This window comes from Streptomyces sp. NPDC001714 (genome assembly GCF_042892755.1).
GTDB lineage: Bacteria > Actinomycetota > Actinomycetes > Streptomycetales > Streptomycetaceae > Streptomyces.
Genome location: NZ_JBIAUL010000012.1, coordinates 223,614 through 278,339 on the forward strand (window position 1 = coordinate 223,614; position 54,726 = coordinate 278,339).

Genomic DNA, 54,726 nt, shown 5'->3' on the forward strand with positions numbered 1-54,726 from the left:
CACGAAGATCGTCGCGTAGGCGACGCGACCGCCCCCCGACGCCGGCCGGGCGGGCCTATTTCATCGTCGTCCGGATGATCCCGACCGTACGTGCCAGATGCGGCTCGGAGCGGTCGGCGCGATGGGCGACGGCGAGCTCCACACGGGCGTCGGCCCCGGTCAGCGGGCGGTAGGCGACTCCGTCGAGCGCCAGGGCGGTCACGGGCTCGGGCACGACCGCGACGCCGAGGCCGCCGGCCACGAGCGTGACCAGGGTCGAGGTCTCGCCGACCTCGTGGCGGATGTGCGGCTCCACGCCGGCGTCGCGCAGCAGGCCCAGGACGACGTCGTACATCACCGACCGCCGGTCGGCGGAGTGCACGATCAGGTCGGCACCGGCGAGGTCCGTGATCCGCAGCCGTTTGCGGCGGGCGAGCGCGTGGTCGACCGGCACGGCGACGACGAGCCCGTCGCGGCGCAGGGTGTGCACCGTGAGGGAGAGGTCGGCCGCGGGCGGACGCAGCAGCGCGACGTCGATCGCGCCGGTGCGCAGGGCCTCGACCTGGTCGGGGGCGAGCATCTCGCCGCGGAAGGAGAAGTCGACGCCCGGAAGCTCCTCCGTGAGCCGACGCGAGAGCGCGGGCAGGAGGCTGTACGTCGCCGAACCGACACACCCGATCGCGAGGTGGCCCACCGAGCCGCCCGCGACGAGCCGTGCGTGATGGGCGGCCTCGTCGACCTCGGCGAGGATCGCGCGCGCCCGCTCCAGGTAGGCCCGGCCCGCCTCGGTCAGGTCGACGCGCCGGGTGGTGCGGTGCAGCAGCTCGACGCCGAGCTCCGACTCCAGCTGGCGGATCTGCTGGGACAGCGGCGGCTGGGCCATGTGCAGCCGCTCGGCGGCCCGGCCGAAATGCCGCTCCTCGGCCACCGCCACGAAGTACCGCAGGTGCCGAAGATCCATATGCCGTCCATATCAATCGGCTGAGATATACGTACTTCAGAATATCGCGCCCCGGAACTAACGTCGCTGCCATGAGCGCTTTCCTCTATGCCGCGACCCGGACGCCCTTCGGCCGCTTCAACGGCGCGCTGGCCGGCGTCCGCCCCGACGACCTCGCCGCCGCCGCGATCACCTCCACGCTCACGACGGTGCCCGGCCTCGACCCCGCCGCGATAGGCGACGTGGTGTGGGGCAACGCCAACGGCGCCGGGGAGGAGAACCGCAACGTCGGCCGCATGGCGGCGCTGCTCGCCGGCCTCCCGGTGAGCGTGCCCGGCACCACGGTGAACCGCCTGTGCGGCTCCAGCCTCGACGCGGCGATGACGGCCAGCCGGACCATCGAGTCCGGCGACGCCGAGGTGGTGCTGACCGGCGGCGTCGAGTCGATGACACGGGCGCCGTGGGTGCTGCCCAAGCCGGCGAAGCCGTTCCCGGCCGGCGACGTCACCGCGGTCTCCACCACCCTGGGCTGGCGGCTGGTCAACCCGAGGATGCCCAAGGAGTGGACGGTCAGCCTCGGCGAGGCCAACGAGCAGCTCCGGGAGCGCTTCGGCATCTCCCGCGAGCGCCAGGACGAATTCGCCGCCCGGTCCCACCAACTCGCCCACGCCGCCTGGGAATCGGGCTTCTACGACGATCTGGTGGCGCCGGTCGAAGGAGTCGACCTGACGCGCGACGAGGGCATCCGGCCCGGATCGACACCGGAGGTGCTGGCCGGCCTCAAGCCCGTCTTCCGCACACCGGAGCAGGGCGGCACCATCACCGCGGGCAACGCCAGCCCGCTCAACGACGGTGCCTCCGCCGTACTACTGGGCAGCGAGAGGGCCTCGGCCACGATCGGGGCCGACCCGATCGCCCGTATCGCCGGCCGGGGCGTGATGGCACTCGAGCCGCAGGCCTTCGGCTACGCGCCCGTCGAGGCGGCGAACCGGGCGCTGGCCCGGGCCGGGATCGGCTGGGACCAGGTGGGCGCGGTCGAACTCAACGAGGCCTTCGCCGTCCAGTCGCTCGCCTGCGTCGACGCGTGGAAGATCGACCCCGCCCTCGTCAACCAGAAGGGCGGCGCCATCGCGATCGGCCACCCGCTGGGCGCCTCGGGCGGCCGCGTCCTCGCCACGCTGGCCAAGGTGCTGCGCGAGACACGGCAACGCTACGGCGTCGCCGCGATCTGCATCGGCGTCGGCCAGGGACTGGCCGTCGTGCTGGAGAACTGCGACGCCACGGAGGCGACCCGATGAGCCGGGCGGAGATCCTTGAGAGCGCCGACGCCGCGGTCGCCGGAATCGAGGACGGATCCACCGTCCTGGTCGGCGGTTTCGGCCTGGCCGGGATGCCGTTCGACCTGATCGACGCGCTCATTCGGCAGGGGGCGAAGGACCTCACCATCGTGTCGAACAACGCCGGCAACGGCGACGTCGGACTGGCCGCCCTGCTGGCCGCCGGCCGGGTGCGCAAGGTGCTCTGCTCCTTTCCGCGCCAGGCCGACTCCTGGGTCTTCGACGGCCTGTACCGCGAGGGAAGGATCGAGCTGGAGGTCGTGCCGCAGGGCAACCTCGCCGAGCGCATGCGCGCGGCCGGCGCCGGCATCGGCGCCTTCTACTGCCCGACGGCGGTCGGCACACCGCTGGCCGAGGGCAAGGAGGTCCGGGAGATCGACGGCCGTACCTACCTGCTGGAGTACCCGATCAAGGGCGACTACGCGCTGATCGGCGCCCATGTCGCGGACACGCTGGGCAACCTCGTCTACCGCAAGACCGCCCGCAACTTCGGACCGGTCATGGCCACGGCCGCGACGACGACCATCGTCCAGGTCGACCAGGTCGTCGAGCCCGGCAAGCTCGACCCCGAGGCCGTCGTCACCCCGTCCATCTACGTCGACCGGATCGTCCAGGTGACGGCCCGCCACTACACCGTCCAGGGGGCACGATGACCACCATGTCCGCCGATCACCGTCTCTCGATGGACGAACTGGCCGCCGTCATCGCCCGCGACATCCCCGCCGGGTCCTTCGTCAACCTCGGCATCGGGCAGCCCACCAAGATCGCCGACCATCTGCCGGCCGACTCCGCAGTGGTGCTGCACACCGAGAACGGCATGCTCAACATGGGCCCCAAGGCCGAGGGCGAGGCCATCGACCCCGACCTCACCAACGCCGGCAAGGTCCCGGTGACCGAGCTGCCGGGCGCGGCGTACTTCCACCACGCCGACTCCTTCGCCATGATGCGCGGCGGACACCTCGACGTCTGCGTCCTCGGCGCCTACCAGGTCGCCTTCGACGGCGACCTCGCCAACTGGCACACCGGCAAGCCCGACGACATCCCCGCCGTCGGCGGTGCCATGGACCTCGCCATCGGCGCCAAGGACGTCTACGTGATGATGACCCTCTTCACCCGCTCCGGCGAACCCAAGCTCGTGCCGCGGTGCACCTACCCGCTCACCGGCCTCGGCTGCGTCAGTCGCGTGTACACCGACCACGGCGTCTTCGACATCGGCGCGGAAGGAGTACGCATCCGGGAGACGTACGGCACCAGCGCCGACGAACTCGCCCAGCGCCTCGGCATCACGCCGCTTCCGGTCAGGAAGCAGGCGTGAGTCCTGGACCCACGCACGGTCACTGCGGACACCTCGAACGATTCGGGGGCGGCGGCGTCCCTCGCAGGACCGGGTGCCCCGGGGCGCGCCTGCCGACCGCCACGGCGGCCGCGTCGTGACGAGTGGTGCGCGTCTCGATCTGGCGTGGGAGGCCGCGGTGTACGCACCCCTGAGGAAACGGCGGGGTCCCTCACGACGGAGATCATCGCCAGGACCGACTACGGCACCGGTCCGCCCCGGTCGGAGCGCAGAGGCCCCGTCCACCGCTCGGCGGACACCGCCGCGGCCTCGCCGACGGGATGATCCGCGCGCCGACCGTGGAACCGTCAGCCCGGCTTCTCCAGGCCGGCCTGGCCGTCCAGGTAGAAGTCCTCTCCGGCCATGAGGCCGTCGCTGAGCGGGATGACGACGGCCGTCCTCGGCCTGGGCACGAAGATGTCGTCGGCCGTTCCCCCGTCGGGCAGGGGACACTCGCCCCGATCAGCGCCGCACCGGGCAGCCGAAGTCGTGTCCGGCCGTCCCGGGCGATGGCGTCGTCGCTGACGAAGAAGTGCTCGATCTCCACTTCGAGGCCCTCCATCGTCAGCATGCCGCTCTCCATGTTCGCGAGGTAGTTCGCGCGCACCGCGGCCCTGTCGGCGACCCGGCCGCCCTGTTGCTCGATGGCGGCGGGTTCGCCGTAGCAGTGGCAGACGCAGTCCTCCACCAGGGTTTCCATGGCCCGGTCGATGTCGCGGTCGCGCACCTCGGCGACCGAGTGCTCGACGAGCAGGTCGATCATCGCGGCGTGGCGGGGTTGCCGGTCTCCGCCTTCCGCGCTTCGAGGAAGTCGATGAACCTCGCCATGTCCGGCGGGCACGCTTCCGGGCGCGTCGACTCCTCATGGTGTTCGGCAGTGGTCATGGTCTTGTCCTGGGGATCGGTTGCGGGACGGGGCGTCGGTCGCCTCGTCGCAGCGGGGTTCAGGAACCGGCGGTGCCCCGCAGCCGGTCGCGCAGCTCACCGCGGCGGATCTTGCCGGACACCGGCTTGGGCGAGGTGGTCATCAACGTCTCAGCATCCAGGCCGGACTCGTCGAAGCAGCCCAGTTCGTCGGCCGGCAGACACAGAAGTGACAGCACGCACTCCGGCTGCCGGAGGCACATCGCCATTGGAGCGCTCCTCTCCACACCGTCCCATCCTAGGCGTTTCGAAACGGAGCGTCTAGGATGTGAATCACCTCTATCCGCACCTCAGCAATGACATCCTTGCCAGGACTTTCAGCAAGGGGAGCGCGAGAGGCAAGGCGTCACTGAAGGCCTTATTTATACGAGACGATTCGTTTAGGGTAGGTGCACCAAGAGGTAGGCAACGATGCCTGTCACAACGGAAGGACCGGCGCGCATGACCCTCCTGCTCGACGACGCGACCGTTCAGTCGACCTTCGACTGGAACCTCGCCATCACGGCTCTGCGCGAGGCCTACGCGGCCGCCGACGACGACGCCCGCTTCCCGACCCGGGTCATCGCCCGAGGCGGGGGCAACTGGGTCCGGACGCTGAGCGGTGTGTCCGGCGACAGCGGCCTGATGGGCACGAAGACGATCGCAGGCGCCATGGGTCCCCGGCAGTTCTCGTACCTGATCTCGCTCTTCGACCAGTCGTCCGCCGAGCTGGTCGCCCTCCTCGACGGCAACTCGATCACGGGCTACCGGACCGCGGCCACCTCGGCGCTCGCGACCGGGGCGCTCGCCGTGCCGGGCCCCTTGGACGTCTCCGTCATCGGATCCGGTTTCGAGGCCAAGAAGCACGTACGCGCCCTGGCGGCCGTGCGGGACCTCAAGTCCGTGCACGTCCACAGCCCACGGGCCCAGAGCCGCGCCCGCTTCGCCGACGAACTCGCCGATCTCGGCACGACGATCGTCCCCGCCGAATCCCCGCAGGCCGCAATCGCCGGCACCTCCTTGGTGATCTGCGCCGCACGCTCCTACGACGAGACCCCGATCCTGCTCGGCGCATGGCTGGAGCCGGGCATGACCGTGGTCTCCATCGGATCGACGGTGCGTGAACAGCGCGAGGTCGACACCGAGGTGATCAGGCGTGCTGACGTCGTCATCGCCGACGTCGTCGAGGAGGTCCTCCACGACACCGGTGACCTGATCGCCGCGCGGGAGGCGGGCATCGACGTGAGCGACAGGACCAGCTCCCTGGCCTCCCTCGTCGGGGGCTCTGCCCCCGGACGCACCAGCGACCGGCAGATCGTTCTGTACAAGTCCGTCGGCTCGGCGATCCAGGACCTCGCGGTCGCCGCGATGTGCGCCCGCCGCGCCCAGGAAGCCGGGCTCGGCGTCCAACTCCCCATCCGCATCCAGCCGGTCCACAAGTGAGCGACGAGAGACGAGACATGACCACGACCACCGACGCCCGCGTCCTTGACGACCCGGCGCTTCTCCGTACGGCCGCGTATGCCGGCGGACAGTGGATCGACCAGGGCGACTCCGGTCGCTTCGGCGTCCACAACCCCGCGACCGGCGAAAAGCTCGCCGAACTCCCTTCGCTGAGCCGCTCGCAGGTCACCGACGCGATCGACGCCGCGAACCGAGCGCTCCCGGCCTGGCGGGCCCTGTCGGGAAAGCAGCGCGCCCAGATCCTGCGCCGCTGGTTCGACCTCGTCACCGAGCACACGGAGGACCTCGCCCGGCTCATCACCCTCGAAGAGGGCAAGCCGCTCGCGGAGGCCCGGGGCGAGATGACCTACGCGGCCTCCTTCATCGAGTGGTTCGCGGAGGAGGCGAAGCGGATCCGCGGGGACATCTTCCCCGACCCCGACCCCTCGCGCCGGGTCCTGGTCCTCAAGGAGCCCGTCGGCGTCTGTGCCGCCATCACGCCGTGGAACTTCCCCGCGGCGATGATCACCCGCAAGGCGGCGCCTGCCCTCGCCGCCGGCTGCACGATGGTCGTCAAGCCCGCCGAGCAGACCCCGCTCACCGCCCTGGCGCTCGCCGAACTGGCCGAGCGGGCCGGAATCCCGGCGGGCGTGTTCAACGTCGTGACCGGCAAGGCCCGCGAGATCGGCCCCGAGCTGACGGGCAACCCGATCGTGCGCAAGGTGACCTTCACCGGATCGACCGAGGTGGGCCGCCTGCTGATCGCCCAGTCCGCCGAGACCGTGAAGAAGGTCTCCATGGAACTCGGCGGCAACGCCCCCGTCCTGGTCTTCGACGACGCCGATCTCGACGTCGCCGTCTCCGGCGTGCTCGCCGCCAAGTACCGCAACACCGGTCAGGCCTGCATCAGCGCCAACCGGGTCTACGTACAGTCCGGCGTCTACGACCGTTTCGCCGAGGAACTGGCCAAGCGCGTGCGCGAGTTGCCCGTCGGCGACGGTTTCGAACCCGGTGTCCTCCAGGGTCCGCTCATCGACCAGGCGGCCGTCACCAAGGTCGAGGAGCATGTGGCCGACGCGACGGGCCGCGGTGCCCGGATCCTCTGCGGTGGGTCGCGGCACGAGCGGGGCGGACTCTACTTCCAGCCGACGGTCCTGGCCGATGTCGTTCCGGGCATGGTGATCACTCGCGAGGAGACCTTCGGTCCGGTCACGCCGTTGATCCGGTTCACCGACGAGAGCGACGCCGTGGCCATGGCCAACGACACCGAGTTCGGACTCGCCGCCTACCTCTACAGCCGGGACGCCGAGCGCATCTGGCGGGTCGCGGCGGCGATAGAGGCTGGGATGATCGGCATCAACTCGGGACTGATCTCCAACGAGGTGGCACCCTTCGGCGGCATCAAGCAGTCGGGCATCGGCCGTGAGGGCTCCGTCTACGGCATCGACGAGTACATGGAGATGAAGTACCTGTCCTGGGAAGGTGCCGGCCCGATGTGAGCCGCCCCTCCCCCACCCACGTAGGCGACCCATGACCTGAAAGGAAGCAGCACCATGCCCGCATACGGCCGCGCGGAAGCCCGCGCCTGGGCGCGCGAGAAGCTCGTCGGCGCCGTCAACTGCACCATTCCGTCGTTCACGAACGACCTCCTCGGCATCAACGAGCAGGCCGTCCGGCACGACATCCGGCTGGCCAAGGAACACGGGTTCATCGGCACGCTCGGTGTCTCGGAGATCAGCATCACCCTGCCGGAGTACCTGGACTTCCTTCGCATCTCCAAGGACGAGGCCGGCGAGGACTTCCATGTCGTCCACCACGCGAGCTGGAACAACCTCGAGCAGAACCTGGAAGCGGTGCGCGGCGCCGAGGAGGCAGGCGCCGACCTCGTGCTGCTGGCGTACCCGCCGAACTTCTACCCCGAGTCCGAGCAGGAGGTCTACGACTACACCAAGGCCGTCTGCGAGGCCACCAGCCTCGGCATCATCCTGTTCCCGATGACGATCTGGAACTTCTCCGCCCGGATCCACCCTTCCGACATCCCGACCCGGCTCATCCGTCGCCTCATCGACGACATCCCCAACCTGGCGGTGATCAAGACCGAGGGCGGCTTCCCGAACATCCAGAGCGCCGTCGAGTGCAACCGGCTCTTCGGAGACGAGGTCGTCATCTCCGTACCGATCGAAGCCGACCTGATCCCGCTGTCGCAGATCATGCCCATCCAGCTCTCGGCCACCAGTGACCACGAGTACTACGGCCCGATGATTCCCCGGGTGATGGAGCTGCTGCGCGAGGGCAAGTACGACGACGCCACGCAGATCTTCTGGCAGCTGCACCCGGCGCGGAAGACCAAGGCCGCCCTCTTCCAGGGCCTGCACGGCGGGTCCGTGCTCAACCGGATGGCCTGGAAGTTCCAGGGCTGGCTCCAGGGGTACAACGGCGGTCCCTTGCGGCAGCCCACGATGCGTCTCCAGGACGGCCAGATGGCAGCGCTGCGCAAGGGCCTGGTCGACGCCGGCCTCGAGCCGAGCATGGATCCCTTCCGGGAGTTCTTCATCGGCAGAAACCCCGCCTGACACTCATCGAGGCCCAGGCATGCAGCCGTCGTTCAGCGGCCGGTGACCTCGATGTAGGTGGAGCCGCTGACCGGGCGGTGGCCGTAGGTGCCGGTGATGGCGGCGTTGCCTTCATAGCGGGGCCCGGTGGTGGGGAGTTCCTGGTCCTCGGCGTAAACGGTGACGTCCAGCTTGGCGTGCTCGCCCGGGATGGTGACCTTCCAGCGCGTGGGATAGCTCCTCCCGGTGGTCGGACTGGTCCAGAGGGTGGTGGTGTCAGGCGTGAGGGTCGCCTCGGCCAGGGTCTGCGTACCGTCGGGCTTCAGGACGGTCGCGAAGTTGTTCTGCTTGTCGTACGTCCTGTTCCAGACGCTGATCCGGTCGCCGTTGGAGAGGCTGAGGTTCATCCAGGACCACGATCGCGACGCCTGGCCCGCGGTCAGGGCGGGGAGAGGTCCCCACTGGCGGTCGAACCAGGACTGCCCCTCGGCGTGCACGGTGCGGGCAGTTGCGCACCGATGCCGGGCTCTCCCACGTGCAGTACGCCATCCTGTCCCACCTCGCCGGCGCACCGGACAGGTCGATGCGGATGCTGGCGCTCGCCGAAACACTGGCGGTCACCAAGAGCGGTCTGACCTACCAGATCGCGCAGTTGGAGAAGGAGGGCCTGGTCAGTCGCAGGGCCTGTGCCACCGATGACCGCGGAGTGATCGCCACGATCACTCCGCTCGGCATCGAGTTGGTGGACCGTGCTGCGCCCGGCCATGTCAGCCTGGTCCGCGAGCTGGTGATCGAGGCCCTCACCGATGAGCAGTTGGACGTCCTGGCGGAAGGCTTCGCCGGCATCCAACGCCGGATCGTCGAGCGCAAGATATAGCGCACAGACAGGTTCGCTGCGGACTGCGAAAGCGGAGTCCTGTCAGCCACCGGGGGCTGGCCTCACGCTGGTCCGCTGATGCGATGGAGAGTGGGTCAGACCCGGTCGTTGAGCCGGCGCTGTCGGCCGTACGCGGTGACGACCACCAGCAGCGCGAGACCGTAGAGGATGCGGTTGTCACCCTCCCCGAAGCCCTGGCCGGCGAGAATCGTCGTGAGCTCGGTGAGCACCAGCGCCCCGAGCACGGTGCGGGTGTAGCTGCCGCGGGCCGTGCCGATCATGGTGCCGCCGACCACGACCGCGGCGATGCCGGAGAAGAGATACGGGTCGCCCGAGTTCGGCGTCGCGCCGCTCGCGAAGCCGGCGACGAGCATGCCGACCAAGCCCGCGAACGCGCCGGCGAAGGCGAAGACCAGGACCCGGACCCGACCCACGTCGATCATCATGAGTGCCGCCGCGCGGGGGTTGGCGCCAGTGGCGTAGAGCTGCCGGCCGACGCGGGTGCGCGCCAGCACGATGCCCAGGACGAGCGAGACCACCACCCACATCACGACGACCGGGGGCACCTGCAGCCCGAAGGTCGAGCCGGCGACGGAGGTCCACTGCGACAGCACGGCGGGCGGTGGGTCGACGATCTTGCCGCCGGTGACGATGAGGATCCCGCTGACCAGGATCGAGTACATGCCCAGGGTCACCACGAGCGGCTGGACGGCGAAGCGCTGGCACACCCAGCCGCTCGCCGCACCCGCGAGACCGGTCAGAGCGACGACCACCGCGGCGGTCGCGGCCAGCGACCAGTGGTGCTTTCCGGCAAGCTGGGCGGCCGCGACCGCACCGACGGACAGGTAGCCGGCCACCGCGAGGTCCAGGCCGCCGACGAGCACGACGAGGGTCTGGCCGACCGACGCCAGGCCCAGCAGGCTCGCCAGGACGAGCATCGACATGACCGCCGAATGCTCGGTGAATCCGGGTACTCCCACCGCGCCCCAGCCGAACACCGCGAGGACGGCCACGAGTTGGAACACCGGAATCCGCTGCTGGGTCGCGGTGAACGCGCGCCACAGCGCCCGGACCCCGCCCGGTGCGTCCGGCGCCTCCGGACGCTCGTGCGCGAGGGTGTTCGGCGCACTGCTGGTGCTGCTCATGCGGACACCTCTTTCTTGCCGCGGGCGAGCGTCGCGCCGAGGACCACACCGAGGACGAGCAGCACGCCGTACGCCAGCTGCACGTAGTTGGACGAAGCGCCCGTTGCGGAGAGCAGTTCCTGCAGGAGGAAGATCCCGCAGGCGCCCAGGAACGAGCCCAGCACTCCCCCGCTGCCGCCGGCGAGCGAGGTGCCGCCCAGCGAGACCGCGGCGAGCGCGACGAGGGCGTAGGTCGTGCCGAGCGACGAGTCGGAGGACTGGATGAGCGCCGTCAGCGCGACCCCGCCGATCGCGGCGAACAGACCCGCGACGGCGTAGGCGCCGATGCGTACGGCGGTGACGTTGACACCCGCCGAGAACGACGCGGCGTCGTCTCCGCCGACGGCGTAGAGGTTGCGTAGGAAGGCAGTTCGCCGCAGGGCGAGCCACAGCACCGCCGGAGCGGCCATCGTCAGCAGCGCGCCCGGGAACCAGCCTCCGATCAGGTCGGCGAGGCCGGTCGTCCAGTTCCGCCCGAGGTCCGTCGGCGTGGCGGCGATCTTCAGTGCGATCCCCGTCAGGATGAACAGCGAGCCGAGTGTCGTGATGACCGGATCGAGCCTGACCACCGCCACCAGTACACCGTTGACGGCGCCGGCCACGAGGCCGAGGAGCAGAAGCAGCGGGATCGCCACGAACGGACCGCCGAGCCCGTGCGGCATGAGCACGGACACCAGGAGGCAGTTGACGACGGTCGCCAGCGGACCGACGGAGAGGTCGACCCCGCCGCCGCCGAGCACCGGTGGTGTCGACGCCATGCCGAGGATCGCGAACGGCGCGAGCGTGCCGAGCAGTGCCGGCCATTGGGCGGGGTCGAGGAACGAGGGCCGGACCACGGCGTTCGCGATCACGAGGACCACGACGAGCACGAGTACGAAGGCGTACGGGCGGGCGCGGAACAGGGAGAGGTGTCTAGTCATCGGTACGGTCCTTGTGGCCGAAGTAGGCGCCGACGAGCGCCGACCTGCTGAGCGAGGAGCGGGGGATCTCGGCGACCACGGCCGACTCGCGGAAGACGATGACACGGTCCATGAGTTCGAGCAGTTCGTCGACCTCGCTGGAGAGCATCACGACGGCGAGTCCCTCGGCGCACAGTCCGCGCAGCACGGCGTAGAGGTCGCGCTTGGCCTTGAGGTCCACACCGCGGGTCGGATCGTTGAGCAGCAGCACCGTCGGCTCGGAGGCCAGCCACCGTGCGATGACGACCTTCTGCTGGTTGCCGCCGCTCAGGGTGGAGATCGAGTCGCCGTGCGAACGCATCGCCAGTCGCAGGCGCTCGGCGTGGCGGCGCAGGCGGGCGAGGGTGCGCGCGGGCCGGACCAGGCCGGCCCGGGTGTCCCGGCGCAGGGTGGGCAGGCCGAAGTTCTCCCGGATGGAGAGGTGTTCGAGCATCGCCTCCCCGCGCCGCTCCCGCGGCACGTAGACGACGCCGTGCTTGTAGGCGTCCTCCGGTCCGGTGACGCGGTGCCGCGTCTCGTCCACGACCCGGCTGACCGTTCCGGACTGCGTCGGCACGCCGCGCAGCGCGTGGAGGAAGCGGTCCTGCCCCTGGCCTTCGAGTCCGACCAGCCCGACGAGTTCGCCCGCCCGTACCGACAGGTCCACGGGCGCGGCGGCCGGTGTGAGGCGGACCTGCTCGGCTTCGAGCACCACCGGACCGAACTCCCGGGTGTCTTCAATCTCGGCGGCCGACTCACGGACCTCGCCGCCGGTCATGTCGCGGATGAGGTCCGGGACCGAGGACCGCGCCACCGGTGTCCGTTCGGTGACCGTCGCGCCGGAGCGGAAGACCGTGATGACGTCGGTGATCGTGAAGATCTCGTCCATCCGGTGCGAGATGAACAGCACGCTCGTGCCGGCGGCGGTGAGCTCGCGGACCACCTCGAACAGACGGTCGCGCGAGTCGAGGTCGAGGGCGGATGTGGACTCGTCGAGGATCAGGATGCGCGGATCGGTGACGAGTGCACGGGCGATGCAGCACAACTGGCGCTGCGAAAGCGAGAGTTCACCTGCGGGCCGGTCGAGGTCGATCGGCGTGTCCGCGAGGCGGCCCAGGACCTCCTCGGCGCGTCGGCGCCGCTCGGCCTTCGGCACGGTCTGACGGATCACTCCGTCGGTACCGAGCCAGACGTTGTCGAGGACGGAGCGGCTCGCCACGGTGAGCACCTCCTGGAACACCGTGGCGATGCCGAGGTCCCGCGCGTGCCGGGGCGAGGTGATCCGGCCGATCGGCGTGCCGTCGACGGCGAGGGTGCCACCGTCCATGGTGTGCACCCCCGACAGGATCTTGACGAGTGTGCTCTTGCCGCTGCCGTTCTCACCGATCACCGTGTGCACTTCGCCCGGCTCGAGACGCAGCGTGCCGGAGGTGAGCGCCCGGGTAGCGCCGAACGACTTCGTGACCCCGACCGCCTCGATCCGCATCGCCTCACCCGTTGTCGGTGTCCGCGCGGCCGCCGGCCCTTCGGCCTCGGCCGTGCGAGGTGTGCCTGCCGTCGTCATCGCGCGCTCTTGGTGAAGAAGTTCGCGATGTAGGAGTCCGACATGAAGTCGTCGCCCGGACGCGCCGCCTCACCCGTGGTCGTGGTGGTCCAGCCCTTCTGGTAGATCCCGTCGAGGTCGCCGTTGGTGATGTAGTCCGGCTGCGTGATGATCTGGTTCGTCTTCGGCCCGTCGCCGGCGAGCATCATCAACGCCACCTTGCCGATGGCCGTGCCGATCGCCTTGTTGGGCGTCCCGGTGCCGAACTCCTGGTAGCTCGACGCGTTCTTGTGCGCGTAGGCGATCGTGCCCCGGGTCGAGCCGAGGTCCGAGAGCGGCGGCGCCTGCTTGCCCAGCTGCTGGAAGGCGTTGATCACGCCGAGGCCCATGTTGCCGGACTGCAGGACTCCGTTCACGCCCGCCGGGTGCGTCGACAGGAACTGCAGCACCGCTGACTTCGTCGTCGCGTTGACGTAGCCGCCCGTCACCTCACCGGCGACCTTGATGTCCGGGCAGAGCGCGAGGGCGGCCTTGAAGCCGGCCATGGCGTCCGCGTCCTGCTGGACGCCGGGGATGCCGTGCACGAGGAGGACGGATCCCTTGCCGCCCATCGACTGGACGACCTTGGCCGCCGTCGTCGCCGCCTGCAGCCAGTTGTTCAACCCGACGTTCACCGCGGCTGCCGTGGGTGTGGTGGTCCACCCCGAGACGACGGGGATGCCCGCCTTGGCGGCCGCGTCGATGACCTGGGCCGAGGGGCCCGGGGCGATGGGCTGCGCGATGATCAGGTCGGGTTTGTCGGCGATGAGCTGGTTGATCTGCTGCAGCTGGCCCGGCACGTCGGCCGGGGAGGTCGGTGCGAGCACCTTGGTGATGGTGACCTTCCCGCTCGCGGTGAGGATCTTCTTGACCCCGTCGACCGTCTCGGCCTGGAAGGTGTTGATCGGCGGCGGCCAGGAGATCGCGACCTTGTAGGGGGCGGGGTGCGACGGCTTCCAGTTCTTCCAGGCCGAGGCCTCGATCGGCTGGGTGAAGCCGTTGTAGTTCGCCGCGGCCGAACCTCCGAGTGCGGAGAGGACGCCCGAGCTGTCCTTGGGAGCCTTCTGCGGTACCGATCCGCACTTGCCGGGGGCTACGCTCTCGGGCGCCTTGGCACTCGTGGTGCTCGTGGAGTTCGAGCCTGCGCAGGCCGCGAGCGACGTCATCGCGGTGGCGAGTGCGGCGAGGGCGAGAACGCGGCGCTTGGCGCGTCCACTGGATCTGACCATTGCTCTTTCCATTCTTGTCGCTCAGACATCGGTCGGTGCGCGTCGCCTGAACAGGGGGCTGAAGCAACCGGGGAACGGCGTCTGGTATCCAACTGATCGCCGCGAGCCATCTCTCGCGGACGTGCGGAGGACGGCTTGCTGACTAGCTGAGGCGCTCCAGGACGAGGGCCATGCCCTGGCCACCGCCGACGCACATGGTCTCCACCCCGAGATGGGCGTCGAGCGTTCGAAGCCCGTTGAGCTCGGGGTCGGCACCCACCGAGCCGAACTGACGGTACCGGGAGACACACTCGACGCCCGTGCTGACGACTACGTCGCCCTCGCCGACCCTGATGGCGTGCAAGGCCGTACGGATGGTCTGCAACGAGGAGGAGCGGAACCGGTTGACGGTGGCGGCGGGAACGGTGTCCGGCTGGACGGCGACCCGCCGGGCGAGGTTGCCGCCGTGCTCCCCCTGCGGTTCTGCGCACCCCAGGTGGAGATCGTCGATCTTCGCCGGGTCGAGTTCGGGCACCTGCTCCAGGGGACGGACAGCGACGACTGCGAGCTCGTCGGGACGGATGCCCTTCAACTCACCCTTGAACGCACATCCGGCGGGAGTGCGCGCGGCAGCGACGACAACGGCCTCAGGCATATGAGTGGGCCCTTCGCGGCGGATTGAGGGGATGCACTGGCGACCCGGGTATCCCGGGAAACCAAATCGCCTTGGACCGCCGAGCGTGTGCCGGGGACAAGGACACAGGTGGGGACGGGACCGCTTGCTAAACGGTCCGTTTCGCGTCGAACCATAGACCCGAAAGTGGCCCACCGGAAGACCTCGCACATCGCTTAGACGTGATGTTGAAGCGCGGTTCCGCATACGCGAGCGACACCCTGTTCGTCACGTCAAAAGTACTAGACGTTTCGTTTCGGACGTCCTACCGTGTGCGCACCTCTGTGGAGAGGAGCACCCGGACGAAGGCCGAGTCCACAGTGGTGATGGGCCACGAATCGCCGGCCCCGCGGCGGATTCGAGGACCTGGTCCCGCACGCCGCACGATCCGGCCCTCCAACCGCGGGCGGCACATTCCATCCCCCGCGCGTGGAAGTGATCACCACTCCTGGAGTCACATGGCCAACGACTGTGAAGTCATCGTTGCCTTCGGCGGTCCCGTCGGCGTGCTCGCGCTGGCGCTGCGACGCCTTCCCGCGTGGTGAAGTCGCCCGGCTGCCCGGCGTCGAACTGCGCTGCGGTGTGACGCGGACAGGAATCGACGAGGGCGATGGCGGTGTCCACTGTCATGTTCGAACGCAGGAAGGAACCGACGAGGTCCTGACCACCCGATGCTCATCGCCTGCGACGGCGCCCAGTCGACCGTCCTGCACCTTTTGAACGTGCCCTGCGAGAACCTGGGCACAGACGACCCGGTGCCGGTGGTCGACGGCCGTATGAGCGGAGCCGCCCCGATCAAGGGGGCCATGGCCTTCCCGGAGGCCACACCCGACCCGCGCTGTGGGTCAACCTGCCCCGCGACCACGTGCGCATGGAGTTCAGGCTGATGCCCGGCGACGACCGTGCGGAGATCGTCACCGACGAGGCCATCACCCGGATCAGCCGAGGCGTCCTCACCCCGGCGGCGTTCACGCCCGAACGCAAGGCCGTCTGCACGTTCTTTGCGCGGGGGGCCTCGAGCTGGCGTGTCGGCAGCGTTTTCCTCGCCGGGGACGCCACCCCCCCTCCAGACCAGAGTGGTCACGTCACGTAGGCCGGCGCACAGACCCTGGCCGAACAGCGGCGGTGCCGGAGGCCGGGACGGTCCAGACCGTTGCTCTTGCTGCTGTCGGCCAAGTACAGGGTGCGCCCGGCGGGATTCAAGGGCGCGCGTGATGCCGCTGATCGCGTCGCCGCCCTGTTGCCCTGCTACCAGCACCGCTGCGCCCGAACGGCGCGACCCTCAGCAGTGCCGGACGCGCGCCCAGTGTGTCCGCGCGCATATGAGGCTGCGTGGGAAGTGGGACCCGTAGGGATGAGGCGCGTCAGTGGCTCAACCCGGCGCCGGAAGAACACGTTGCCTCGATGACGAGGTCGGCACGGTCGTACGGCGCCCGTTGGCTGCCGTACGACGTTGGTGAGGCCCTGTGCCCCTGCGGCGTGGCTGGTCAGTCCTGGTCAGCAAGGAGCGGAAGAAGTCGGTGGTAGGCGGGTACGACGACGGCGGCAACCACTACGTGCATGACCATCAGGGCGACGACGGCCCCCCAGCTGGTGCCGGGCCGGCTGTCGGAGACGCCGACCATGATGTCCGGGATCAGGCTGAGAATCACGACGACGGGCACGAGGATGCGCAGCAGCCGGGAGGACTGCGCCGAGCGGGCGCGGACGATCGCCCAGGCGGCAGCACCGACCAGGACGCCGAAGACGGTGAGGGGCGCATAGGCGGTCAGCTGGAGGGGCTGGAAATCGTGCGAGGCGCCTGCGGCGTGGGCTGTCGCGGCGACGACGGCGTTGAGTGCGACGGCGACGGCCGCGGTGCCGATCAGACCTCCGGCGACGACAAGGCCGCTGCGGCGGGCCGGACGGGTGGCGAGCTGGTGGCTCATGGTGATGCTCCGGATCGGGTGTCTGGCATCGGGTGGGGACGGGGAGCCGGTCGGGTCAGCCGGCGATGACGACGGAACGGCGGTCGAAGGTGGCGTCGCTGACGGTGGCGAGCATCCAGGCGGCGACATCGGCGCGGCTGATGCTGTCGCCCATGCGCAAGGTGGCCGACTCGGGCAGCACCTTGACGGCGCCGGTGGCGGGGCCGTTGGTGAGGCGGACGGCGTGGACCAGGGTGTAGCCGAGGTCGCTGGTGCGCAGCGCGTCCTCCGCGGTCGCCTTGTCCTTGACCATGGCGCCCATGACCGTGTTGGACATGAGCTTGGCGGGCCCGCTCAGGCGCTCCTGCAGCACGGCGAAGGAGGACAGCTCCACGAACCGGGTGACGCCGGTGGTGGCGGCGCCCGAGATGACGGCCCGTGTGGCGTCGGTGATGACCGATCCGCCGGTCGCGCCGAGTGCGCTGATCACCGCGGCGACGCCCGACATGGCCTGCGTGACATCGCCGGCGTCGGTGGCCTGACCGGCAACGACCTCAAGCCCGGTCCGTGTCTCCAGCTTCTGGGGTGAGCGGACGAGCGCGCGCACGGTGTGACCCGCCGCGAGGGCCTGGTCGACGACGATGCGCCCGGTGGCGCCGGTGGCGCCGAGTACGAGCAGCTTCACGGGGACCTCCTCAGGGCTGCGATGCTGCTGGGAGCACCGGCCAGTCACTTAAAGCGTTAACTTGAAAGTAGCCGCAATTAGTTAACGATGCAAGTGAAGGTGACATGGATTCACTTCAATCGTTAAGCGTCGGTACAGTGGAGGGCATGATGAACACACCGGCCGACGAGGCGCCCCGCTGGCTCGACGAGGAGGAGCGTCGCGCCTGGCTCGGCCTGGTCGGCCTCGTGCGGCGCCTGGAGCACGCGCTCGACGCACAACTACGCGAAGAAGGGCTGACACACTTCGAGTACGGGGTGATGGCGGCGATGTCGGAGTCACCGCAGCGGGAACTGCGCATGAGCGCCCTCGCCGCGTACGCCGAAGGCTCGCTCCCCCGGCTTTCTCAGGTCGTGACCCGCCTCGAACGCAAGGGCTACGCCCGCCGCCGCCCAGACCCGGCCGACGGCCGCTACACCCTCGCCGCCCTCACCGACGACGGGTACAGGAAGATCGTCAGCGCCGCCCCGGGCCATGTCGCAGAAGTGCGCCGACTGGTGTTCGACCCGTTGACCAGAGCACAGGTCAAACAACTCGGCCACATCGGCCAGCGCATCCTGCACGCCATCGACCACCGCGACGGCGACCCCCACCGGGCCCCCTCACGCTAACCAGGCGTCCATCCATGGGCCCGGCGACGGCGCGCGGGACGCTACGGCAGCCCAGGAAATCCCGCACGCGCACATGACCTCGGTCATCGGGCAGCTGGGCATCGAGCTCAAGGGCGCCCGCCAAGCCACGGCGACCGCTGCGCCCCCGGTTTCGGTCTTGGCGACGGCAAGCCGCCAAGGCTGTGCTGACGTCGGCACCGAGGAATGACTGTTCCGGGGCGTACCGGACGTTGCGGGCGCGCCGGCGGATCGCCGACGCGCCCGACGCCGAGTTCCAGCCGACCGACGACCCTCTTAAGCCACATCCGGGCACTCTGGACGTCACCAACAAGCGGCACACCAAGCGCGGACAGCTCAACCACGCCGTTCCCGAGGTCCTCCAGCTCCGGCGCCGGATCCGCCGATACAAGGCCGGCACCGGCATCCCCCACGGCGACATCGTCGCCTTCGCCCTCGACGCCTGGCTCCGTGCCAAGGGCTACCCGCCCGATCTGACCCTGACCAGGTCGCACACGCCATGACCGAGCAGTCGGACACGAGGCCGATCCGGGCCTGCCGCATGGAGACATCGTGGCGTCGGTCTTCGACACATGGTCCCTGCGGAGGGAGGGCGGCAGGGACGTCAGTAGCGGATCGCTGCGGACGCCTCCAGGGACGGTTGCATCGGGGCGCCGGTCTTCGCGCGGACCTCCTCCTCGGTGACGCCCGGAGCAAGTGCCCTCAGTCGCAGGCCGTCCCTGCTCACATCGATGGTGGCGAGATCGGTGATGATGCGGTCGACCACACCGGCAGCGGTCAGCGGCAGCGTGCAGTCGTCGACGATCTTCGGGCTTCCGTCCTTGGCAACGTGGTCGGTGAGCACCACGATGCGGCGGGCGCCGACCACAAGGTCCATGGCGCCGCCCATGCCCTTCACGAGGGCACCGGGGATGGTCCAGTTCGCCAGGTCGCCCCTCGCGCTCACCTGGAGGGCGCCCAGGATGGCGATGTCGATGTGGCCGCCGCGGATCATGCCGAAGGACGTCGCGGAGTCGAAGTAGCTCGCGCCGGGGTTGACGGTGACCGTCTGCTTGCCCGCGTTGATGACGTCGGCGTCCTCCTCGCCCTCCCAGGGGAACGGGCCGAGGCCGAGGATGCCGTTCTCGCTCTGCAAGGTCACCTGGACGCCGTCGGGAACGTGGTTGGCCACGAGGGTCGGAATGCCGATGCCGAGATTCACATAATCGCCGTCGTTGAGTTCGGCGGCCGCGATGGCGGCCATCTCGTCGCGTGTCCGGGGCACGATCAGTCGCTCCTATGCTTCGACGGTCACGCGGGGACGGACCGTGCGCTGTTCGATTTCCTTGGCCCGCTTGTGCGCGACCACCAGACGGCTCACGTAGATGCCGGGGGTGGTGACCGATTCGGGGTTGATGAACTCCTCGGAGAGGTGCTCGGCCTCGGCGACCGTCACCCGGCCGCATGTGGCCACGAGGGGGTTGAAGTTGCGTGCGGCAGCCCGGTACGTCAGGTTGCCCGCCTGGTCGGCGGTGTGGGCGTGCACGAGGGCGAGGTCGGCGACGATCGCGCGCTCCTGCACGTGGACGTGCCCGTCGAACTCGGCGTGCGGCTTGCCCTCGGCGACCGGCGTGCCCACGCCGGCCCTCGTGTAGAAGGCCGGGATCCCCGCCCCACCGGCACGCATGCGCTCGGCGAGCGTGCCCTGCGGCGAGAACTCCACATCGAGAACCTTGTCCAGGTACTGCTGGGCGAACAGCCTGTTCTCGCCGACGTAGGACGCGATCACCTTGGTCACCTGGCGGTTCTCCAGCAGCAGACCGAGGCCCTTGCCGTCGACCCCCATGTTGTTGGACACGACCGTAAGCCCCGTGACCCCGCTGTCCCGTACGACTTCGATGAGGTCGTACGGGACGCCGCAGAGACCGAACCCGCCGACCGCGATCGTCATCCCATCGGTCAGTACTCCGGCCAAGGCCTCTTCCGCCGTCGTGCGCAGCTTGCTCAACTCGTCCACCTCCCGCCTGGGGCGTTCACTGTCTGAGCGCCCGAGTCAACGCTCGTGCCCCCTCAACACGCAAGACATAGCGCTTCGGAGAGGTGAAACTGATTGCCGGGCGAGCGCGGACCGCGCATAGCGTTCACTGAGTGAACGTACGATGAGGGCATGGACACCACCCCGGCAGCCCACCTCGTCGGCAGGATGGGCGTGCTTCTGCGCGCGCTGTCGACGGTCAACGAGGCCGGTGCGGGCACCGCCGAACTGGCGAGGGCGACGAGCCTGCCGAGGCCGACGGTGCATCGACTACTGGTCTCGTTGGCGGACGAGGGGTTCGTCGACCGCGACCGGCGCAGTGGGCGTTGGTTCCTCGGTCCTGAGCTGTATCTGCTCGGCGGGGTGGCCGGCACTCGCTACGACATCACCCGCCACGCGCGTGAGAGCGTGCACCGGCTCGCGGCTCTGACGGGTGAGAGCGCGTTCTTCTCGGCCCGGCGGGGTGACGAGACGGTGTGCCTGCTGCGTGAGGACGGAGACTTTCCGATCCGCTCCTTCGTGCTCTACGAGGGGGCCCGCTTCCCGCTCGGGGTCGTGTCCGCGGGCCTGGCGGTACTGTCATTCCTCGACGACACCGAGATCGACGCCTACCTGGCAGACATGGACCTGGCTGACCGGTGGGGTCCGGCGCACGCGCCGGACGCGGTGCGGGAGCGGATCGCGCAGACCCGGATCGACGGCTACGCCGTGAACCCCGGACTCGTTGTGGAAGGCAGCTGGGGCATGGCGGCGGCGGTGTTCGACCACGCCGGGCAGCCTCTGTGGGCGCTGACCGTCACCGGTGTGGAGACACGGTTCCGCGCCGAGCGCAGACCTGAACTGGGCGCGCTCCTGCTGCGTGAGGCGCATGCGCTCGGTCGCACGCTGAACACTGGTGCGGGTACCCGACGCTGACCACTGCCTGGGATGTCGCGTCGACAGCGAAACCGGCGGGCGCCATCCGGGCGGACCGCCCCACGGGCGGCAAGACCTTCGGTCGTGAGGTCGTCCCCCCGCGAAGAGCCTTGGCAACAGCTCCTCGACCGGCGACATGCTCATCGGTTGCCACGGGAACAAGCGTGGCCCCCGTCATCCGCTTCGACGGCCAGGCCACCGGGCTCGCAGGTGCCCGCCTGCCTGGCGTGCTCCACCCAGAAGTTCAGACTCCGCGACGAGGCATGGGGCGATGCGGAGCACCGGATCCATTAGCGACGGATCACGCTGAAGCCGGTTAGGCGCCCGGCCAGCCGCGCTTCACGCCCAGGGCGGCTGTCGCCGGCCGAACCGGCTCCGGTGCCGCACCCTGCACCGGAGCCGGTTCTCACGGTTCAGCCGAGTCCGTCGGCGCCGACCTGGACGGCGGACTCGTCCAGCAGGGCGCTGCCCACCGGCTGCGGCCGCCCGTCGAGGTCGAGGACGGGGGTCGCCTCCTTGTACCAGGACTCGATCACCGCGTTGCCCCAGAAGTCCCGGCGGCGGTCGTCGTGCACGTTCCAGCGGTACGTCTCGTGGTCGGGGTCTCCGGTGTAGTAGTCGGAGGTGTAGATCTCCACCCGGTGGCCGTCCGGGTCGCGCAGGTAGACGTAGAAGGCGTTGGAGACACCGTGCCGGCCGGGCCCGCGCTCGATGTACTTCTCCTCGTGCAGCGCGCCGAAGATGTCGGCGGTGCGCAACACCTGGTGGGACTCGTGGGTGGCGACGCCGAGGTGGTGCAAGCGCGGGCCGGCGCCGCCGGTGAAGGCCACGTCGTGGACGGTCTGCTTGCGGTACATCCAGGCCGCGTACAGCTCGTGCTCGTCGCCCTCGATGGTCTCCGAGCAGCCGAAGCCCAGGGACTTGTAGTGGGCGTAGGCGGCGGGGATGTCGGGGGTGCAGATGTTGAAGTGGTCGAGGCGGGCGATCTGGGCGCCGCGGTGGAGGTCGTAGCGCTGGATGAGGCGCTCACCGCGCTCGATCTCGTGGAAGAACTCGACCGGGAAGCCCAGCGGGTCGACGACGCGTACGGCGTCGCCGACGCCGACCGTGCCCTCGCCCTCCTTCAACCGCTTGACGGGGCGGCCGAGTTCGGCGAAGAACTTCTCCGCCCTGTCGACGTCCTCAGGGGTGCGGACGCGGTAGGAGATGTGGTCGAGCGCGGCGATCTCACCCTTGCGCAGCACGAGCGAGTGATGGGTGAGTTCGTCGGTCCCGCGCAGGTAGAGGGAGTCGGCGTCCTCGTACTGGATGTGGAAGCCGAGCATGTCCACCCAGAACCAGCGGGCCTTGGCCAGATCCGTGACGGCCAGCTGGGCGTAGGCCGAGCGGACCACGTCCGGTGCGGGTACGGCGGTCATCGGGCGGCTCCGAACCGAGGGGTGTGGACGTCACCGAGCGCGACGTGGACGATCTTGGACTCGGTGTAGAAGTCGATGCTGTGGGCGCCTCCCTCGCGGCCGACGCCCGAGGCCTTGACGCCTCCGAAGGGAGTGCGCAGGTCACGGACGTTGTGGGAGTTGATCCAGAGCATGCCGGACTCGACGGCGTGGGCGATGCGGTGGCCGCGCTTGAGGTTCGAGGTCCAGATGTAGGCGGCCAGTCCGAACCGCGTGGCGTTGGCCAGCTCGACGGCCTCGGCCTCGTCGTCGAAGGGGGCCACGGCGACGACGGGGCCGAAGATCTCCTCCTGGAAGATCCGGGCGTCACGGGAGACGTCGGCGAACACGGTCGGCTGGAGGTAGTTGCCCTCCGTCAGGTGGGCCGGGCGGGCGCCGCCCGCCACCAGCCGGGCCTCCTTCTTGCCGATCTCGACGTAGTTCAGGACCCGCTCGTAGTGCTCGGTGTGGACCAGCGCGCCGACCTCGGTGGCCGGGTCGGACGGCAGGCCGACGTTGACGTGCTCGGCTCGTTCGGCGAGGCGGCGGGTGAACTCCTCGTAGAGCGGGCGCTCGACGAGCACCCGGGAACCCGCCGTGCAGCGTTCGCCGTTGAGCGAGAACACGCCAAAGACCACGGAGTCCAGGGCCGCCTCGATGTCGGCGTCGGCGAAGACGACGACCGGGGACTTGCCGCCCAGCTCCATCGACGTGGTCTTCAGGTGCTCGGCGGAGGACCGGATGATGTGCTTTCCGGTGTCGGTCGAGCCCGTGAAGGAGATCAGCGGCACGTCCGGGTGGTCGACGAGGGCCTGCCCGGCCTCCTCGCCGATGCCGTGGACGATGTTGACGACTCCGGCCGGCACGCCCGCCTCGGCGAGGATCTCCGGCCAGAGCGACGCCGACAGGGGCGTCCACTCGGCGGGCTTGAGGACGAGCGTGCAGCCCGAGGCCAGGGCCGGCGCGAGCTTCCAGCTCTCCAGCATGAACGGGGTGTTCCACGGGGTGATCAGGCCGGCGACCCCGACCGGCGTGCGCACCACGTAGCTGAACTGCTCGTCGCCCTGCCGGAAGGCCTCCTCGCCGAGTGCGACGATCACGTCCGCGAAGTAGCGGAAGTTCTCGGCGGCGCGCCGGGCCTGGCCCTTGGCCTGGGTGATCGGCAGACCCGAGTCGTACGACTCGAAGAGCGCGAGGCGGTCGTGGCGGGCCTCGACGGCGTCGGCGACACGGTAGAGGACGCGGGCGCGCTCGCGGTTGGAGATCGATGACCAGGAGGGGAAGGCGGTCCGCGCCGCCTCGACGGCCCGCTGGACGTCGGCCTGCGCACCGCGTGCGGCCTGTGCGTAGGCGGTGTTGGACACGGGGTCGGTGACGTCGAAGGTGCGACCGTCCGCCGCGTCGACGAGTTCGCCGCCGATCCAGTGCCGGATGATCGAGGGCAGGCCCTCGGGGGTCGTGCTCACTTGCCGGCTCCGATCTGCTGGGTTCCGAGCTGCTGCGTAAGGTCCCCGCCCTCGGCGAGGAGGGCACGGATGCTGGCGAGGCCCTGGTCGGTGGGGGTGATGAGCGGCGGCCTCACGTGCGCCGACGCGATCCGGCCCTGCTGGGCGAGGACCCACTTGGCGGGTGCGGGGTTGGTCTCCACGAACAGCAGGTCGACCAGCGGGTGCAGGCGGTAGTGCAGGTCCCGGGCGGCCTCGAAGTCGCCGGCCTCCCACAGCTCGTACATCCGTGCCACGGCCGCGGGGGCCAGGTTGGACACCGCGCTGACGAAGCCGGCCCCGCCGAGGGCGAGCAGCGGCAGGCAGAGGAGCTCGATGCCGGACCACACGAGCAGCGAGCGGCCGCAGGCGTGCAGCACGCGGGAGAAGTGCTCGAAGTCCTTGGTGGTCTCCTTGACCCCGACGAAGTTGTCGAAGTCGGTGAACAGCCGCTTCACCGTCTCGGGGGCGATGTCGACCGCGGTGCGGGAGGGCACGTTGTAGGCGACGATCGGCAGGTCCGGGAACTCCCGGGCCACCCTGGCGTACCACTGGTACAGCGCCTCCTGGGTGGGGCGCGCGTAGTAAGGGGTGATCACCAGGGCCGCGTCGGCGCCCAGGTCCTGGGCGGCGGCTGTCAGTTCGAGGGTCTCGTTCAGCTTGTGCGAGCCGGTGCCGGGCAGGAAGGGCACCCGGTCGCCGATCTCCACGACGGCGGTACGCATGGCGGCGATCCGCTCGGCCACGGTCTGCGCGCTGGGCTCGCCGGTGGAGCCGCCGAGCGAGATGCCGTGCGAACCGGACTCCAGCTGGAAGCGGATCAGGGCGCGCAGGCTGTCGTGGTCGACGTCGCCCTCGTCGGTGAACGGGGTGACGACCGGGGCGATGGATCCGCGGATGGCGGAGGGGTCACTACGGAACTTCATGCGGGTTCTCCTTGCGATGCGGGCGAGGTCTGCGAGGGGTCGTGGCCGCGGCGCCACTGCTCGAACGGTTCGCGCCAGTCGGGACCAAGGGGATACAGGCCGTCGACGCTCTGCCCGGCGCGCACCTGTTCGGTGATGAAGCGCTCCCGCAGCTCCTGCTCGCGGCAGTCGGCGATCAGCTCCTCGGCCAGCTCGGGGGGTACGACCACGACGCCGTCCGCGTCGCCGACGATCAGGTCGCCGGGCTGGACCAGGGCGCCGCCGCAGGCGATGGGCACGCCCGTGTCCCAGGGGACGTGGCGGCGGCCCAGGACGGAGGGGTGCTCGCCACCGTGGTAGACGGGCAGGCCCAGTTCGGTGACCGCGGCGCTGTCGCGCAGGCCGCCGTCGGTGACGACCCCGGCCGCCCCACGCATCTGGGCACGCAGCGCGAGGATGTCGCCGAGGGTCCCGGCGGAGGTGTCACGGCGGGCGTCCATGACGAGCACGTGGCCCGGCCGCAGCTCCTCGATCGCCCGCTTCTGGGCGTTCATGCCGTTGCCGTACTTCTTGAACAGGTCCTCGCGCAGCGGCAGGTAGCGCAGGGTGTGCGCGACGCCGACCATGGTCCGGTCCGGCAGCGTGGGGCGGACGCCGTCGATGGACATGTGCGGCAGGCCGCGGGCACGGAGTTGCGCGCTGAGGGTGGCGACGGCGACCGAGCGCAGCCCGTCCTCGACCCGCTTGTCCAGCAGGGGCGCGGGCGTGTACGCCGTCCCGTACGCGGCCTCCCGCTCCGCCTGATCGGTCTTGGGCATCGCCCCGTACGGCTCCAGGGCGGGCCCGGCGGCGACGGGATTTCGCAGGCGTCCGGTGGACAGCCCGCTGCCGGACACCTCCACCTCGACCAGATCACCGGGCACCACCACGGAGGCGCCGGCCGGTGTGCCGGTGAGGATGACGTCCCCCGGTTCCAGGGTGACCTGCCGCGACAGGTCCGCTATCAGTTCGCCGAACGGGAACAGGAGGGTGTCGGTGGTGTCGTCCTGGACCAGTTCGCCGTTGACCCAGGTCCGCACCCGGAGGGCGGCCGGGTCGAGTTCGCGTGCGTCCAGCAGTCGCGGCCCGATCGGCGTGAAGCCGTCTCCGCCCTTGGAGCGGAGGTTGGAGCCGCGGTCGGCGTAGCGCAGGTCGTAAACGCCCGCGTCGTTGGCGGCGGTCACCCACCGTACGTACTGCCATCCGTCTTCGGGCCGCACCCGCTGTGCGCGCGAGCCGATGACGAGGGCGATCTCGCCCTCGAAGCCGAGGAGTTCGCATCCCTCGGGGCGGACGAGTGCGTCCTTGGTGCCCGCGAGCGACGAGGGCGGCTTGAGGAAGTAGGACGGGTGGGCGGGGATCCGGCCGCGCTCCTTGGCGCGGCTCGGATAGTTGAGATGCAGAGCGATGATCTTCGACGGGGGGTTTCCGAGCGGGTGCGTCATGTCGTCCGTCCGGGGTCAGGCGCGATCGAGGAAGGCCTGGACCCTGGCCTTGTACGGCTCGCGGTCGTAACTCTTCACGTACGCGCCGGCCATCCGCACGGGGTCGCCGAAGAAGTAGTACTCGTACAGCGCCTGGCGGCTGGAGAAGGCGGAGATGCAGGTGTCCCACACCAGGCGGAAGAGCTTCACGCGCTCGGGGCCGGTCAGGGTAGCCGACTGCAGGTACGCCTCGATGTCGGCGGCGGCGGGTCCCTCGATGTCGAGTTCGGTCGGGGTGGCCATCAGACCGGAGGCGCCGAGCTTGCGCAGGATCTGCGGGAAGCGCTGGTAGAGCTTGGGGTAGAGGTTGCGGGCGGCGTTGAGCGGGGCGAAGGCCGGGGTGAGCACGCCGTACTCGTTGACCTCGGCGTCGGCCTCGGCGGCCCGCAGGAAGGCCCGCAGCGTCTCCAGCGTGGCGATGATCTCGGCGACATCCTCCTGGACGTGCTGGAACTGCTCGATGCCGATGGCCTCGGTGAGCAGGGAAACCAGGCCGAGGATGTACTCGGTCTTGGCGGTGGTGCGGGTGACGACCTGGTGGGTCATGTGCACCACGGACGACGTCTGCGAGTAGAAGCCGTTGCACAGCTCGGCGTCGCCGAGGGCGAAGCAGCGCTCGTAGGGCACGTGGACGTTGTCGAAGACGACCACGCAGTCCGACTCCTCGAAGCGGGAGCCGAGGGGGTGGTCGTGGCGCGGGCGGTCGTAGTCGAGGGGCTCGCGGGCGATGTAGCGCAGCCCAGGGGTGTCGTTGGGGATGGCGAACGCGTAGGAGTACGGCTTGTCCTCGGGGGTGCCGCGCAGCACGGTGGAGGGGAAGACGAGCATCTCGTCGGCGAACGGGGCGATGGTGGCCAGCATGCGGGCGCCGTGGATCACCACGCCGTTGTCGTCCTCCTTCACGATCCGCGCGGCCAGCTTGCCGCCGGCCTGCTGGGTCCCGGCCACGGACCGGTTGACCTGCGGCGGGATCAGCGTGTGGGTGCACAGCAGGTCCTCTTCGCGGACCTTCTCGTAGTAGCGGCGGATGTTCTCGCCGAAGGCGGGGTTGGCCTGGGCGAACCAGTCGGCGGCCGAGGCGAGGGCCATGAGGGAGCTGTTCATGTAGTCGCCGGTGCGGCCGAGCATGCCGTTGCTGTGGTCGGCCCACACCTTGTACGCCTTGCGGCGCTTGACCAGGTCCTCAGGGGTCTTCGGGGTGAGGAAGGAGGTGCCGACCGGCTCGCCCGACGTCGGCGACGTGTAGGTGAGGACGTCCTTGTGCTCGTCCGAGTGCTGGAGGTCGAACAGTTCGGCGTAGGTGCGGACGACGTTACGGAAGGCGGGGTGGTCCTGGATGCCGCCGGAGACGGTCTCGCCCTGGATGTGGACGGTGGGGCGGGAGGCGGCGAGGCGCTCCAGGTATTCCTTGCCGGTGCGTGCGGGCATGGTGGTTCTCCTGGGGGTGTCGGGCGGGGTCAGGTTCAGATGAGGTGTTCGATGCCGTCGGTGGACTCGGCCGCGGTGCCGAAGCGGCTCCAGGCGTAGGTGAGGGCGTCGCCGTCACGGTGGCCGAGGTCGGTGACGCGGCCGACGACGAGGGTGTGGTCCCCTCCGTCGTAGGCACGCCATGGCTCGCACTCCACCCATGCCAGGGGGTTCGCGAGCCGGGGCACCCGGGCCGCAGTAGCCCAGCGCGGCTCGGCGGCGCCCTGCACCCCGGCGAACAGCCGGGCCAGCGGCTCCTGTTCGGCACCGAGGATGTTGACGCAGAACGAGCTGTCGATCAGCTGGTCGTGGCAGCGGGCGCGGCGGGCGACGCTGACGAGCACCAGCGCGGGATCGGCGGAGACGGACGTGAAGGAGTTCATGGTCGCGCCCCGGGGGCCCTCCTCGCCCGCGTACGTCACGACGGTGACGCCGGTGGCGAACCGGGACATGCAGGCGCGCAGGGCGCCGGGGCTGGGAGGGGCGAGGGCTTGGGACATCGGGAGGACTCCTTGAGTGGATCGCCGGCTGTGTCCTCCGCGAGGCGGGGGAGGGACGGCGCCGGTCCCGCAGGCCGGGGCCAAGCGGGAGATATGCTGCTCGAAGCATGTAATCAAAGCTTTGACTATTTGGACGGTACCTGGACCCCCCGGTCTTGGGAAGCCCCGGAGCGGAGAATTCAGTGACCGCGGGCGATCCAATCCTCCAGAGCGGCGCGAGCGTCAGGAGTTCGTCGCGGATCGAACGGATGATGGTGGGGAAGTTCGAGAACGACCGCCCGGTGGATCCCGGGCCGCCGGCGAAGAGCGTGTCGCCGGTGAACACGGTGTCGAGGTCCGGCGCGTAGAGACAGATGGCCCCGGGGCTGTGGCCCGGAGTGTGCAGCACGACCAGCTCCGTACCGGCGACCGTGAGCCGACGCCGCGGCTAACGCGATGCCCAGGCGGGACGGAGAGCCCGCCGCAGACGCCCGAACTCCCTGGGGCTGTCGACCGCGAGCACGCCGGCGATCTCGCCGTCACGTCGGTACACGGCCGTGAAGCTGTCGTCGAACGAGCCCGAGACGATTTCTAGCCGGTCGTCGGCGCCGGGCCGGCCGGCGATCTGGACGTGGACGCCGTACTGGTCCGACCACACATAGGGCAGCGGGTCGTGGACCGGTTGCGTCGTCGGGTCCTCGCCGCGCAACTCCGCCAGCAGCGAGCGGGCCGCGATGACCGGCATGTCCCGCGCGTTGGTCCAGTGCTCGATGCGCAGCCGCCCGGCACGGCAGCGGTACGCGGCCACATCGCCCGCCGCGACCACTCCGGGCACCGTGGTCCGGCACCACTCGTCCGTGAGAACGCCGTTGTCGCAGTCGACGCCGGAACCCGCCAGCCACTCGGTGTTCGGCACAGCTCCCACGCCGACGACCACCACGTCCGCGGGCAGGAAGCGGCCGTCGGACAACGCCACGGCCCGCACCCCGTGCTCGCCGAGGAGACCCGTGACACCCACTCCGGTCACCAGGGTGACGCCGTGGTCCGTGTGCAGGCGGGCCAGGACGCCGGCGGCGTCGGGGCCCAGTTGCCGCAGCAGCGGCCTCTGCTCGTACTCGACGATGGTCACCTCGTGGCCGAGGGAACGCGCCACGGAGGCGACCTCGGCACCGATGAACCCCCCTCCCACCACGACGACCCGGCCCGGGCGGGACAGGTCCTCGCGCAGTCGGTCTGCGTCGTCCAGGGTGCGGAGGGTGTGCACCCCGTCGAGCTGCGGCATTCCGGGGAGTGTGCGAGCGCGGGCGCCGGTGGCGATGACCACGCCGTCCACACGCAGGCTTCGCCCGTCGGCGAGAGCGAGGGCCCCTGAGGACGGATCGAGGGCGGTGGCGCGGGTACCGAGCAGCCACTCGGCGTCGAGCAGGGCACGCAGGTCGTCGTCCGTCAGCGCGATGTCCTGGGCTTCGTACGTGCCCAGCAGCACCTGCTTGGACAGCGGAGGCCGGTCGTAGGGCTGCGAATTCTCCTCACCGACCAGCAGGAGCCGCCCGTCGTGGCCTTCGGCGCGCAGGGCCTCGGCGGCTCGGACACCGGCCAGTCCGGTGCCGACGACGGCGATCGTGGTCATCGCGTGGTCTCCGCGGCCGGCGCCACCGAGGACGCCTCGACGCACACCATGCCGTCGACGACCTGGACGGCATGCGTACGGATGGGACGCCGCGCCGGCGGACAGTCGGGCTTGCCGGTGCGCAGGTCGAAACGTGACTCGTGCAGCGGGCACTCGATCTCGTGGCCGTCCAGCCAGCCGTCGGAGAGCGAAGCGGTCTCGTGGGAGCAGGTGTCGTCGACGCAGAAGACGCGTTCGCCGACCTTGACGAGCGCCAGCGGAACCGGCACGTCGGGCCTGGCGATCCGGGTGACCACACCGGGGGTGAGGTCCGCGAGCGGACAGAGCTGGATCACTGTGCCGCCCCCTTCACGCCCTGGGCGTTGTGACGCATGAGGACGGACTCCGGCCCGCGGAACATCCAGCCGACCAGGTTCGGGGTGCTGGTGACGCTCAGCCCGGGAAGCGCGCCGAACAGCGCGGGCACCGCGGTACGGAGCTGCTCCCGTGCCAGATAGGTGCCGAGGCAGTAGTGGGCGCCGAGCGAGAAGGCGAGGTGGTCGGAGAGTTCGGGGCGGTCGATGTCGAAGGCGTCCGGGGCGGCGAACTTGCGGTCGTCCCGGTTGGCCGACGCGGCGAGCGCGAGCAGCTTGTCCCCGGCCCGCAGCGTCACGTCCCCCACCGTGTGGTCGACGGCGAGCTGCCGCGGAAAGGCTCCGACAGGGGTGAGCCAGCGCATCGTCTCCTCGATGGCCGCGTCGAGGGCCTCGGAGTCGGCCAGTACGCGGTCGCGCAGCTGAGGCTGTTCGCACAGCTGCCAGACCAGGGTGGCGAGCGCGTGCCAGGGCTCGTTGAAGCCGCCGGAGATCGTCAGACGCACCTGAGTGGCGATCTCCTCGACGGTCAGCGGCTCGGCGAGCTCGGCGTGCACCATCGCGGAGATCACGGTGTGGTCCGGTACGGCCGTCACACGGGCGACGGCCTCGCGGACCAGCTCCCCCACCTCGGCCCTGGCACGTCCGGCACGCTGCCAGACCGCCGGGTCGTCGTCGTGGTTGGCCAGACCGGCGATGAAGGCACGCGACCACTCGACGACCTGCTCGGTGTGCACGTCGGGCAGCCCCGCCGCCCGCATCAGCGCCTGAGCGGCGAACGGCGCCGCGAAGTCCGAAACAAGGTCGAACTCCGGCCTCGTCCTGAGCCGTTCGGCGAGTTCCGTGGCGTGCGAGGTGAGCCCCGCCGACCACTGCTGTCGCACATTGCGGCGCTTCAGCGGGCCGTCCACCGCGGAGCGCAGCCTGCGGTGGGCGTCGCCGTCGGTACGGATCATGACCAGACCCATGGTGCGTTCGGCGAGGGAGTTCTCCTGGTGCGCGGCGAAGATCTCGGGGTGCTCGTCGACGAAGACGACGTCCTCGTAGCGGCTCACGAGCCACATGCCGAGCCCGTCCGACCAGGCCCAGGGCTCCTGGTCCCTGAGCTCGCGGTAGACGGGATACGGGTCGGCGTAGAGGTCTTTGCTGGTCAGATTTCCTGCGATGGGCATAGCGGCTCCTCACGGTGTCGGCCGCATCGGAGAGGGATGTCGGCCGCATCGGGCTGCAACGACTGTGCGGTACGCCGCGTGAGCACGGAATACTCTGGAATCCAGCAATACGCCGTCAATAACCACAGGATTCCTGAGGTATGGACTCATGACGCTCTCCCTGCGCCAGCTCCGGTTCTTCGTGGCGGCGGCCGAGGCCGGTACCATCGCGGGCGCCGCCGCACGGGAGCACATCTCCCAGTCGACGATCGCCCTGGCCGTCAGCGAACTGGAGCGCACCCTCGGGGTTCAGCTCTTCCTGCGCCGACAGGCCAAGGGACTGACGATCACCCAAGCCGGCCTGGCCGTGCTCGCGGACGCGCGCCCACTGCTCGCCCACGCGGACGAACTCGTCTCCAGCGCACGCAACCTGGGCGGCGAGCTCTCCGGGAACCTGACCGTCGGCTGCTACACGACCCTGGCCCCGTTCCTGATGCCCGGCGTCCTGAAGGGTTTCGCCGCCGAACATCCGACGGTGCGACTGAGCTTCGCGGAGGGCACCCAGGTGGAACTGCAGGAGAAACTCCTCGACGGCAGCTGCGAAATCGCCTTGCTGTACGACCTCGACCTTCAGCAGGGCATCCAGCAGGAGACGCTGTACATCACCCGCCCGCACGTACTTCTGCCCCGCACGCACCCCCTGGCCGGGCAGGCCACGGTGAGCCTGCACGACCTCGCGGACGAACCGATGATCATGCTCGACAACCCGCCGAGCCGGCGGTACTTCACGGAACTGCTCGCCTCGCTCGGCATCCGGCCCGTGATCCGGCACACGACGAGCAGCTTCGAGACGGTGCGGTCACTGGTGGCGCGGGGCCTCGGCTACTCGCTTCTGATCCAGCGGCCCGCCTCCGGCGTCAGCCACGAGGGCGTCCCGCTGGCCGAATGCGAGATCCGGGATGAGGTACCCGACATGCCTGTGCTTCTCGCCTGGCCGGCCCGTGCCAACCTCACCCGACGAGCCAAGGCGTTCGCCGATTTCTGTCACCGGGCCCTCGCGGCCGGACCGGCACGGCCGGGGACCGGGGACCGCAATCCTCGGTAGCACCGTCCATCCGTCGGGGGGCCTAACCGGAATCCCGGCAGGGTCGACTTCCGCCGCGTACTGGTACTATACGTTTCGTTTCGGTCATGCTTCTGCTTCGCCGCGTTCCCGCAGCACCAGCTCGGAGTGCCCGCCCCGCGCTGACGGCCTGGGCCGTGGCACTTCTCGAGGCCACGGGCAGAGTCCTTCTCCTGCTCGGGCCGGCCTCGCGGCTCACGGCAACCGTGCTCATCGTGGAGCGTCGTGAAGGCAGGCGCCGTCAGCGGGCTCTGGGCGACCGACTTGGCAGCTACCGGGTATCCGGCGGCGCGCGCCTTGCACGTGAACATGGCCGCTCGGAAGTTCCAGGGTGTGATGGCGACACACTCACCAATCGGTTCCCTGAGCGCGAGGACGCTGCCACCTCGCACCGTGCTTCCGCGAGCAGCCTGCCTTCCAGGGTGATCAGGAGAGCGAGATCCTCCGTGCTGCGTCACGAACTCGAACCAGGGGCACAGCGGCCGTGCTGCCGTCGGCGCGCCGGGCCCGCTTCAGAGACGCAGATCCGCGATCGTCTCGACGGAGGAGGGGGTGGTGGTGACGGTGAAAAGGGACGTGGTCTTGCCTCTGAGACGGTCGACACGCTTTTCGGCAACGAGGCGCGGCAGTCTACGCGGCCGGCCGTGCGGGCGGGCCGCAGGCCCGTCGGCCCTCCGGCCTACACTCCTGGTGTGAACCACGAGCACCCGGACAACGAGGACCTGCATTTCTGGTCGTTCATCGATCACGCGGTCCACCGCGCGAGCCGTGAGCTGCCGGGCGTCGATCCGCTGGCGATGCGGTTGGTGCTCACCCTGACGCGGGCCGCGAACATGCTGGTCTACGACCTGGAATCCACCGTCCACCGGCCCCGCGGATGGTCGTGGCCAGGCTTCCGCGTGCTGTTCGCGATCTGGCTGACGAGCCCCGTCGAGGCGAAGAAGGTCGCAGAGCTGTCCGGCATGAGCCGCGCGGCCGTGTCGGCGCTGGTGAACACGCTCGAGCGGGACGGCCTCGTCACCAGGACACGCGCCCCGCACGACGGCCGCGCGGTCGACCTCAATCTCACCGAGAGCGGTCTGCGCGCGATCACGACGGCTTTCCAGGCGCACAACGAACGCGAACAGGAGTGGGCGGGCTCGCTCAGCGCGGACGAACAGAAAACGCTCGTCACACTGCTGGAGAAGCTCACCGCCCACTCCCTGCGATTCGAGGTCAGGCAACGGACCTGACGGCGGCTACCTGACGAGGTTCCGCTGCGAGCCGAGTCCGGTGATCTCGCTCTCCATCACGTCGCCCGCCCGCAGGAACCGGCCGTAGTGCGAGCCGTTCCCCTGCGGGGAGCCGGTGATGATCATGTCGCCCGGCCGCAGAGTCACCCGGTGCGAGATGTACGAGATGAGGGCCGCGACGCCGAAGATCATGTCGTTGGTGTTGCCCTTCTGCATGACCTTGCCGTTGAGCCGGAGCGTGATGTCGAGGTCCTGCGGGTCGGGCACGAAGCGCGCCGGCACGAGGTACGGGCCCGTGGGGTAGAACGTGGGCTGGTTCTTCGCCCGCATCCAGTCGGTACCCATCATCGGAATGTCCGGTCGCGGCACCAGGCTGCGCGTCGTCAGGTCGTTGCAGATGGTGTATCCGGCGACGTGGTCCAGTGCCTCCTCACGGCTCACCTCGCGGGCCTCGCGTCCGATGATCACGCCCAGTTCGAGTTCCCAGTCGTGGTTCTCGCCGAGGGAGGGCAGGACGACGTCGTCGTACGGACCGCTGATCGCGGAAGGGACGCCCACCCACACATAGGGCTCGCCATGTGCGGCACGCTCGTCCATCTCCCGGGCGGCCTGCTCGCGCAACTCCTCCTCGGAGGCGTCCGCGTTCCCCAGGCGGTGCGCCACGGTGATCTGGATGACGTGCTCACGGTAGTTGGCCCCGGCGGCCAGGATCTGGCCCGGCGGCTGGACCGGGGCCAGCACCGTGAGCTCCCCGACCGGCCGCCCGTCCGCCTCGGGTGCGTCGGCCAGGGACTGGAGCGCTTCCAGGGACGTGTCCCAGTCGGCCAGCAGGTCCGAGGTGGTCGCGGCCGCGGGCAGGACGGTCCGGGTGTCATACACCTTGTCGGCCACGACGACGCCGGGGAACGGACCGGACTGGCCGTCGGTGAACGTGCCCAGTGAGAAGGGGGTCTGGCTCATGGTTTCCTCATGCTTTCCGGCGGGTGTGGGCGAACTCCGCGTATTCCTGGAGCAGTGCGCTGTCGTCCACCGCGCCCAGGTCCACGACGTCGCTCAGGGAGGCTCCCTGCAGCAGTCGCTTGACCGGCACTTCTATCTTCTTGCCTGTGCGGGTGTGCGGGATCCCGCGCATGGGCACGACCTCGTCGGGCACATGGCGCGGTGACAACTCCTCCCGGAGCGCGTCGTTGATGCGCCGTGTCACCGCTTCGGGGTCGGTGTCCTCCTGGAGGGCGACGAACAGCGGCATGTAGTAGGCGTCCTCGCCCAGTTCGGCACCCACGACGAGGGCTTCGCGCACCTCGGGCAGCGCCTCGACGACCCGGTAGATGTCCGCCGGCCCCATGCGCACGCCCTGCCGGTTCAGGGTGGAGTCCGAGCGGCCGTGGATGACGCTGCTTCCGTCGGCCTCGAACTCGATGAAGTCCCCGTGCCGCCAGGCTCCGGCGTACACGGAGAAGTAGCTCTCCTGGTAGCGCCGGCCGTCGGGGTCGTTCCAGAAGCACAGGGGCATCGAGGGCATCGGCCGTGTGATCACCAGCTCGCCCCGCCTGCCGACCACGGTCCTGCCGTCGTCGTCCCACGCCTCGACGGAGACGCCCAGGGCGGGTGCCTGGATGCGTCCCACGCGGACGGGCAGGGTGGGGGCGCCGCCGACGAAGATCGAGCACACGTCGGTGCCGCCGCTCATGGACGTCAGCCACACGTCGCCGAGCCGGTCGTAGACCCAGCGGAAACCATCGGAGGACAGCGGTGATCCGGTCACCTGCAACGTCCGCAGCGCCCCGGTCTCGGGGGCGAGACCGGCCTTGAGACAGGCGTGCAGGTATCCGGCGCTGACACCGAGCGTGTCGACGCCGTGCTCACCGGCGACGCGGAAGACACGGCCCAGGTCGGGGCGGACCGGGTTGCCGTCCAGCAGGACGATCGTGGCGCCGACCGCGAGTCCGGACACCAGCATGTTCCACACCACCCAGCTGGTGCTGGCGACGGTGAGGTAGCGGTCGCCGGCCCGTAGGTCGGCGTGCAGCCGCAGAACCTTGAGGTGTTCCAGGAGGACACCGCCGTGGCCGTGCACGATCCCCTTGGGTGTCCCCGTGGTGCCGGAGGAGAACAGCACCCACAGCGGGTGGTCGAAGGGCAGCTCGTCGAACTCCGGCTCCCCTCCCCCGGCGGCGACCGTCCCCCACAGCGACACGGGGCGGTCCGCCGCGGGCAGGCTTCCGGGGTGGAGGTGATCGACCCAGAGCACATGCTCCACCGACGGCAGCCGGTCGACCACGGTGCGCATCTCGTCCGTGCGCTCGTGTGTCCGTCCGCCGTAGTGGTAGCCGTCCGTGAGCAGCAGGACCTTGGGCTCCAGCTGGGCGAACCGGGAGAGCACCCCGTCCGCGCCGAACTCCGGGGAGCACACCGACCAGACGGCGCCCACCGCGGCACAGGCGAGGAGCCCTACGACGGCCTCCGCCCGGTTGGGCAGGACGGCGGCCACCCGGTCGCCGTGCGCCACTCCCATCCGGCGCAGGGCGGCCGAGACGGCGGCGACCTGGCCGCACAGTTCGGCTCGCGACAGCCTGTGCGACGTGCCGTCGTCGTTCGCGACGACGAGCGCTTCGTACGGGCAGCGGCGCAGCACGTGTTCGGCGTAGTTCACGGTACGGCCGGGAAACCAGGTGCCCCCGGGCATCTCCCGCGGCGCCACCGGGCCGGTCGGGGTGCCGCCGAGCCGTACGTCCTCGAACTCGGCGACGGACTCCCAGAACCGGCCCGGGTCCTGAGTCGACCAGCGCCACAGACCGAGGTAGTCGGCACCGGCGTCGTAGTCCTTCAACGTGCGGCGGTAGCGAGCCAGTTCGCTGCCCTCCTGCCGGGCTCGGCTCGGCGTCCACAGGATGTCGTCGTGCGCGGTGCTCATGAGACAGCGGCGTCGGCGGGCAGGGCGCCCAGGAGGACGAAGGCCACGCGACAGGTCGTGTCACTGCGGTTGGACCAGGAGTGACTCGTGCCCCGCTGGACGATCACGTCACCGGCCCGGGCGAGGACCTCTCCCTCGTCCAGCAGCAGCCATATCTCGCCCTCCAGGACAAGGGCGTAGTCCAGGCTGTCGGTGCGGTGGAACCAGAAGTGACGGTCGCCGTCGCTGTCGTGGGCGGCGTCGCGGGCGTGCTCGCCGTCGATGTCGCCGAAGAGGGAGTCGGCGGCGGAGTCGGTGTAGGCGCTGTCGGGCGGGAAGCTCGCGATCCGGAAGACCGTTCCGCCGAGCTTGGGGTACATCGGCACCTGGACGTCGGCGGCGGCCGCGTCCTGGTTGCCGTCGTTGCTGACATCGCCCGGTTCGGTCTGCCAGGGGACGGTCGCGCCGAACCCTTCGACGGTGTCGGAGACGAAGACGTTGGGGGCCGGGCCGTCGTTGATGACGGTGGAGCGGCCGTCGGCGGTGTGGCCGGTGACGATGCGCCGTACCGGCTTCACGGTGTGCGGGTTGGTCATCTGTTCTGATCCCGTGGTCAGTTGGCCGGCGTAGCGAAGGGGTACGGGCGGGGCTCGGGCCACCAGGGGGCCTGGTCGGGTTCGGCGCTCAGGCGGTTGCGCAGGACGCCGACGCCTTCGAGTTCGAGTTCGAGGACGTCTCCGGGCGACAGACGCCGGTCGATCTCCAGTCCGGAGCCGAAGGGCAGGGTGCCGGAGCCGATGAGGTCGCCGGGCTGAAGCCGGTCGTTGATGGAGACGTAGGCCAGGAGTTCCTCCGGCGTGTAGATCATGCCCTCGGCGCTCGTCTCGCTCCAGACCTCGCCGTTGACGCGGACGACGCCCTTGAGGCCGTCGTAGGAGGGCAGCTCGTCGACGGTGGTGATCCACGGGCCGATGCCGTACGCGTAGTCCTTGCACTTCTGCGGGCCCATGCCCATGCCCATCTCGGTGCCCTGGACGTCGCGCGCGCTGAAGTCGTTGAAGATCGTGACGCCGAACAGGTGGGCGCGGGCGCCCTCGGGGGTCAGGTTGCGCCCCGCGGCTCCGACGATGAGGCCCATCTCCAGCTCGTAGTCGACGTACTCGGAGTAGCCCGGGTAGGGGATCTCCTCGTCGTGGCCGTACACCACTCCGGTCGATCCCTTGAAGTAGCCGGGAGTCTTGAACAGCTGGGGGTTCGGCAGCCCGCCGCCCACCTTCTCGTGGAACCCCTTCATGTGGGCCGGGAAGGTCAGGCCGTCGCGGATGACCGGCGGGTCGACGGCGGCCACCCAGGACAGCCCCTCGATCGGCAGCGAGGCGTCGTCGGCGGCCCGCTCCACGGCCCAGTGGGCGGTGTCGAGGAACGCCGGCCCGGCGGCGATGGCGGCGGCCGTGCTCGACGGGAAGTACGCGGCGGCCAGTCGGCGGGCCGCGTCCGGCGTGGCGCCCCCGGCCCGCCTGGCCAGCGCGTAGGCCCTGGCCAGGTCGACGACCCGGTCCTCGTCGGGGCGCACGGCCACGAGCCTGATCTGGTCGCCGTCGGGGGAAGGTACGGAAATCCGACCCAGCTTCATGTTTCCATCTCCTCTGATTATTCGAAACGTTTCGTATCGTATGGCGGATGAGTTGCCTTGTCGATGCCCTACTTGTTTGGGGGACGGGGTCGTGCGTGGGGTAATTTGACTCCGTGGCTGTACGAAGCGAATCGAGTCGTCGAGCAATCCTCGACGCGACCATGGATCTCCTTGTCCGCGATGGCAGGCGCGCCATCACGGTGCAGAAACTCACCGTGGAGGCGATCGCCAAGCGGGCCAAGGTCAGCAAGGCGACGATCTACCGGTGGTGGCCGAACAAGGCCGCAGTCGTCATCGACGCCTTCATGGAGAACCATCTGGCGCACACCCGCATCCCCGAAGGGGTGCCGGTGCGCGACGCCCTCCTGACGCACCTCAAGTCGCTGATCTCCCGGTACGCCGGCCCGCAGGGCAAGCTGGTCGCCCAGATCATCGCCGAGGGGCAGTACGACCCCGAGGTGATGGCCAGCTTCCGCGCCCGGTTCTGGCAGGAGCGCTCCGCGGCTGTGGAGAAGCTGATGCGCAGAGGAATCGACGAGGGCGTCTTCCGCGCGGACCTCGATCCCGGTTCGGCGGCCCAGCTGTTCTACGCCCCGGTCTACTTCCATCTTCTCTTCGGCATCAGCCCGCTCGACGACGCGCTCGCCGAACAGCTCGTGGATCTGGGAATCCGCGGCCTGGAAGCGCGCCCGCCTGCGGACGGAGAGTCCTGAGGCACTCCGTCCGGGGGCGCCCCGTGCGCCTCGGACCTCGGGGTCACACCGGCGGTGCGATGAACAACCCCCGGTCCGGGTCGTTGAACATCTCCTTGGACACGAACTCGTTCATCGGGTTGGACGTCCCCCACACGTCCGAGGTCTCCGGGTCCTCCGTGCTGTACAGGTGGGGGTGCCAGGTGTCCTCGTCCAGGGTCACCAGCTCCGTCGTGTACTCCATGGTGTTGCCGTTGGGGTCGTGGAAGTACGTGAAGGTGTTGTCCCCGGCACGGTGCCGGCCCGGCCCCCAGACCTTGTACACCCCGTCGCGCATCAGACGGCCACTGCCGCGCATGTACTCCTCCAGGCCGCGCATCTCGAAGGACGCGTGGTGCAGCGAGACATGGGGACAGCGGGCGATCGCGATGCTGTGGTGCTGGGGGTTGCAGCGCAGGAACCACATGATCCCGCCGAGCTGAGGGTGCACGTTGGTGTCCGAGAGGCGGAAGTCCAGGTACTTCTCGTAGAAGGCCATCATGCGCTCGGGTTCCGGGGAGTTGAGGACCACGTGCGAGAGCCGCACCGGGATGTCCTCGCGTTCCTCGATCTTGCGGTGGGTGCGGGTGGCCACCTCGGTGGAGACCTCGATGGTGCGCCCCTCCACGTCGAAGAACCGGAAGCCGTAGCCGCCGCCGGGCGTCTGGAGCGTGTCCGGCTCGCTCACCAGCTTCACGCCGTCGGTGGCGAGGCGGGTGGCCAGGCCGTCCACCGTGGCGCGGTCGGCGGCGCCGAAGGAGACCAGGTCGATGCGCTTGTCCTGGGAGCGGCGGACCCGCACGACGTACTGCTCGGGCGAGCCCTCCGCGGCGAAGTACGTGACATCGCCGTCGGAACCGACCTTGGTCAGCCCCCACTGCTGCTCGTAGAAGGCGACCTGCTTGTCGTAGTCCTGAACGGCGATGTCGACATGCCGCAGGTGCGTGATGGGTTGGTCGTGCATGGTGAACTCCTGTGGGTGAGACAGTGCAGGTGCGCCCGCTGGTCAGTGCTGGGCGGTGGTCGCTTGCCGCGGCGTGCTCGTCTCGCCCCGGGGTTCCGGGGTGCCCGTGAGGGGCAGGAGCCGGAGCAGCGCTTCGAGCTGTTCGGGGGTGTGCGCCGTTCCGAGCACATAGCGGTCGGGACGGACCACGACGGCGGGGGCCTCGACCGACGTGAGCAGTTGGCCGACCTGCTGGGGGGAGGTCAGCACGGCGACCTCGGGGTCGTCTTGCAGCGCCTTGCTTACAGCAGCGGGCAGCGCGGCCGGCAGTTCGGGCGTGGCCGCGAGCAGGAACCGGCGCCCCACGAGGTCGTCGAGCCGTGTCCCGTCGGACAGTATGGGCTGCATCGAGAGATGTCCGGCGTGCGGGTCGGCCGGGCCCGTGTGCGCACCCGGGCCGAGCGGAGGTGCCGACGGATAGGCGTCTGCGGGGTTGGCGCGGATGTGCGCGTCCCGCCGGGCGGCCATCGCGGGGTCGGTGGTCTGGACGAGTCCGGCCATGGTGGCCGCCTGCTGGACCCAGTACCTGGCGTGGTCCTTGCGCTCGGACTCGTAGGTGTCGAGCAGGGACTCGGGGGCCCTGCCGCGTGAGACGAGCCGGATCTTCCACACCAGGTTGGCCACGTCCCGAAGGCCGGCGCACAGCCCCTGGCCGAAGAGCGGAGGCGCCAGGTGGGCGGCGTCACCCGCGAGGAACACGTTGCCGACCCGCCACGCGGTGGCCAGCCGCGCCCGGAAAGTGTAGACGGCGACACGGTCGGGCTCGAAGTTCTCCGGCGTGAGAACACCCCGGCTCAGCCTGGCGATGCCCTCCGGTGTGGCGATCTCCTCCCGGTCGTCCTCGGGGAGAACCTTGAACTCCATGCGCACCCGGTCACCGGGGAGGTTGATCCAGAGCGCGGGACGGGTGTGCCGGCCGAGGAAGACCATGTCCCCCTGGATGCCCGGCGTCCCGCGCAGGTGTCCGTCGACGACGAGCCAGGGATCGTCGGTGCCGAGGTTCTCGCCAGGGATCCCGAGCGTGCGTCGGACGGTCGAGGTGGCACCGTCACAGGCGATCACCCATCGCGCGGTGAGTACCTGCGTCGCCCCATCCGGCTTACGGACGGTACAGCGCACCGAGCCGTCGTCCTGCTGGATGTCCAGCAGCGTGGTGCCGAGGCGGAGTTCCACACCGGCGAGCCGCGCGACTTCGGCACGCAGCAGCGTGTCGACCTCGGGCTGGTGGAAGAGGACCTCCGAGTGCCATCCCTGGGGCCCTATCTGCCCTGTGGCAGGGGCCACCAGGGTCTCGCCGGCCTCGTTCTCCATGCGGTAGACGCACATCGGTTTGGTCCGGGCGGAGAGTTCCTCCGCCAGCCCCATGGCCTGGAAGGAACGCACGGTCTCGCCGTCGAAGTGCACGGCCCGCGCCTGTTGCCACAGCTCGGGCTCGCGTTCGATCCCCACGGCCCGTACACCGGCATGACCGAGCAGGGTGAGGGCCATCACCCCGACAGGTCCACCACCAACAACGATGACTTCGCAGTCCTGTGACACTTGAACTCCATTAGCGGCTCTGGTACTTGGATATGCCTTTTGTTCTCTGCGCCCGTGCGTCCACCGGACAGCCCGGGCGCGCTCGGCGTCCGCGGTTCTAGCCGCCCGGCGCGTGCTCCGGCGCGGCCGGACCGTCCACCACGTCGGTGTCCGCACCCACCTCATGGGCCCGGTTCTCCTTTTGGCCGGCGCGGCCGGGCGAATCGGTCTGGCCCTGCTCGCTCGCCGCCGACGGCTTCTTGTCCGCCCCGCCGATCTGCGCCCCCCGCCCGCTGAACTCGGCGATGACGTCGCCGCCACGCCGCACCGTGACCGCGCAGATCACCGAGCGGCCCGCCCTGGAACGGGTCTCCGCTTCGGCGACCAGGTCGTCACCGAGGTGGCCCGGACGCCAGAAGACGATGTCCGCGCTCGCCGTGACGACAGGCGGGCCGAAGCTGTTGACGGCACAGGCGAAGGTGGTGTCGGCCAACGCGAACACGAGTCCCCCGTGCACGATCTCGTGCCCGTTGACCATGTCCGGCCGGACCCGCATCCGTGCGCGGGCCCGTCCTGCGGCCGCCGACTCGACCTGGATTCCGAGGAAATCGGAAGTGCGGTCCCCGTCGAGCAGTCTGCGCACACTGGCAGCCACCTGACCGTCCGTGTCGCGCCCCGCGTGGTCGCGACGGCCGTCGGCGCCAAAGAGGCCGGCCGTCATGAACGCAGCTCCAGACCGAGCGGGCAGCCGTCGTACAGGTCATCGGCGCCGGGCACCTGGCCAGGCATCATGCCGAGCTTGTCGCGCATCGTCAGGATGCACTCCAGGCCGGCGCGAGCGGGAGCCAGCGAAACGGGGCGGGTGCGCAGCGCGGCCCGCGCCGAGGCCGGTCCGTACCCGCCTCTCGTCAGCACGTCCTGGATCTCGTCGTCCGGGGTGGCGTGCAGCCAGTCGCGTGCCGCCTCCAGGGCCGCGAGGTAGAGCGAGAGCTTGCCCCGTCCTGCCTGCCGCGTCGCGGGACCGGCCACGACACCCTGCCCGGGGAAGTCCGGCACCTCGTCCTCGACCGCGAGCAGCGACACGAGCCCTTCCTGTTGTGCCAGCTCGTCCAGCGGTGGTCCCAGCCACGCCGCGTCGATCGATCCCGAGCGCAGGGCCTCGAAGCGCTCGCGCACTCCGCCCACCGGCTCGAACTCGTACGCGCCGGGCGGAAGGCCGTGATGGCCGAGGAGATGCCGGAGCACGACGGCGAAGCCGTTGTCCGGCGCGTCGACGCCGAGCGTTGCTCCCCGCAGGTCTTCCAGCCTCCTCACCGAGGCTTGCGCGACCAGCCGGAGGGGGGTCGTCGACTCGATCTGGGCCACGACCCGGAGGTCGGCTCCGCCGGAGTTCCAGACGATCAGGTTGTCGATGGCCGTGACGGCCGCGTCGACGTCGCCGGTCAGCAGCCGGTCACGCTGGTCCGTCGACGAATCGATCAGCACGGTCTCGACCTCAAGGCCGGCCCGGGCGAAGTAGCCCAGCTCGTCGGCGACGACACACGCGGGGGGCGGTACGAACACCGCTTGCCGGAACCACGCCGTCATTGGAGCGCTCCTCTCTGCGCGAGGTGCCTTCACACTAGGTCAATCGAAACGGAACGTCTAGGATCGATGTGCGTAATATTTTTATGGGTTCGGCCACGCGGAACGCGACCGCACCACATCCGGCTCCACACACAATGACCTGGTAAAACGCGACTCCTCGAGCCGCTCCCGCCCCTTCGTTGCGCACGAGTCGGCAAGCCCGGGCATCCCCCGGGACACATGCCGCATGCGAAACGCTCCGTTTAGCATCTTGTCGATCGGAGCGCGACACCCGAGTCGCCCCCCGACTCCAGAGCCGCCCACCATCCTGAGAGGTGTATGACATGCCCGAAGCTGTCGTAGTAGCCGCCGCCCGCACGCCCGTCGGGCGCGCTTTCAAGGGATCCCTGAAGGGTGTCCGCCCCGACGACCTCGCGGTGACAGCGGTCCGAGCGGCCCTCGACCAGCTGCCCGAACTGGACCCGACCCGGATCGACGACCTCCACCTGGGCTGCGCCGAGCCGAGCGGCGAGCACGGTGCCAACATCGCCCGCCGGGTAGCCGTACAGCTGGGACTGGACGAGGTGCCCGGCACCACGGTCAACCGCTTCTGCTCGTCCTCGTTGCAGACCGCCCGGATGGCCTTCCATGCCATCAAGGCGGGAGAGGGCCACGTCTTCGTCAGCGCGGGTGTCGAATGCGTCTCCCGCTACCGGCGCTTCGGACCCACCGGAGCCGACGCCGACGACGTCCTCAACCCGGCATTCGAGCAGGCCAGGGAGCGCACCTCGGAGGACGCGCGAACCAACCGGCCGTGGACCGATCCCCGTTCCGACGGCCTGCTGCCCGACGTCTACATAGGCATGGGACAGACCGCGGAGAACGTCGCGGGCCTCTTCAAGATCAGCCGTGAGGAGCAGGACCGCTACGCTCTGCGCAGCCAGCAGCTGTACGCCAAGGCCGCCGAGGCCGGCTTCCACGCCCGGGAGATCACCCCGGTCCGGCTGCCCGACGGCACGGTGGTCGCGGCCGACGACAGCCCACGCCCCGGCACCACGTACGAGGCCCTCGCGGGCCTCCGGCCGGCTTTCCGGCCGGACGGCACGGTCACCGCCGGGAACTCCTGCCCGCTGAACGACGGAGCCGCGGCGGTGGTCATCATGAGCGACGTCAGGGCGCGGGAGCTCGGCATCACCCCCCTGGCCAGGATCCTGGCCACCGGTGTTTCGGGCCTCTCCCCCGAGATCATGGGCCTGGGGCCGGTCGAGGCCACACGACGGGCCCTCGCACACGCCGGCCTGTCGGTCGGGGACGTCGACCTGTTCGAGATGAACGAGGCCTTCGCCGTGCAGGTCCTCGCCTCCCAGCGCGAACTCCGCATCCCGCTGGACAGGCTCAACGTGCACGGAGGGGCCATCGCCCTGGGTCACCCGTTCGGCAGTACGGGTGCCCGCATCATGACCACTTTGATCAACGGACTGCGCACGCGCGACGCGCAGCTGGGTGTGGAGACCATGTGCGTAGGCGGCGGACAGGGGATGGCCATGGCGCTGGAACGTCTGAGCTGACCGTGCACACGGACGGTGGTCGGTCATCGACCATATAGTTGACCCCGGGGGCCCGACCCAGAGCGAGCGGGGAATGAAGAGCGCCGCAGAACCGGGACAGAATCGTCCGCCCGTGCACCTCATCGACGGGGGGAGCGAATCGGAGCTGCGACTCGCTCTCCGGCAGGCCGTAGTGGCCGTCGACGGGCTGGGCGGGATGGTGCATCTGGCCGGGGGTGGCGAACCACAGCTTCGGCTGGCGTCCGCCCTCGACGTTCCGCTGGATGTCCGGGAGGAATGGCGGACCACGGACCGGGCCGGAGGGTCCGCCCCGGCCCTGGCGCTGCGCAGCTCCACGACGGTGTGGCTGTCCTCGACCGATCCACGGGCCGGCTTCCTTCCTCTTGGCACCGGGATGGCTGCCGTCCCGCTGACGGCGCCGGAGGGAGGTGCCGGTGCGCTCTCCGTGATCACGACGGCGCCGGATCCGCCTTCCGCCGCCGAGCAGGACTTCCTTCGAGCGATCGCCCAGGGGGTCTCCGCGTGTTGGCGGCATCGCCCTCCTCCATGGCAGGACGACCAGCGGGCTGCCTCGTCCACGATCCGTCAGGTGGTCCCCGCGCCCGGCGTCGGCGTCTGGGACTGGGACGTACGCTCCGGCGAGGTCACAGGGGACGAAGCCCTGCTGATACTGCTCGACATCGACCCGAAAACCTTCGACGGCAGGGTCGGGAGTTGGGCCGCCGCCGTCCACCCCGACGACCTGCCCCGGGTGATGGCCGACATCGCGGGGGCATTCGTCACCCGCCGCTCGTACACAGCGGAGTACCGCCTACGGCGCCGTGACCACGAGGTGCGCTGGGTGCAGATGCATGGCTGGGTCGCCGGTGACGACCGCGAGCTGACGCACGTCGGGGGCACCGTCTGGGACAACACGGAACTGAGGAACCGCGCCGAATCGACCGCCCGCACCCTGCGGCACATGGCCGACGGGTTCGTGACGGCGGACCCGGACTGGACCATCACCTCGGTGAACATCCAGGCCGAGCGGTTGTTCGAGCCCACCCGAACGTTGCTCGGCCGCCCGCTGTGGGAGCTGCCCGCCATCCGGTCCACGGGACTGGAAGCCCGATGCCGACAGGCCACGGCGCAGGGGTCCCCTGCTGAGTTCGACGTCCAGTGGTCCACTGACCAGCGCTGGTACCGCATTCGCCTCACGCCGTCGCCGCACGGTCCGGCCCTCCACTTCGCGGACATCACCGACAGGCGCCTGTGGGACACGGAACGTTCCGGCGCCGAACAGATCGCCGCCGAACGCATCGCCCAGCTGGGGCGGCTCACCACGGCCTTCGCGCGGGCGGTCACGGTACGTGACGTCATGGATGCCATCGCCGCCGAACTGCGGCCGCTCTTCGGCGCTGTCGGCCTCATGGTCCAGTTCCTCGAAGGCGATCTCTTGCTGCTGGCGGAGACCGTCGGATATTCCCCGGAGTTCGTCGACCGCGTCAGCAAGGCCCGCCTCTCTTTTCCGGCGCCGAGCCGCGAAGCCCTGCAGCGCCGTACCCCGGTGTACCTGACGTCACGGCAGGACTTCATGCGCCGCTATCCCGAAGCCGCCGACCACGCGTTCCGGAGCGGGAAGCACGCCTGGGTGTTCCTCCCTCTGATCGCGTCGGGACGCCCACTCGGTTGCTGCGTGATCTCCTTCGCCGAGTCGCGCCGCTTCACCGAGGAGGAGCACACCCTGCTCACCGCGGTCAGCGGTCTGATGGCCCAGGCTCTGGAACGGGCCCGTCTCTACGACGACGAGCACCGCCGCGCCACGGAACTGCAGCGCGGACTGCTCCCCCGGGACCTGCCGATCCTGCCCACCGCGACCACTGCCTCTCGTTACCTGCCGACCGGCTCGGGGGTGGGCGGTGACTGGTACGACGTCGTTCCGCTCTCCGCTGACCGTGTGGCTTTCATCATCGGCGACGTCATGGGCCATGGCCTTCCCGAGGCCGCCACCATGGGACGTCTGCGTACCGCCGTGCACACACTGACCACCCTCGAACTGCCCCCCGACGAACTACTCGCACAGCTCAACGACCTGGTCAGCGACCTCGGCGACGACTCCTACGCCACCTGCCTGTACGCCCTGTACGACCCCGTCACCCGCGTCTGCACCATGGCCCGCGCCGGGCATCCTCCGCCCGCTCTGCTGCTGCCCGGTGGAAGTGTCCGTTTCCCCGACCTGCCCTCGAATCCACCGCTCGGCGCGGCGGCCCCGCCCTTCGAAACCGGCCATGTGGACGTGCCGGACGGCACGGTCCTCGTCCTGTACACCGACGGCCTGGTGGAATCGGCGAGCCGGGACATCGACAACGGCATGGAGCAACTGGGCGCCGTGCTCGCCGCTTCGCACAAAGGTGGTCCGGGACCCATGGCCGAGCCTCTGGACCGGCTCTGCGACGCGCTCGTCAACACCCTGTGGCCCGGGCAGGAGGCGAGCAGTGACGACGCCGCCATGCTCGTTGCCCGGGTCAACGGGCTTGCCTCCGGGGCAGCGGCCTCCTGGGACCTTTCCGAGGGCCCGGTCGCAGCGGGTGAGGCCCGCGAGCACGTACGGCGGCAGCTCGGCATCTGGCACCTCGACGACCTGGTCATGGCCACCGAGGTGATCGCCAGTGAGCTGGTCGGCAATGGCATACGGCACGCCCGAGGGCCCCTTGGACTGCGCCTGCTGCGAGGCCGCGTACTTACCTGCGAGGTATCGGATCACAGCCTGACCACCCCCCGGGTCCGCCGCGCCCTCGACACCGACGAGGGCGGACGCGGCCTTCAGCTCGTCGCGGCGCTCTCCCAGAAGTGGGGCACCCGATACACCGTCGACGGCAAGTGCATATGGACGGAACAGTCGCTTCCCTCTGATCACGATGCGGCGCAGCAGCTCCCGCTGTGGGAGTCCTGAAGCCTGTGCCATGAGCGGCCCGCAGGACCGGGCCGCTCATGGCCGGTCTTCGACCGCCGACGTGACGGCAGACGTGCCCGCCGGCGACATCGTCGCCGCCGTGCGCAGCCCCGAGAAGGCCGCCGACCTCGCCGCCCGGGGCGGGCCGCTGACAACGGACCGTCGTCGCCCGGGGCGGATTCGTCAATGCCCGCCCGGGCGGCGCTGGTTGATGACGATCGTGTCGCGCGGCGTCCCAGGACGCCCAGCCGCAACCTCCGCTACGTGGCACGCCCGCAGTAGCCAGGGCGGCTGGGGGCGGCTCCCCGAGCCGGGTCCGGGCAGTGCCCGCTGAGCTTGACCTGCGGGGAAGGGATCCGATGATGGCGAGGTGAGGACACAGAACGGCGAGTCGGTTCTGGCCAGGGCGGTACGGATCTTCGAGGCGTTCACCCCGGAGGAGCCGGCCCTGACCGTCTCGGAGATCTCCCGGCGTACGGGGCTGCACGTGGCGACCACGTCGCGACTGGTGGCCGAACTGGTCTCGCACGGGTTCCTGACCCGCGACGCCGGCCGCCGGGTCCGGGTCGGCATGCGCCTGTGGGAGCTGGCCACCCGGGCCTCGCCCTCCCTGTCGCTGCGCAACGCGGCCGTGCCCTTCATGGAGGGCGTCCACGACGTGGTCGGCCACCACGTGCAGCTGGGTGTGCTGGACGGCGACGAGGTGCTGTTCCTGGAGCGGCTGACGGCACCGGGCGCGGTCGTCGTCAACTACACCCGCATCGCCGGCCGCCTTCCCCTGCACGCCTCCTCCAGCGGCCTCGTCCTTCTCGCCCACGGGCCCGCCGACCTGCGCCGACGGGTGCTGGACAGTCCCCTGCACCGCTACACCCCCGACACTCCCGCCACCGCCGCACACCTGCGGGCAGCACTGGCCGAAGTCCGTCGGCAGGGGTACGCCTACTGTCCTGGGTACGTCCACCCGGACGCCCTGGGCGTGGCTGCGCCGGTGCGCGACGCGCGCGGTCAGGTGGTGGCCGCCCTGGCGGTGATCGTCCCCAATGAGGCCGGGGCCACCTCCGTCGTGCCGGTGGTGCGGACGGCGGCACGCGGTGTCTCCCGCGCGCTGGGGGCACCGGATGCTCCGGGGCGGCGGCGAGAGCCCGGTGACCCACATGACGGCAGTGCAACAGCCGTGTGACGGGCGGTCGGAGTTTGTCTCTCATTGATTGAGAATGCCGTCGCGTCCGTCCCTCGCCACCGCGCATCCTGCCGACAACCCAACGACGGGAGGCGACAACGTGGTCGGAACCAGCCTGATGACGGAAGCCGGGTCCGGCGGAGGCGCGGGGCGTCCGGTGCCGAGGAACGCGGCGACGCTGACGGTCTCCGCGAAGGAGGATATCGCCGAGGGCGTCGTGTCACTCGTTCTCGCCCACCCGGACGGTGCACGGCTGCCGGACTGGACACCCGGCTCCCACATCGACCTCGTACTGCCGGAGGGGACGACCCGGCAGTACTCGCTGTGCGGGGACCGGTGGGACGCGTACACCTACCGGATCGCCGTGCTGCGGGAGCCCTCAGGACGGGGTGGGTCCGCCTATGTGCACGACCGGCTGCGTCCTGGGGACCGGGTAGGGGTCGGTGGCCCGCGCAACCACTTCCCCCTCGTGCCGTCGGAGAAGTATCTGTTCATCGCCGGCGGCATCGGCATCACCCCGCTGCTGCCCATGGTGCGTCAGGCCGAACTGCTCGGCGCGGACTGGCAGTTGCTGTACGGCGGGCGTACACGGTCGTCGATGGCCTTCCGTGCGGAGCTGACGGAGGCCTACGGCGAGCGGGTGCACGTCGTCCCGCAGGACGAGCTCGGACTGCTGGACCTCGCGGCCTGGCTGGGAACGCCCCGACCCGGCACCAACGTGTACTGCTGCGGCCCCGGCCCGCTGCTCACCGCCGTGGAGTCGGCCTGCGCCGCCTGGCCTCCGTACGCCCTGCGCATCGAGCGCTTCACCGCCGCCGCTCGGACGGCCCCGGTGCGGGACACTCCGTTCGAGGTGGAGCTGCGGCGCAGCGGACGCACGGTCACCGTCACCCCGGAGGTGTCCGTGCTCGAGGCGGTGCGCCGTGCGGGCGCGGACGTGCTGTCCTCCTGCGAGCAGGGCACCTGCGGCACGTGTCTGACCCCGGTGCTGGAAGGACAGCCCGACCACCGGGACTCGGTGCTCGCCGACCACGAACGGACAGCGAACGACTGCATGTTCCTGTGCGTGTCGCGGTCCCGCGGTGGCCGCCTCGTCCTCGACCTCTGAGGCCGATCCCTCGATCCACGAGACCTCTTCACTTCCAAGGAGCCGCCATGACCGAGGCACTGGAGCGTGCCGTCGTGCCGCCCGTCAGCGACGTCGACCCGTTCGCCCACGAAGCGCTGCTCGACCCCGATCCGCTGCACCAGACCCTGCGCGAGGCCGGTCCGGTGGTGTACCTGTCACGCTACGAGGTCCACGCCCTGGCTCGCTACGAGCAGGTACATGCGGCCCTGGTGGACTGGCAGCACTTCGAGTCGGGGTCGGGCGTGGGTCTGGCCAACTTCCGGCACGAGGAGCCGTGGCGCCCGCCGAGCCTGCTGCTGGAGGCCGACCCGCCCCGGCACGACGCCCCGCGCCGGGTGCTGCGCGAGGTCCTTGCCCCGCCCGCACTGCGTCGTCTGCGTGCGGCGTGGCACATCACGGCTGAGGAGCTGGTCGACCAGGTCCTCGCCGAGGGAACCGAGTTCGACGGACTGACGGCACTGGCGAAGGCGTTTCCGCTGCAGGCCTTCCCGGACGCGGTGGGCCTGGGCCCGAAGGGCCGGGAGAACCTCCTGCCGTACGGCAACATGGCCTTCAACGCCTTCGGCCCGCGCAACGACCTCGTCGCAGCGGACGCGCATCGGGTGGGCGAGCTGTCGGCGTGGGTGAACGCACAGTGCGCGCGGGAGGCGCTCAGGGAGGACGGTTTCGGCGCGCGGATCTGGGCCGCCGCCGACCGTGGCGAGCTGACCCACGAACAGGCCCCGTTGGTGGTGCGTTCTCTGCTCACCGCCGGCGTCGACACCACCGTGCACGGCCTCGCCGCCTGCCTGTACGCCTTCGCCACTCACCCCGCCGAGTGGCAACGGCTGCGGGAGCGGACGGAGTTGGCACGGACCGCGTTCGACGAGGCGGTCCGCTGGCAGTCACCGGTGCAGACCTTCTTCCGAACCGCCACCACCGACGTGACCATCGCCGGCACGGTGATACCGAAGGACACGAAGATCCTCATGTTCCTCGGCGCGGCCAACCGCGACCCGGCCCACTGGCACGACCCCGACCGTTTCGACCTCACTCGCGACCCTTCCGGCCATGTCGGCTTCGGGATGGGCATCCACCAGTGCGTCGGCCAGCACGTCGCCCGCCTGGAGGCCGAGGCGCTGCTGACCGCGCTGGCCGGCCGCGTCGAGCGGATCGAACTGGCCGGCACACCGCGGCGCCACGCCAACAACACGCTGCGCTCATGGGCCGCCCTGCCCGTGCGCGTCCGACCGGCTGCCTAAACAGCGTTTGATCACCGAGAGAAGTGAGGGGCCATGGCTCGTTCCTTCGCCGCGATCGCCCCGGCGATGACGACTGCTCGGCGTATCGCCGAGGACGGCGCCCACGACGTTCAGGCGTTCCGTGTCTGCCAGGCTCGTACGTACGAGCGGCCGTAGTCGTTGCCGTGCGGAGTGCGCAGCACAGTGTGGATATGGAACGGCTTGGGGGTGTCGTAGTCGAGGAACACGCCGCAGTGATGATCGAGTTCGGCGATGAGCACCGGTGACTGGAGACGGTAGTAGAAGACGTCGCCGTCCTCATGGCCGCCGATCCAGCTGAACCAGGTCTCGTCAAAGTGCTCGCGGACCTCACGCATCCGGGCCGCGCGCGGACCATCGGGCAGCAGGCCCACGAACGACTCGGCGATCTCCAGGAGAATCCCGCGGGCCTGCTCGGACATCTCCACGGCCCGCAGGCCCTCGACCGGGATCACCCGGTTGTCCTGGAAGGCGCCGGCGAGGTGCCGTTCGTCGCCGGGGTGGACACGGCCGGCGGGCATCGCTGCATCGACCATCCGCTCGTACACCGTTGCGGCGACGCGCTGTTCCTTGGGCAGCACGGCCATCAGGTCCGTGCCGAGGCGGATCCGGTCGGTCAGGGCCACCGTGCCGGCGCGCGGCCCCTCGTCGATCTCGTTGGGTTCGGCGCCCAGAAACACCGGACTGACGACCATGCGCCCCTCGACGACCAGACAGTTGACGGCGCAGTGGTGCCCGAACAGCTGCCAGCCCCAGGGCGCCGTGGGGTGGGGGTCGCCGTACAGCGCGACGTTGTAGCTGAACTCGTTCAGGATCGTCTCCAGGCCCACCACCTCACCGAGGAACCCGTTGATCAGCATCATGTCGTGCACCAGGCGGAAGCCGACGGGGCTCAGGGACGCCTCGACCAGGGCGAGGGCCTTCTGCCGGACCTCGGGCGGCTGGAACTCCAGGCGGATACCGGTGTCGAACTGCAGGAACTCCGGGTTGGCCCAGGTCTGCCACTCCACCGCGTCCACCGGGTGGAGGAGGTCGGCACGGCCTTCGTCGTCCAGCACCGCCAGCAGGTCCCGCGCCGCGGCGACCATGTCGGCGACGGGAGCCTCCTCGCCGGGGCGGGCCGGCTCCCAGGGGTGCACCTCGGGCCGCAGCGTGCCGGTCTCGGTCACGCCCCGGAACTCGGCGAGTTGCAGGGGTTTCCAGCCGTTGATCAGCTCGCCGGTGAACGGGGCGGCTTCGGCCGCCTCACCGTACGCGTAGGCGTCCAGACCCCTGATCGAGGCCAGGCGCGGCGAGTCCGGCGGGAAGAGGTACTTGCGGTACTCGGCTGACGGCATGACGGCTCCTGCGTGCGGTGTGTTCACTCGGTGTGGTTGTGGCGTGCGACGGCTGCCCGGACGGCGTCCTCGTCCCCGGCGGCGATCGCCTCCACCAGGTCGGCGTGGACGCGCAGCCGTGCCGCGCGGTAGGCGTCGGCGGCCCGGTCGGCGGGGTGCGCGGTGGACGACGTGAGGTGCCCGAGCGTGCCGACGTAGACCGCGCGGGCCATCGTGTTCGGGCACAGTTGCGCGATGCGTTCGTGCAGCGCCCAGTTGGCTCGCATGAACCCGTCCCAGTCCGGTGCGGCCGCCATGTCGTCCAGACAGGCTTGCAGCGCCGGGATGTCGGCCTTGCCCGCGCATCGGGCGGCACCGACGTCGACGAGCTCCTCGAGATGGTTACGCAGTTCGATGGCGTCCGCGACGGTCCCGGGTTCTCCCGCGACGCTGAGCAGCGTGTGGCGCAGCCGGACCACGGGGCTCTGGTCCGCGACGAACAGTCCGCCGCCACGGCCGGGACGGATCTCCAGGACCCCTCGGTCGCGCAGCAGCCGGATGGCCTCGCTGACCGTGGCGCGGGCCAGGCCGGACTCCTGCCGGATCTCCTCGATGGTGCCGATCGCGGAGCCGGGAGTCAGTTCGCGGATACGGCCCTGAAGTGCCGCGGCGAGCTGCTCGGCGCGGGTGCCGCCGGGAGCGCTGAGGCCGGCCAACAGTTCGCGTTTCTCCATGACCATGACTCTCATTCAACCATAAAAGTTATAACCTTTAGGAGGTATGGCGAGGCTGTCGTCTTCCGAGCTGAGGAGTGCGGATGCGGATCGTGGGAGTGGCATACGGCGACGAGGTGCAGGTCGCGAACCTGTCGCCGGACGGCGGAAGGCTCACCGTGGTGGCCGGACTGCGGGAGTTCTGGGCCGACCCCGAAGCATGGCTGACCCGCCCGCCGACCGGCGCGGTGGTATCGGTGGGTGAGGCGCGGCTGGTGCCGCCGGTGCTGCCGGAGGCACAGGTGCTGTGCGTGGGGCTCAACTACCTCGAACACGCCGCCGAAGGGTCCTACCGGGACCAGGAACTCCCCGAGCACCCCACGGTGTTCGCACGGTGGACGCGGTCACTCACCGTCGGCGGGGCCGAGATTCCCGTGCCCGCCACCGAGGACGGGCTGGACTGGGAGGGCGAGATCGTGGCCTGGGTGGGCCGGACGCTGGTGGACGCGGACCCCGCTGAGGCGCTCGGGGCGGTGGTCGGCTACTCGACGTTCAACGACGTCACCGCACGGCGGGCACAGAAACTTACCTCGCAGTGGATCCTGGGGAAGAACGCCGACCGCTCGGGCCCGCTGGGTCCGATGGTGCCCGCCGGCGAGGTGGGTGACCTGCGGGACGGACTGCGGGTGCGGACCCGGGTCAACGGCGAGACCGTCCAGGACGCCTCCACCAGCCAGATGATCCACCGTGTGGGCGAGACACTGTCCCACATCTCACGCACCTTCACGCTGCGCCCCGGTGACCTGCTGGCCACCGGCACGCCGTCCGGCGTCGGCTACGCCCGCACGCCACCCTGGCTGCTGCAGCCCGGCGACGTGGTCGAGGTCGAAGTGGAGCGCCTCGGGATCCTGCGCAACACCGTCGTGGGCGCGGAACACCGCCGGAATCGCCCTCTCGGGAATCTCCCGGATGTGGAAGTCCGTGTCCCCGAGGTTTTCTCCCGGCAGCAGTAGTTGTCCTCCTCTGACAGGAGAGGTGGTCGGATGGTTCCGTGGCTTCACCGTGGGCATCGGGCTGTGGCAGCTGGGCACGTGGCACCGCTGAGTCTCCCCCTGCGAACCGTCGCCCTGCCGTTCATGGACGACCTGCACACCGCGCTGCGCCAGCACGTGCAGCTCGCGCTGCTGGAGGGAACCGGCGCCACGTCGCCGGCAGGAAGGCACGAAAACGATCAGCAGGGCGGGCCGGCGTCGCTCTCGGCGGCGTGGAACGGCCGAGCGACCGTCATCGCCTGGTGGTCACCGGGTTGTTCCGGCTCCCACAGTGGGTGGTGACGTCTGGCCCAGGCGCGGGGAACGAGGCCG

At 70.0% G+C, this 54,726-nt stretch carries 54 protein-coding genes and 2 pseudogenes (2 of these 56 running past the window's edge); 21 read left to right on the plus strand and 35 right to left on the minus strand.

Going from position 1 to position 54,726, the window contains the following annotated elements; translation table 11 throughout:
• Positions 1-19, plus strand: partial view of a heme-binding protein gene (locus ACFY0P_RS29750; RefSeq protein ID WP_388919652.1) — the final stretch only. Its footprint begins 404 nt before the window's first position; the window shows 19 of its 423 coding nt (coding positions 405-423); the start codon falls outside the window, past its left edge; its stop codon occupies positions 17-19.
• A 36-nt stretch (positions 20-55) separates the two neighbouring features.
• On the opposite strand, the gene ACFY0P_RS29755 is transcribed toward ACFY0P_RS29750, so the two are convergent.
• Positions 56-940 carry a LysR substrate-binding domain-containing protein gene (locus ACFY0P_RS29755; protein WP_388919655.1) on the minus strand — a complete coding sequence of 295 codons (885 nt, stop codon included), beginning with the start codon at positions 938-940 and terminating at the stop codon, positions 56-58.
• Between the two features lie 71 nt (positions 941-1,011).
• On the opposite strand from ACFY0P_RS29755, the gene ACFY0P_RS29760 reads away from it, so the two are divergent.
• From ACFY0P_RS29760 to ACFY0P_RS29770, 3 genes are read left to right on the plus strand one after another with little or no spacing between them, the layout of a single operon-like run.
• Complete coding sequence (locus ACFY0P_RS29760) at positions 1,012-2,217, plus strand: thiolase family protein (protein ID WP_388919658.1); 1,206 nt, start codon at positions 1,012-1,014, stop codon at positions 2,215-2,217.
• Entirely contained in the window at positions 2,214-2,909 is a 696-nt protein-coding gene (locus ACFY0P_RS29765; RefSeq protein WP_388919661.1) for a 3-oxoacid CoA-transferase subunit A, read from the plus strand. The genes ACFY0P_RS29760 and ACFY0P_RS29765 overlap by 4 nt, the downstream gene beginning before the upstream one ends.
• A complete protein-coding gene (locus ACFY0P_RS29770) occupies positions 2,906-3,571 on the plus strand; it encodes a 3-oxoacid CoA-transferase subunit B (protein WP_388919664.1) in 666 nt (221 codons plus the stop codon). The genes ACFY0P_RS29765 and ACFY0P_RS29770 overlap by 4 nt, the downstream gene beginning before the upstream one ends.
• A 777-nt stretch (positions 3,572-4,348) precedes the next feature.
• Here the strand turns inward: ACFY0P_RS29770 and ACFY0P_RS29775 are convergent.
• Together ACFY0P_RS29775 and ACFY0P_RS29780 are read right to left on the minus strand one after the other, a co-directional pair.
• Complete coding sequence (locus ACFY0P_RS29775; protein WP_388919667.1) at positions 4,349-4,474, minus strand: hypothetical protein; 126 nt, start codon at positions 4,472-4,474, stop codon at positions 4,349-4,351.
• A 59-nt stretch (positions 4,475-4,533) separates the two neighbouring features.
• Entirely contained in the window at positions 4,534-4,722 is a 189-nt protein-coding gene (locus tag ACFY0P_RS29780) for a hypothetical protein (RefSeq protein WP_388919670.1), read from the minus strand.
• 232 nt (positions 4,723-4,954) lie between these two features.
• On the opposite strand from ACFY0P_RS29780, the gene ACFY0P_RS29785 reads away from it, so the two are divergent.
• The 3 genes from ACFY0P_RS29785 to ACFY0P_RS29795 are packed head-to-tail and all read left to right on the plus strand — an operon-like array spanning position 4,955 to position 8,508.
• A complete protein-coding gene (locus ACFY0P_RS29785) occupies positions 4,955-5,935 on the plus strand; it encodes an ornithine cyclodeaminase family protein (RefSeq protein ID WP_388919673.1) in 981 nt (326 codons plus the stop codon).
• A gap of 17 nt (positions 5,936-5,952) precedes the next feature.
• On the plus strand, positions 5,953-7,434 hold the full coding sequence (locus tag ACFY0P_RS29790) for an NAD-dependent succinate-semialdehyde dehydrogenase (RefSeq protein WP_388919676.1): 1,482 nt from the start codon (positions 5,953-5,955) through the stop codon (positions 7,432-7,434).
• Between the two features lie 54 nt (positions 7,435-7,488).
• On the plus strand, positions 7,489-8,508 hold the full coding sequence (locus ACFY0P_RS29795) for a dihydrodipicolinate synthase family protein (RefSeq protein ID WP_388919679.1): 1,020 nt from the start codon (positions 7,489-7,491) through the stop codon (positions 8,506-8,508).
• A 32-nt stretch (positions 8,509-8,540) separates the two neighbouring features.
• Here the strand turns inward: ACFY0P_RS29795 and ACFY0P_RS29800 are convergent, their stop codons facing one another.
• Entirely contained in the window at positions 8,541-9,098 is a 558-nt protein-coding gene (locus tag ACFY0P_RS29800) for a lipocalin family protein (protein ID WP_388919682.1), read from the minus strand.
• Here ACFY0P_RS29800 and ACFY0P_RS29805 point away from each other — a divergent pair.
• The gene (locus tag ACFY0P_RS29805; RefSeq protein ID WP_388919685.1) at positions 8,996-9,364 is read left to right on the plus strand and encodes a MarR family winged helix-turn-helix transcriptional regulator; all 369 of its coding nucleotides are present in this window, start codon (positions 8,996-8,998) and stop codon (positions 9,362-9,364) included. The two genes, ACFY0P_RS29800 and ACFY0P_RS29805, sit on opposite strands and share 103 nt — an antisense overlap.
• A gap of 95 nt (positions 9,365-9,459) precedes the next feature.
• Here the strand turns inward: ACFY0P_RS29805 and ACFY0P_RS29810 are convergent, their stop codons facing one another.
• The 5 genes and pseudogenes from ACFY0P_RS29810 to ACFY0P_RS29830 form a co-directional block, all read right to left on the minus strand.
• A complete protein-coding gene (locus ACFY0P_RS29810; RefSeq protein ID WP_388919688.1) occupies positions 9,460-10,509 on the minus strand; it encodes an ABC transporter permease in 1,050 nt (349 codons plus the stop codon).
• Positions 10,506-11,468, minus strand: coding sequence for an ABC transporter permease (locus tag ACFY0P_RS29815; protein ID WP_388919691.1), 963 nt, complete (start codon positions 11,466-11,468; stop codon positions 10,506-10,508). The genes ACFY0P_RS29810 and ACFY0P_RS29815 overlap by 4 nt, the downstream gene beginning before the upstream one ends.
• Positions 11,461-13,050 carry a sugar ABC transporter ATP-binding protein gene (locus tag ACFY0P_RS29820; RefSeq protein WP_388919694.1) on the minus strand — a complete coding sequence of 530 codons (1,590 nt, stop codon included), beginning with the start codon at positions 13,048-13,050 and terminating at the stop codon, positions 11,461-11,463. Before ACFY0P_RS29820 ends, ACFY0P_RS29815 begins: the two co-directional genes overlap by 8 nt.
• Positions 13,047-14,297 (minus strand): substrate-binding domain-containing protein, encoded by a 1,251-nt coding sequence (locus ACFY0P_RS29825; protein WP_388919697.1) that lies wholly within the window; start codon positions 14,295-14,297, stop codon positions 13,047-13,049. Before ACFY0P_RS29825 ends, ACFY0P_RS29820 begins: the two co-directional genes overlap by 4 nt.
• A gap of 277 nt (positions 14,298-14,574) precedes the next feature.
• A pseudogene (locus ACFY0P_RS29830) lies at positions 14,575-14,931 on the minus strand (acetyl-CoA C-acyltransferase); the annotation flags it as partial.
• Positions 14,932-15,820: 889 nt separating this feature from the next.
• On the opposite strand from ACFY0P_RS29830, the gene ACFY0P_RS29835 reads away from it, so the two are divergent.
• Positions 15,821-16,042, plus strand: coding sequence for a hypothetical protein (locus ACFY0P_RS29835; protein WP_388919700.1), 222 nt, complete (start codon positions 15,821-15,823; stop codon positions 16,040-16,042).
• 394 nt (positions 16,043-16,436) lie between these two features.
• Here ACFY0P_RS29835 and ACFY0P_RS29840 read toward each other — a convergent pair whose 3' ends face one another.
• Positions 16,437-16,877, minus strand: a complete 441-nt coding sequence (locus tag ACFY0P_RS29840) for a DUF6069 family protein (protein WP_388919703.1) — start codon at positions 16,875-16,877, stop codon at positions 16,437-16,439.
• Positions 16,878-16,932: 55 nt separating this feature from the next.
• Complete coding sequence (locus tag ACFY0P_RS29845; protein ID WP_388919706.1) at positions 16,933-17,541, minus strand: NAD(P)-dependent oxidoreductase; 609 nt, start codon at positions 17,539-17,541, stop codon at positions 16,933-16,935.
• A 146-nt stretch (positions 17,542-17,687) separates the two neighbouring features.
• On the opposite strand from ACFY0P_RS29845, the gene ACFY0P_RS29850 reads away from it, so the two are divergent.
• Together ACFY0P_RS29850 and ACFY0P_RS29855 are read left to right on the plus strand one after the other, a co-directional pair.
• Complete coding sequence (locus ACFY0P_RS29850) at positions 17,688-18,191, plus strand: MarR family winged helix-turn-helix transcriptional regulator (protein WP_388919709.1); 504 nt, start codon at positions 17,688-17,690, stop codon at positions 18,189-18,191.
• Between the two features lie 230 nt (positions 18,192-18,421).
• Positions 18,422-18,712, plus strand: a complete 291-nt coding sequence (locus tag ACFY0P_RS29855; RefSeq protein ID WP_388919712.1) for a hypothetical protein — start codon at positions 18,422-18,424, stop codon at positions 18,710-18,712.
• Between the two features lie 101 nt (positions 18,713-18,813).
• Here ACFY0P_RS29855 and ACFY0P_RS29860 read toward each other — a convergent pair whose 3' ends face one another.
• Both ACFY0P_RS29860 and ACFY0P_RS29865 read right to left on the minus strand, forming a co-directional pair.
• Positions 18,814-19,452, minus strand: coding sequence for a 3-oxoacid CoA-transferase subunit B (locus ACFY0P_RS29860; protein ID WP_388920015.1), 639 nt, complete (start codon positions 19,450-19,452; stop codon positions 18,814-18,816).
• 33 nt (positions 19,453-19,485) lie between these two features.
• Positions 19,486-20,196, minus strand: a complete 711-nt coding sequence (locus tag ACFY0P_RS29865) for a CoA transferase subunit A (RefSeq protein WP_388919715.1) — start codon at positions 20,194-20,196, stop codon at positions 19,486-19,488.
• A gap of 159 nt (positions 20,197-20,355) precedes the next feature.
• Between ACFY0P_RS29865 and ACFY0P_RS29870 the strand changes: the two genes are divergently transcribed.
• Entirely contained in the window at positions 20,356-21,138 is a 783-nt protein-coding gene (locus tag ACFY0P_RS29870) for an IclR family transcriptional regulator (protein ID WP_388919718.1), read from the plus strand.
• 413 nt (positions 21,139-21,551) lie between these two features.
• On the opposite strand, the gene hpaD is transcribed toward ACFY0P_RS29870, so the two are convergent.
• From hpaD to ACFY0P_RS29920, 10 genes and pseudogenes are all read right to left on the minus strand, one after another.
• Positions 21,552-22,556 carry a 3,4-dihydroxyphenylacetate 2,3-dioxygenase gene (hpaD, locus tag ACFY0P_RS29875; protein WP_388919721.1) on the minus strand — a complete coding sequence of 335 codons (1,005 nt, stop codon included), beginning with the start codon at positions 22,554-22,556 and terminating at the stop codon, positions 21,552-21,554.
• On the minus strand, positions 22,553-24,040 hold the full coding sequence (gene hpaE, locus ACFY0P_RS29880) for a 5-carboxymethyl-2-hydroxymuconate semialdehyde dehydrogenase (protein ID WP_388919724.1): 1,488 nt from the start codon (positions 24,038-24,040) through the stop codon (positions 22,553-22,555). Before hpaE ends, hpaD begins: the two co-directional genes overlap by 4 nt.
• Entirely contained in the window at positions 24,037-24,984 is a 948-nt protein-coding gene (gene dapA / locus ACFY0P_RS29885; RefSeq protein WP_388919727.1) for a 4-hydroxy-tetrahydrodipicolinate synthase, read from the minus strand. The genes hpaE and dapA overlap by 4 nt, the downstream gene beginning before the upstream one ends.
• Positions 24,981-26,447 (minus strand): fumarylacetoacetate hydrolase family protein, encoded by a 1,467-nt coding sequence (locus tag ACFY0P_RS29890; protein WP_388919730.1) that lies wholly within the window; start codon positions 26,445-26,447, stop codon positions 24,981-24,983. Before ACFY0P_RS29890 ends, dapA begins: the two co-directional genes overlap by 4 nt.
• 15 nt (positions 26,448-26,462) lie before the next feature.
• Positions 26,463-27,914 carry a 4-hydroxyphenylacetate 3-monooxygenase, oxygenase component gene (gene hpaB / locus ACFY0P_RS29895; RefSeq protein ID WP_388919733.1) on the minus strand — a complete coding sequence of 484 codons (1,452 nt, stop codon included), beginning with the start codon at positions 27,912-27,914 and terminating at the stop codon, positions 26,463-26,465.
• 35 nt (positions 27,915-27,949) lie between these two features.
• Positions 27,950-28,453 (minus strand): flavin reductase family protein, encoded by a 504-nt coding sequence (locus ACFY0P_RS29900; protein ID WP_388919736.1) that lies wholly within the window; start codon positions 28,451-28,453, stop codon positions 27,950-27,952.
• 179 nt (positions 28,454-28,632) lie between these two features.
• Positions 28,633-28,874 (minus strand): annotated as a pseudogene (locus tag ACFY0P_RS29905) (MBL fold metallo-hydrolase); the annotation flags it as partial.
• A gap of 6 nt (positions 28,875-28,880) precedes the next feature.
• Positions 28,881-30,062, minus strand: coding sequence for an NAD(P)/FAD-dependent oxidoreductase (locus ACFY0P_RS29910; protein ID WP_388919739.1), 1,182 nt, complete (start codon positions 30,060-30,062; stop codon positions 28,881-28,883).
• Positions 30,059-30,397 (minus strand): bifunctional 3-phenylpropionate/cinnamic acid dioxygenase ferredoxin subunit, encoded by a 339-nt coding sequence (locus tag ACFY0P_RS29915; protein WP_388919742.1) that lies wholly within the window; start codon positions 30,395-30,397, stop codon positions 30,059-30,061. Before ACFY0P_RS29915 ends, ACFY0P_RS29910 begins: the two co-directional genes overlap by 4 nt.
• Complete coding sequence (locus ACFY0P_RS29920) at positions 30,394-31,587, minus strand: cytochrome P450 (RefSeq protein WP_388919745.1); 1,194 nt, start codon at positions 31,585-31,587, stop codon at positions 30,394-30,396. The genes ACFY0P_RS29915 and ACFY0P_RS29920 overlap by 4 nt, the downstream gene beginning before the upstream one ends.
• 148 nt (positions 31,588-31,735) lie before the next feature.
• On the opposite strand from ACFY0P_RS29920, the gene ACFY0P_RS29925 reads away from it, so the two are divergent.
• Positions 31,736-32,671, plus strand: a complete 936-nt coding sequence (locus ACFY0P_RS29925) for a LysR family transcriptional regulator (RefSeq protein WP_388919748.1) — start codon at positions 31,736-31,738, stop codon at positions 32,669-32,671.
• On the opposite strand, the gene ACFY0P_RS29930 is transcribed toward ACFY0P_RS29925, so the two are convergent.
• Positions 32,611-33,147, minus strand: coding sequence for an aldehyde dehydrogenase family protein (locus ACFY0P_RS29930; protein WP_388919751.1), 537 nt, complete (start codon positions 33,145-33,147; stop codon positions 32,611-32,613). The genes ACFY0P_RS29925 and ACFY0P_RS29930 overlap by 61 nt on opposite strands.
• Positions 33,148-33,381: 234 nt before the next feature.
• Between ACFY0P_RS29930 and ACFY0P_RS29935 the strand changes: the two genes are divergently transcribed.
• Complete coding sequence (locus ACFY0P_RS29935) at positions 33,382-33,921, plus strand: MarR family winged helix-turn-helix transcriptional regulator (RefSeq protein ID WP_388919754.1); 540 nt, start codon at positions 33,382-33,384, stop codon at positions 33,919-33,921.
• Between the two features lie 6 nt (positions 33,922-33,927).
• Here ACFY0P_RS29935 and ACFY0P_RS29940 read toward each other — a convergent pair whose 3' ends face one another.
• From ACFY0P_RS29940 to ACFY0P_RS29955, 4 genes are read right to left on the minus strand one after another with little or no spacing between them, the layout of a single operon-like run.
• Positions 33,928-34,881, minus strand: a complete 954-nt coding sequence (locus ACFY0P_RS29940; RefSeq protein ID WP_388919757.1) for a fumarylacetoacetate hydrolase family protein — start codon at positions 34,879-34,881, stop codon at positions 33,928-33,930.
• Positions 34,882-34,888: 7 nt separating this feature from the next.
• On the minus strand, positions 34,889-36,835 hold the full coding sequence (locus ACFY0P_RS29945) for an acetoacetate--CoA ligase (protein ID WP_388919760.1): 1,947 nt from the start codon (positions 36,833-36,835) through the stop codon (positions 34,889-34,891).
• A complete protein-coding gene (locus ACFY0P_RS29950) occupies positions 36,832-37,410 on the minus strand; it encodes a cupin domain-containing protein (RefSeq protein WP_388919763.1) in 579 nt (192 codons plus the stop codon). Before ACFY0P_RS29950 ends, ACFY0P_RS29945 begins: the two co-directional genes overlap by 4 nt.
• A gap of 17 nt (positions 37,411-37,427) precedes the next feature.
• Complete coding sequence (locus tag ACFY0P_RS29955) at positions 37,428-38,447, minus strand: fumarylacetoacetate hydrolase family protein (RefSeq protein WP_388919766.1); 1,020 nt, start codon at positions 38,445-38,447, stop codon at positions 37,428-37,430.
• Positions 38,448-38,560: 113 nt separating this feature from the next.
• Here ACFY0P_RS29955 and ACFY0P_RS29960 point away from each other — a divergent pair, with 113 nt between their 5' ends.
• The gene (locus tag ACFY0P_RS29960; RefSeq protein WP_388919769.1) at positions 38,561-39,160 is read left to right on the plus strand and encodes a TetR/AcrR family transcriptional regulator; all 600 of its coding nucleotides are present in this window, start codon (positions 38,561-38,563) and stop codon (positions 39,158-39,160) included.
• Between the two features lie 43 nt (positions 39,161-39,203).
• On the opposite strand, the gene ACFY0P_RS29965 is transcribed toward ACFY0P_RS29960, so the two are convergent.
• Genes ACFY0P_RS29965 through ACFY0P_RS29980 form a run of 4 tightly spaced genes read right to left on the minus strand, consistent with a single transcriptional unit; the run spans position 39,204 to position 43,286 of the window.
• The gene (locus ACFY0P_RS29965; RefSeq protein ID WP_388919772.1) at positions 39,204-40,142 is read right to left on the minus strand and encodes a VOC family protein; all 939 of its coding nucleotides are present in this window, start codon (positions 40,140-40,142) and stop codon (positions 39,204-39,206) included.
• Positions 40,143-40,184: 42 nt separating this feature from the next.
• Positions 40,185-41,885, minus strand: a complete 1,701-nt coding sequence (locus ACFY0P_RS29970; RefSeq protein WP_388919775.1) for a bifunctional 3-(3-hydroxy-phenyl)propionate/3-hydroxycinnamic acid hydroxylase — start codon at positions 41,883-41,885, stop codon at positions 40,185-40,187.
• Positions 41,818-42,420: a hotdog fold thioesterase gene (locus ACFY0P_RS29975; protein WP_388919778.1), complete on the minus strand. Its 603-nt coding sequence runs from the start codon at positions 42,418-42,420 to the stop codon at positions 41,818-41,820. The genes ACFY0P_RS29970 and ACFY0P_RS29975 overlap by 68 nt, the downstream gene beginning before the upstream one ends.
• A complete protein-coding gene (locus ACFY0P_RS29980) occupies positions 42,417-43,286 on the minus strand; it encodes an ABC transporter substrate-binding protein (RefSeq protein ID WP_388919781.1) in 870 nt (289 codons plus the stop codon). Before ACFY0P_RS29980 ends, ACFY0P_RS29975 begins: the two co-directional genes overlap by 4 nt.
• 323 nt (positions 43,287-43,609) lie before the next feature.
• Between ACFY0P_RS29980 and ACFY0P_RS29985 the strand changes: the two genes are divergently transcribed.
• The 5 genes from ACFY0P_RS29985 to ACFY0P_RS30005 all read left to right on the plus strand — a co-directional run bounded on the left by ACFY0P_RS29985 (position 43,610) and on the right by ACFY0P_RS30005 (position 51,315).
• Positions 43,610-44,833: an acetyl-CoA C-acetyltransferase gene (locus tag ACFY0P_RS29985; RefSeq protein ID WP_388919784.1), complete on the plus strand. Its 1,224-nt coding sequence runs from the start codon at positions 43,610-43,612 to the stop codon at positions 44,831-44,833.
• Positions 44,834-44,945: 112 nt separating this feature from the next.
• On the plus strand, positions 44,946-47,765 hold the full coding sequence (locus tag ACFY0P_RS29990; RefSeq protein ID WP_388919787.1) for a SpoIIE family protein phosphatase: 2,820 nt from the start codon (positions 44,946-44,948) through the stop codon (positions 47,763-47,765).
• Between the two features lie 370 nt (positions 47,766-48,135).
• Positions 48,136-48,945, plus strand: coding sequence for an IclR family transcriptional regulator (locus tag ACFY0P_RS29995; protein WP_388919790.1), 810 nt, complete (start codon positions 48,136-48,138; stop codon positions 48,943-48,945).
• A 118-nt stretch (positions 48,946-49,063) separates the two neighbouring features.
• Positions 49,064-50,053: a PDR/VanB family oxidoreductase gene (locus tag ACFY0P_RS30000; RefSeq protein ID WP_388920018.1), complete on the plus strand. Its 990-nt coding sequence runs from the start codon at positions 49,064-49,066 to the stop codon at positions 50,051-50,053.
• Between the two features lie 47 nt (positions 50,054-50,100).
• Entirely contained in the window at positions 50,101-51,315 is a 1,215-nt protein-coding gene (locus ACFY0P_RS30005; RefSeq protein ID WP_388919794.1) for a cytochrome P450, read from the plus strand.
• A gap of 110 nt (positions 51,316-51,425) precedes the next feature.
• Here the strand turns inward: ACFY0P_RS30005 and ACFY0P_RS30010 are convergent, their stop codons facing one another.
• Both ACFY0P_RS30010 and ACFY0P_RS30015 read right to left on the minus strand, forming a co-directional pair.
• The gene (locus ACFY0P_RS30010) at positions 51,426-52,670 is read right to left on the minus strand and encodes a DUF3500 domain-containing protein (RefSeq protein WP_388919798.1); all 1,245 of its coding nucleotides are present in this window, start codon (positions 52,668-52,670) and stop codon (positions 51,426-51,428) included.
• 23 nt (positions 52,671-52,693) lie between these two features.
• Complete coding sequence (locus ACFY0P_RS30015) at positions 52,694-53,383, minus strand: FadR/GntR family transcriptional regulator (RefSeq protein WP_388919801.1); 690 nt, start codon at positions 53,381-53,383, stop codon at positions 52,694-52,696.
• Between the two features lie 83 nt (positions 53,384-53,466).
• Between ACFY0P_RS30015 and ACFY0P_RS30020 the strand changes: the two genes are divergently transcribed.
• Positions 53,467-54,375, plus strand: a complete 909-nt coding sequence (locus ACFY0P_RS30020; protein ID WP_388919804.1) for a fumarylacetoacetate hydrolase family protein — start codon at positions 53,467-53,469, stop codon at positions 54,373-54,375.
• 218 nt (positions 54,376-54,593) lie between these two features.
• Here the strand turns inward: ACFY0P_RS30020 and ACFY0P_RS30025 are convergent, their stop codons facing one another.
• Positions 54,594-54,726: the 3' portion of a cytochrome b/b6 domain-containing protein gene (locus ACFY0P_RS30025; RefSeq protein ID WP_388919807.1), read on the minus strand. It continues 557 nt past the right edge of the window; only the last 133 of its 690 coding nucleotides appear in the window; its start codon lies off the right edge, out of view; the stop codon is at positions 54,594-54,596.

Excerpts from the sequence above, each read along its gene's own strand:
- dapA (WP_388919727.1), bottom strand. The coding sequence starts at position 24,984 with ATGAAGTTCCGTAGTGACCCCTCCGCCATCCGCGGATCCATCGCCCCG.
- ACFY0P_RS29795 (WP_388919679.1), top strand. The coding sequence starts at position 7,489 with ATGCCCGCATACGGCCGCGCGGAAGCCCGCGCCTGGGCGCGCGAGAAG.
- ACFY0P_RS30005 (WP_388919794.1), top strand. The coding sequence starts at position 50,101 with ATGACCGAGGCACTGGAGCGTGCCGTCGTGCCGCCCGTCAGCGACGTC.
- ACFY0P_RS29970 (WP_388919775.1), bottom strand. The coding sequence starts at position 41,885 with ATGAGGTGGGTGCGGACACCGACGTGGTGGACGGTCCGGCCGCGCCGG.
- ACFY0P_RS29840 (WP_388919703.1), bottom strand. The coding sequence starts at position 16,877 with ATGAGCCACCAGCTCGCCACCCGTCCGGCCCGCCGCAGCGGCCTTGTC.
- ACFY0P_RS29900 (WP_388919736.1), bottom strand. The coding sequence starts at position 28,453 with ATGTCCCAAGCCCTCGCCCCTCCCAGCCCCGGCGCCCTGCGCGCCTGC.
- ACFY0P_RS29835 (WP_388919700.1), top strand. The coding sequence starts at position 15,821 with ATGGAGTTCAGGCTGATGCCCGGCGACGACCGTGCGGAGATCGTCACC.
- ACFY0P_RS29975 (WP_388919778.1), bottom strand. The coding sequence starts at position 42,420 with ATGACGGCCGGCCTCTTTGGCGCCGACGGCCGTCGCGACCACGCGGGG.
- ACFY0P_RS29850 (WP_388919709.1), top strand. The coding sequence starts at position 17,688 with ATGATGAACACACCGGCCGACGAGGCGCCCCGCTGGCTCGACGAGGAG.
- ACFY0P_RS29980 (WP_388919781.1), bottom strand. The coding sequence starts at position 43,286 with ATGACGGCGTGGTTCCGGCAAGCGGTGTTCGTACCGCCCCCCGCGTGT.
- ACFY0P_RS30015 (WP_388919801.1), bottom strand. The coding sequence starts at position 53,383 with ATGGAGAAACGCGAACTGTTGGCCGGCCTCAGCGCTCCCGGCGGCACC.
- ACFY0P_RS29870 (WP_388919718.1), top strand. The coding sequence starts at position 20,356 with ATGGACACCACCCCGGCAGCCCACCTCGTCGGCAGGATGGGCGTGCTT.
- ACFY0P_RS29790 (WP_388919676.1), top strand. The coding sequence starts at position 5,953 with ATGACCACGACCACCGACGCCCGCGTCCTTGACGACCCGGCGCTTCTC.
- ACFY0P_RS29940 (WP_388919757.1), bottom strand. The coding sequence starts at position 34,881 with ATGAGCCAGACCCCCTTCTCACTGGGCACGTTCACCGACGGCCAGTCC.
- ACFY0P_RS29785 (WP_388919673.1), top strand. The coding sequence starts at position 4,955 with ATGACCCTCCTGCTCGACGACGCGACCGTTCAGTCGACCTTCGACTGG.
- hpaB (WP_388919733.1), bottom strand. The coding sequence starts at position 27,914 with ATGCCCGCACGCACCGGCAAGGAATACCTGGAGCGCCTCGCCGCCTCC.
- ACFY0P_RS29815 (WP_388919691.1), bottom strand. The coding sequence starts at position 11,468 with ATGACTAGACACCTCTCCCTGTTCCGCGCCCGCCCGTACGCCTTCGTA.
- ACFY0P_RS30000 (WP_388920018.1), top strand. The coding sequence starts at position 49,064 with ATGACGGAAGCCGGGTCCGGCGGAGGCGCGGGGCGTCCGGTGCCGAGG.
- ACFY0P_RS29985 (WP_388919784.1), top strand. The coding sequence starts at position 43,610 with ATGCCCGAAGCTGTCGTAGTAGCCGCCGCCCGCACGCCCGTCGGGCGC.
- ACFY0P_RS29910 (WP_388919739.1), bottom strand. The coding sequence starts at position 30,062 with ATGACCACGATCGCCGTCGTCGGCACCGGACTGGCCGGTGTCCGAGCC.
- ACFY0P_RS29950 (WP_388919763.1), bottom strand. The coding sequence starts at position 37,410 with ATGACCAACCCGCACACCGTGAAGCCGGTACGGCGCATCGTCACCGGC.
- ACFY0P_RS29860 (WP_388920015.1), bottom strand. The coding sequence starts at position 19,452 with ATGGCCGCCATCGCGGCCGCCGAACTCAACGACGGCGATTATGTGAAT.
- ACFY0P_RS29760 (WP_388919658.1), top strand. The coding sequence starts at position 1,012 with ATGAGCGCTTTCCTCTATGCCGCGACCCGGACGCCCTTCGGCCGCTTC.
- ACFY0P_RS29820 (WP_388919694.1), bottom strand. The coding sequence starts at position 13,050 with ATGACGACGGCAGGCACACCTCGCACGGCCGAGGCCGAAGGGCCGGCG.
- ACFY0P_RS29775 (WP_388919667.1), bottom strand. The coding sequence starts at position 4,474 with ATGACCACTGCCGAACACCATGAGGAGTCGACGCGCCCGGAAGCGTGC.
- ACFY0P_RS30010 (WP_388919798.1), bottom strand. The coding sequence starts at position 52,670 with ATGCCGTCAGCCGAGTACCGCAAGTACCTCTTCCCGCCGGACTCGCCG.
- ACFY0P_RS29755 (WP_388919655.1), bottom strand. The coding sequence starts at position 940 with ATGGATCTTCGGCACCTGCGGTACTTCGTGGCGGTGGCCGAGGAGCGG.
- hpaD (WP_388919721.1), bottom strand. The coding sequence starts at position 22,556 with ATGACCGCCGTACCCGCACCGGACGTGGTCCGCTCGGCCTACGCCCAG.
- ACFY0P_RS29810 (WP_388919688.1), bottom strand. The coding sequence starts at position 10,509 with ATGAGCAGCACCAGCAGTGCGCCGAACACCCTCGCGCACGAGCGTCCG.
- ACFY0P_RS29945 (WP_388919760.1), bottom strand. The coding sequence starts at position 36,835 with ATGAGCACCGCGCACGACGACATCCTGTGGACGCCGAGCCGAGCCCGG.
- ACFY0P_RS29780 (WP_388919670.1), bottom strand. The coding sequence starts at position 4,722 with ATGGCGATGTGCCTCCGGCAGCCGGAGTGCGTGCTGTCACTTCTGTGT.
- ACFY0P_RS29890 (WP_388919730.1), bottom strand. The coding sequence starts at position 26,447 with ATGACGCACCCGCTCGGAAACCCCCCGTCGAAGATCATCGCTCTGCAT.
- ACFY0P_RS29965 (WP_388919772.1), bottom strand. The coding sequence starts at position 40,142 with ATGCACGACCAACCCATCACGCACCTGCGGCATGTCGACATCGCCGTT.
- ACFY0P_RS29770 (WP_388919664.1), top strand. The coding sequence starts at position 2,906 with ATGACCACCATGTCCGCCGATCACCGTCTCTCGATGGACGAACTGGCC.
- ACFY0P_RS29765 (WP_388919661.1), top strand. The coding sequence starts at position 2,214 with ATGAGCCGGGCGGAGATCCTTGAGAGCGCCGACGCCGCGGTCGCCGGA.
- ACFY0P_RS29955 (WP_388919766.1), bottom strand. The coding sequence starts at position 38,447 with ATGAAGCTGGGTCGGATTTCCGTACCTTCCCCCGACGGCGACCAGATC.
- ACFY0P_RS29920 (WP_388919745.1), bottom strand. The coding sequence starts at position 31,587 with ATGCCCATCGCAGGAAATCTGACCAGCAAAGACCTCTACGCCGACCCG.
- ACFY0P_RS30020 (WP_388919804.1), top strand. The coding sequence starts at position 53,467 with ATGCGGATCGTGGGAGTGGCATACGGCGACGAGGTGCAGGTCGCGAAC.
- ACFY0P_RS29825 (WP_388919697.1), bottom strand. The coding sequence starts at position 14,297 with ATGGTCAGATCCAGTGGACGCGCCAAGCGCCGCGTTCTCGCCCTCGCC.
- ACFY0P_RS29925 (WP_388919748.1), top strand. The coding sequence starts at position 31,736 with ATGACGCTCTCCCTGCGCCAGCTCCGGTTCTTCGTGGCGGCGGCCGAG.